Below are 57,671 nucleotides of genomic sequence, written 5' to 3' on the forward strand. Positions count from 1 at the left end.
CAGTCTCTGGTTCAGCGACTGTGACGGACGTCGCAACAGGACCTGACTCTTCTCCTGATGCTTTCGCGACGAGTGTAAACTCTGTTCGTCCTGGTTTTAGACCATTGATACCAATACGATTCGTCGAACTCGTCCCAAGAACCGATGTATTGCCATCCGGATCTTTCATCGATACTTCGAATGTTACGCTATCGTATCCGTTCGTCCGCAACGCTGAATCGTTGTAATTCCAAGTCAGCTCACCTGACTGCGCCTCTTCATCGTAAGAAGCTTGCAATCCAGTCGGAGCTGGTACGGCCTTTTTTTCGACGACCGGCTCCTTCGTGCCTTTCACATACAATTCGTCGCCGATACTGAGGACCGAGCTTGGTTGTTCGAACGGTGCTGGTGTCCGGTCACGTGTTTTCGTCACAAAATCTTTCCATAGGTTTTGCGCCATTCTACTCTCGTTTTGCCCTTCGAGGCCGATCCCGTTATTATTTCCAGATGTCGTCGTTCCTGTCCAAACACTAATGGAGACATCAGAAGTATAACCAACGAACCAAACATCCTTATAGGCATTCGTCGTTCCGGTTTTTCCTGCTGCATCAAATGAAAGTCCAGCCGTCGGGAACGTACCGCCCGGCTTCAGGACATCACGAAGCATGTCCGTCAACATATAGGCTGTATAGTCTTCCATCGCTTTTTTCGATTTGATTGGTGATTTGATTTTCGATCCATCACTGTACTCGATTGACTTGATGATGTGTGGCTCTACATAATCGCCACCGTTTCCGAGTGTCGCATAAGCGCCCGCCATCTCAGTCGTGTTGAATCCGTGTTTCATCCCACCGATTGCGTACGCTGGAGAAATTGATTCATCTTTTTCTAATGCCAAACCAGATTTAGCAGCAAACGATTCGACCGCATCGCCACCAATCTCTTGGAACGTTTGGATTGCCGGTGTATTGGCAGAAATCTTCAACCAGTTTCGAATCGTGTTTGTTCCTTTGTAACCGTCGTAATAGTTTTGAATCGTCTTGCCGTTAATCTTCGTTTCTTGGTCCGTGATTTGTTTTGCTGTCGACCATTTTTCATTTTCAATCGCTGGACCATACGCGAAGAATGGTTTCGCAGAAGAACCCGGTTGGTGCGGTTCATTCGCGTAGTTACGACGTGCCGTGTCTTCCCCTGGATTTTTTCCGTCGACGACGGCTAAGACTTCACCCGTTTTTGTGTTGACGGCAGAGGCCGCGGCTTCGGCATAGTCTGGTAATTGTACGACTTTGTCTTCTTTAATGGCTTCATTCATATAATCATGCATCGGTTTATCAATCGATGTATAAATTTTGAGTCCTTGGCCATAGATGTCTTTTCCTTCAAGACCAAAGACATCTTCTAATTCTTTTGAGACCATATCAAAGATGACGCTATCGTACGAAGCATCTGTCGTCGATTTTGGAGCGGGATCAATTAATTTAGAAATCGGTTGGTCGACTCCTTGATCACGTTGTTTTTGCGTGATGACGCCTGTCGTCAACATCGCATCTAATACTTGTGTTTGGCGACCCTTCGTTAACTTCGGATCCCCTTTAATCGGATCATATGCTGTCGGACGCTGTGGCAATCCGGCAAGCATCGCTGCTTCTGCATAATCTAATTTATCGACCGTCTTATTGAAATAAGCTTTTGAAGCCGTCTGAATCCCGAACGAATTCTGACCATAGTAGTTTTTATTCAAGTACATTTCTAAAATTTGATCTTTCGTGTAGTCTTGTTCTAAACGAATCGCTAACCACTGTTCCTGTACTTTCCGTGTGATTGTTTTTTCAGAACTTAAAAACGATTGTTTGATGACCTGTTGCGTGATTGTTGATGCCCCTTCCGAGCCGAATCCATCGGTGATGTTCGCGATGATTGCTCCACCGAGACGACGGAAGTCAATCCCTTTGTGTTGGTAAAAACGTCGATCTTCAATCGCGATGAAGGCATCTTTGACGACTTCAGGAACTTCTTTAATCGAGACATACTCGCGACTCGTTCCACCCTGTTTGATTTCTTCTTTGTTGCTCGCATAAATTTTCAGTGGGAGTGCATCCCGTAGTTTCGTCTCATCGAGTTCCGGAGCAGTGGCAATCGCATACGCAGCAAACCCACCTCCGACAAGCATCATGATGATGAATAAGCCGGTTGCAATCATTAATAGCTTTTTAAAAAGTGGACCTTTTCCAGATCCACCTGAACCCCCGGACTTCTTCTTTTTCGGACGTTTCGTCCGATTCGATTGTTTAGTTGACGTCTTCGTTTCTTCACGACGTGCGACACGACTTCTTTCCATATGCTATCCTTCTCCTTCAATCCGTAAGTTTCTCAAGTGAAATATAATTCGTCCACTGCTTCGAGATAATCAATCGCAGGGAACGCACCTGTCTTGATTTTTATACCATGTTGTTCGATTTGGTCGAGCGGAATTGATTTACGACCCGTTTCCAATTGCTCCCACCAAGGGAACACGTGCTCGACTGAAAGCACATATTGCACATTATACATACTGAATCGAATGATGACAAAACAAATTCCTCCATGTGCTACGCATTGCCGCATGTGTTCAATTTGATGGGGGTGGAAGTTCTTGAGTGGAAAAGAGGTCTTATGATTCGTTTCCTTCGCTTCAAAATCAATATATTTCCCTCGATAGACGCCATTATAATCGGTCGTCGACGGTTGTTTGAAATAGGCTTCTTTCACGACAGCCGCAGAACGTTTCGGGTAATCGACCTGAACGATTTGAAGGGGGGTTGGCTTCTTGTGAATAATTGCCCGATTATGCGTCAAGTAAAACGTATTGCTTTCATTAATCAATTTTTCAAGCTTCATCCCCCGATTAGAAAATGTCGATGCATTCGCCCGTGGGTTTTTCATCGTCGTTCCATGAGGTTCGAGAGGCTTTTGAAATTTTTTACCGTTCGGATAATTCAAAACGATTCCCCTCCTATCGCGTTTATTGTACCATGATATGTGATTGTATCGTATCGGCCGAGAGGAGTAGTTAAAAACAAATGACAATTGAACCGTTACTTCAAGAAATCGAAAAAATTTATCAAGCAGGACGCGCCGGAACAGAATATGACTTCAACGAAGATGTCATTCCGTTCGTCGAACAAGCAGACGTGCTCATCGCTGACTGGCAACGCAACGCGCAGAACAGCCCTTATTTACGCCCGGCGATGGTCGAGAGTGCCGTCGATCAACTGAAACAACTATCAGTCCAGGCGTTCCAACCAAAAACAAGTTTAAAACGTTTCAATGAAACGATTAAGTCTGTTCGCTATATCGATCAACTGATGCAGTGATTTCTCTCACTTCAGGTTTTACTTTTTTTAGCAGGAAATCTTGGTATACTTGTCGTACACAGTATAGTGTGGGAGACAGTTACAACTGGTCCTGTAGAACCGCGCGAGGAGGAATCTGATTGGCAACACCTAAATCGAATTCGCGCCATGAATCAAAAATGATTCCTAGAGCGTCGAACAACACTGCGAAAAAATACGTCATGTTCGTCGATGAGACGGGGACACCTAAAGGGAACACGCAATTTAATTTGACAGGTGTCTTGATGGAATACAAATATGCCATCGATTCGGACGAAACAGGTGAACCGAGCCCTTTACGGAAACGCTTGATGGAATTTAAGTCGAGTGTGTTTGAAGATCCACACATTCCACTCCATTTAAAAGAAATTTTAAAGGCGGAGCATCCTTACGGCAAAGAAGACGGGATCACGATTGATATGTTACGTCATTTTTGGGTCGCATTACCTGACTTCCTAATCGATATCGACTGTACGATCGTCAGTGTCGAAGTCGATAAACAGAAGCTGCAAGAATTTTATTCGACACCCAAAGATCCTTACGTCGTCGCCTTTGCCCACTTGATGAAATCTTTTTACGCTTTTTTAGAGGAAACGGAAGCGACGAGTGCTCGTGTCGTCCTCGAAAGTCGGGATGATTATCAAAACTTGTTAATTCAAAAAGCGTTCTTCGATATCTTTAACTCAGGGACGGTCCACCTCGACGTCGAAAAAAGCCGTCAAAAAATCAAAGGCTTCATCTTTGCTGAAAAGGATAGCGACCTCTACCAATCCGGTCTTGAGATTGCTGACCTCGTTTGTCTTCCCCTTTCACGCGTACGTCGTGGCGTGATTGAGGTAAAACCACGGTTTGTCCATTACGGGGACGAAAACCGAATCTTTAAAGCAATCAAAGAAAAAATTTATATTCGTCGCGATAGTCCCGATCAAGATTTCCGGAACTGGGGGTTCAAAAAAGTTCCGATCACGAAAAAGCGTCGGGAATGGTCCGATACGCCTTGGAATGGTTAAACATACGCGCGTATGAGGGACAAGAGACATTTTATTTCACACAAATAAAGGATAGCACGCTTCCGGGGTTTCTTCCGGAAACGCGCTATCCTTTTTTGCTTTTAAGCATCATTACAGGTTCGTCGTTAATCGACAGGAATCGTTGTCCCTTTCGTCCGTTTTTTCCCTTCCCGGCACATGTCGAGTAACGGGCATGCAAGGCAATTCGGACGTTGCGCCTTGCAGTGATACCGTCCGAAAAAAATGAATTGATGATGCAGTTTCGACCAGCGTTCCCGCTTGAATCGTTTCATCAACGTCGCTTCGACTTGTGTGACATTATCTTTCCAGCGACAGATACCGAGGCGTTTTGAGACCCGTTCGACATGCGTATCGACGGCGAACGCCGGGACATCGAATGCAACCGACAACACGACGTTCGCTGTTTTCCGTCCGACACCGGGTAAGGCTTCGAGTCCGGCACGGTCCGTCGGTACTTCCCCGTCATGCAACGTGACGAGGCGTTCCGCGAGAGCTTTGATGTTTTTCGCCTTATTGCGATAGAGACCAAGCCGCTTGATTTTCTCTTCGATGGCAGTGATGGGTGCCGCCGCTAAGTCGTTTGGCGTCGGATATGCTGCGAACAATCCCGGCGTGACTTGATTGACGAGTACGTCCGTCGCTTGCGCACTCAAGGCGACAGCAACGACGAGTTCAAACGGGTTTTGATGAATCAGTTCACAAAAGGCGTCCGGGAACATCTCTTCAAGTGTTCGTTCAATCCGGTCGATTTCAGCTACTCGTAACATGATTCACCCTCCCCGTGTCGCAAGATCTTCGAGTGTTTTGATGCCCTCGCGTTCCCACGTCCGCAAAATTTGATTGATATAGGTCATCTTCCGGACGTTATGGTAGACGGCTTCGCGAAGCGCGGCAAGGACTAGCTCTTCCGCAATGTTTTCAATCGTCAGCCACTGAATGATTTGTTCCATTTGAAACGGCGACATCATTCCGAGTTCCCGTTCGAATTGTTGGAAGACCGATGGATTGATCGTATCGAAGTTCGGCGCCTCTTGTTCCGGTGGTGCCATCAATTTTTCATAGAGGGGAACTAACGAATAGCGTTCCGATCCGGCGACATTTTCCATCGCCAGCAACCCCTTCTGTAACAAACCGAGCGTCGTCTCAATCGTTTCCGTCTCGGACAGCCCGAGACGATTGCTCAATTCTTCCGGTGAAGGCATCTCCATCCCTTCCGCACGGCAAGCGAACAATTGACCGATTAACGTGAACTCGACGAAGCTGATTCCAAGCCGCTTCGCTTCCGTGAACAATCGTTTCGGAAGCACGACGGTCCCTTCTTCGAAAAGTTGGATTAAATTATGATTCATGACACTTCCTCGATTCTTTGAGTCTAAGCAAGAAATCGACCCGTCTAAGCGATGGGTCGATTTCAGTCTAAATTACGGATACAACCGGTTGAGTAGACGCGGGAATGGAATCGTCTCCCGAACGTGCTCAACGCCCGTGATCCAAGCGACAGTTCGTTCAAGTCCTAAACCAAAGCCACTGTGCGGTACTGAACCATACTTGCGTGTTTCAAGATACCATTTATAGGCGCCTGTCTCATCCAAGTTATGTTCTTTCATATCAGCAAGCAGTTTGTCGTAATCTTCTTCACGTTGCGAACCACCGACGATTTCGCCGTATCCTTCCGGTGCAATCAAGTCGTCACACAGAACGAATCCCGGGTTTTCCGGATCTTCTTTCATGTAGAACGGTTTGATGGCTTTCGGCCAGTGCGTGATGAAGACAGGGCGGGCAAAACTATTTGCGATTGCTGTTTCATGTGGTGCACCAAAATCATCTCCGAATTCGATGTCATCGAATCCTTGCTCTTTCAACATATCGATTGCTTCCGTATAGCGGACGCGTGGGAATGGTGCTTGAATCGTTTCAAGAACCGTCAAGTCACGCCCGAGCAACTCGAGTTCCGCTTTACAGTTCTTCAAGGCGGACTGCACGAGGTGCGAGACATAGTTTTCTTGGACTTCGAGGTTCATCTCGTGGTCATAGAACGCCATCTCCGGCTCCATCATCCAAAACTCAATCAAGTGACGACGTGTTTTTGATTTTTCAGCACGGAATGTCGGACCGAATGAGAAGACTTTGCCGAGCGCCATCGCTGCCGCTTCCATGTAGAGTTGACCCGATTGTGACAAGTACGCATCTTCATCGAAGTATTTCGTTTGGAACAATTCAGTTGTTCCTTCCGGTGCACTACCCGTCAAGATTGGCGGGTCGACTTTGATGAACCCTTCTTGGTTAAAGAACTCGTATGTCGCACGGATCAATTCATTTCGAACGACCATGACGGCATGTTGGCGTTTTGACCGCAACCAAAGGTGACGGTTGTCCATCAAGAAATCTGTTCCGTGTGCTTTCGGTGTAATCGGGTAATCGATTGCTTCATGGATGATTTCAATTGACGTGATCTCCATCTCATGACCAAGTGCTGTCCGCTCACCATCTGATTTGATGACTCCCGTCACCCAAAGTGATGATTCTTGCGTCAAGCCTTTCGCTGTTTTGAATAAGTCTTCTCCGACTGTTTCTTTGACGACGACACCTTGCATGAAACCGGAACCGTCACGTAACTGAAGGAAGGCGATTTTACCGCTTGAACGTTTGTTCGCTAACCAACAGCCAATCGTGATTTCCTCTCCTACATGTTTTGCTACATCTCGAATCATTGCTTTCAAAAGTCAACATCCTCTCTAAGTTAAACGGCTGTACGAGCCGCGATAAATCCTTCAATCCGGTCGAGCGCTTCTAGGACACGTTTCGGGTCTGTTGCGTACGATAGACGTACATATTCCGGCGCACCAAATCCTGAACCTGGAATCAAGGCTACTTTTGCTTCTGACAAGACGGCTGTACACCAGTCATCGACGTTCGCATAACCACACATCTTCGCTGCCTCTAAGGCATGTGGGAACAAGTAGAAGGCACCTTCCGGCTTCAAGCACGTCAAACCAGGAATTTGAATCAAGCGTTCGTAAATTTGTTCGAGTCGTTCTTCGAACACGACACGCATCGCTTCGACCGGGGCATCCCCTTCTTCGTAGGCCGCGACAGAAGCAGCTTGCGCGATTGACGTCGGGTTCGACGTCGAATGGCTCGCAAGGTTTGTCATTGCGCCGATGATTGCTTTCGGTCCAATCGCATAACCAATCCGCCAGCCCGTCATCGCATGCGATTTCGAGACACCATTGATGATGATTGTCCGTTCCCGCATTCCTGGAAGTGTCGCAATCGATAAGTGCGTCACACCGTTATACAGTAATTTCTCATAAATTTCATCGCTGATGACGAGAATGTCATGTTGAATCGCCATCTCTGCTACCATCTCTAACTCTTCTTTCGTGTAGACCATACCTGTCGGGTTCGACGGTGAGTTCAAGACGATTGCTTTCGTTTTCGGTGTGATGTGTTGCTCGAGCAACTCACGTGTCACCTTAAAACGTGACGCTTCCGTCGTCTCTAAAACGACAGGTACGCCGTCACTCAACTTGATTTGCTCAGGGTAGCTGACCCAGTACGGAGCAGGAACGATGACTTCATCTTCCGGGTCGAGAATCGCTTGGAAGAGTGTCGATAAAGCATGTTTCGCACCAGACGCGACCATGACTTCCGAGCGATCATACGATACCCATAAATCGCGACGTGTCTTCTCGATAATCGCGTCTTTCAACGCAACCGTTCCGCCTGAAGGCGTATACTTTGTATCGCCTGCTTCTGCTGCCGCAAACGCCGCTTGAATGATGAACTCCGGCGTGTTGAAATCCGGTTCACCAGCCCCAAGACCGATGATATCTTGACCGGATGCCCGCAGTTCCTTCGCTTTCGCCGTGATGGCAAGCGTTGTAGAAGGCGTCAATTGTTGTACGCGTTTTGATAACATGTCGCACACTCCTTTTAGTTAATCCGTAGTCGTTTGATGAAAGATCCCTCTTGATACGTATAGTACGAATATTCATAGCCCGTCTCGGTTTCCGCGACGATCTCAATTAAGGCGCGATCTTCGAAACCATATTTCGTGGAAACGATTTTTCCTTGATCTCCACTTTGACGAATGACTTCATCCACCTTAATGCCGTCTTTAACCGGGCGTGTCTCAATCTTACCTTTTGACGGGACGAAAGCGCGTAACGCCTCTCCCTCTTTTTTAATCGAGAAGACGGTATACTGGTCTTTTCCGTTAAAGACATTTTCGAATGTCACGGCGTCCGGGGCCATTTCTTGTGTTAAGCGTTTTTCTGCCCGCTTGACGACTTCTTGTTCTCGTCCCTTTGCTTCACCAACCGTTAACTGGTAGATTCCTGTACCGATTAGCGTAAGCAAAAGAACGACCGAAATCAAACCGATGGCGATTTTCCACTTCATGTGCGGTAGATGGTGAAGACCATCTGCTCCTTGTCTTTCTCATCTAGCGCTAAACCAAACATTAAGTCCTCCGTTTTTAACGTGCGATTCAATAAGTCTACGATTTTGTACGTATCGTCATGGCGATTGACCTTGACCGTTGCGAGTGTCTCGATTTTCGAATCCATCTTATATCCTCCCTCATTTTTCTTAACCTATTATAATGCGATAATGGTTATTTTAATAGACTCAATCCGTATCATTCAAGAACAATTCGAGTTCTGCCGTCAATTCTTGAAGTGGTTTTGATAAAACAGGTACATTTGGCAAACTTGAAACAAAACGTTTTCCGTAACGCGTCGTCTCGATTCGACGGTCAAACACGAACACGACACCACGGTCATTCGTCGTTCGAATCAAACGACCGAACCCTTGTTTAAAACGAATAATCGCTTGCGGTAAGCTGTATTCGAAAAACGAAGATTTACCTTGTTGTTCGATTTGTTCCGATCGTGCCTGAACGATGGGTTGGTCAGGCGGTGCGAATGGTAGACGAACGATGACAAGACAACTTAAGTCGTCACCCGGAACATCGATCCCTTCCCAAAAACTCGCAGTCCCAAAAAGAATGCAGGCATCGAGTTGCTTAAACTGTTTCATCAAGCGCTGCCGGGATCCTTGCGTGATGCCTTGCGACAGCAACGTAAAACGTGCCGGAAGTGCCTGCTTCGTCGCATCATGCGTTTGTCGCAACATGTCATTGGATGTGAACAAAACGAGCATCCGCCCTTCCGTCACTTCAGCGATTTCGATGATTGCTTCCGCAATCGTTTCGGCATATTTCGCAGGTGGGACGTCCTGCAGTAACGGCAAGTCCGTCGGAACCATCAGCCGGACTTTTTCCGCGTACCCGAATGGTGACGGGACAATGAACCGCCGTGTCTCGAGTTCGCTTAAACCAAGCCGCTTTTCAATGAATTGAAACTTATTCGAGACCGTCAACGTGGCGGATGTCAAAATGCTCGTCCGTTTCGAGAAAACATCCCGGTATAAGCGTTCTGAAATATCGATTGGTTGCGTATAAATCCGTGTCAACTTCCGATTTTTTGCAGTCGTCTCAATCCAGGATACTGTTTCATCATGAGGCGCGAGCATCGTCTCAAAAATCGCATTCTCGACATCCTCGATTTGACCGATCACGGATTTGAGATCCGCGACGACGGACCGTTCCCGGTAACTCATGTGTTCGCGTTGATCGTGGAATAATTTATGAATCGCCCGAATCGCTTGTCGTAATCGACGTAAGACCAATTCGACCCGTTTCGCACTTTCCTGAACGGCCCGCATCGAATGATCGAGTCGTTTGAAGCGGACCGTGACACGCCCTTCCCGTCGCTCTTTCCGGGAAGAGAGATCAAGTCCATAGGCTTGGATGATCATCAACAGGTTATCTGCCTCTTCGATTAGCTCCGTCATCGTCTCATCGATCACTTCACTATGCGCTTCGACCATCTCCGTCAAATCAAACTGATCGGAGAGGCTGACGAGACGCGTCAACGATTTTTTATCCGCGGAGAATCCGAGTTGTCTAAAAATCCGGTCGAATGAATGCCCGTCGAAGACGAGTCCGAAATGGTGGCTCGCGACTTCCTCGATTTGATGGGCCTCATCTAAAATCAACGGACAGCCTTTCGGTAAGACACCCGCCTCATACTGAATATCACTAAACAATAAGGCGTGGTTCGTGACGATGATCGTCGCGTCCTTCGCTCTACGGACGGCATGTTGGAAAAAGTCACGGCTAAACCATGGATCGAATCGCCCGAGTTGCGACTGGCTATCCGACTGGATCAACTGTTTGATGGCGATGTTCCCTTGTGCTGCTCCACCAGGAAGACTGACTTCTTCCAAGTCTCCCGTCGTCGTTTCAGTCAACCAAACGAGCAATGTTGCTTTCGCTAACGTAAAATTATACGGTTCTTCTGTTTCATTCAGGAAAAACTCGAATTTACGTAAATCAATATAATTGTTCCGCCCTTTGAGCAATGTAATGTCGACTGGGGCATCGAACAGTTGACGCAACAGCGGTAAATCACGGGCGAACAGTTGCTCTTGCAGTTGAATCGTATGTGTACTGACGATAATCGGCGTCTCGTGTTCAATCGCATAATGTGTCGCCGGAACAAGATAGCCAAGAGATTTTCCGGTACCCGTCCCAGCTTCGACGAGCAATGGTACTTCTTGATCAAGTGATTGATAGACATGGCGCATCATCTCAAGTTGACCGGTTCGTTGTTCATAGCCGTTGAATAGCTTTGGAAAGATTTCTTGATTCAAGTGATCAACGAACGGTCCGAATGGCTGGAGTTCCGACCGGTTCGGCATCAGTTCCGGATCAAGACGTTTTTTCAGCACAATCTTTCGGAACGAATCGAACCGATCGTCTGTCTCGATGCCGACGGCTTGAATCGCAAAATCAATCTCTTCTTCCATCGCGCTGAATAATTTTGGGGCTAAGCGACGCAACTGTTTTAATGTATCGAGCGGTAGCTCGCGAAGTCGACTTAACAGTTCGAGTAATAATTCTGCCGTCGCTTCTGCATCGCTGCCCGCCCGGTGAGCTTCTTGATGCGTCAACTGTAAACTTTCCGTCAAGTGCGATAAGGAGTGACTCTCTGCCGTCGGTAATAGAATCCGTGCCAGTTCGACCGTATCGATGACGGGACCGGTATACGGTAAGTAACCTTCTTCTTCAAGCGCTTCATTTAAAAATGTTAAATCGAATTGGACATTGTGCGCGACAAACACTCCGCCATCTAACATCGAGAGGACGCGCGGTGCAATGACATCAAATGTGTCTGCGTCCCTTACATCTAAATCGGATATTCCTGTCAATTGCGAGATGAACGGCGGAATCGGCTTTTTCGGTCGAACGAAAGCCGACAGACGTTCCGTCACTTGCCCTTGTTCGACGACCGCTACGCCGATTTCAATCATCTCATCTCCAGCTTTAATCGAATGACCTGTCGTCTCTAGGTCGATCACCACATACTTCTTCTCCACGACTTATCTCCACCTTTAACCATCCATCTGTTACGTATCGAACTTCTCATGTTTCATCTTAACAAAAATAGAGACCCGAATGTGTTCCGGGTCTCTGAATTTCATAAGATCGTATGCGCGATTTCTTGAGAAAGCATCTGTTTGATGTTATTTGTTTCATCGAGAACAGCCACCTTTGGCTCGTGGACGAGGATTTCTTCATTCGTCAATTGTGCATATGCCATGATGATGACTTCGTCTCCAACTTGGAAATGGCGAGCGGCCGCACCATTCAAACAAATGACACCAGAGCCACGTTCACCCTTGATCGCATACGTTTCGATCCGGGCACCATTTTGATTGTTCGTCACTTGAACTTTTTCATTTTCAAAGATTCCGACTGCATCAAGCAAATCTTCATCAATCGTGATGGAACCGACGTAATGGAGGTTCGCCTCCGTCACTCGAGCTTTGTGTAGTTTAGCGTGCATGAATGTCCGTAACATAAATCATGCTCCTCTCGTATAAAGTAAATTATCAATCAAGCGTGCTGATTCAAACTGAACCGCGACGGCTAATAAAATCGTTTTCGTTTCTGCTGTAACCGGTCCGAGCGTCGGATAGTCGACCGCTTCGACATAATCAAGCGCTGTTCCCTCAAGATGCAAAGCATCTTTCGTCCGTTCGACGACTTCCTCGACGGCTGTGCCTGCTTCAAGTAACGCGTTTGCTTGCTGTAGAGCTTGTTGCAAACGCGGTGCTTGACTGCGTTCTTGCTCAGACAGATAGACATTTCGTGAGGACTTTGCGAGACCGTCCGCTTCCCGGATAATCGGACACCGTTTAATCTCGACCGGAACGAAATAATCTGCGACATACCCTTCAATCAAAGCTAACTGCTGAGCATCTTTCAGTCCGAAATACGCACGGGTCGGACGCACGATGTTCAACAGTTTACTGACGACCGTCAAGACACCATCGAAATGTCCTGGTCGTGACGCACCACAAAGGACATCGTCGCCTGTTCTGACCATCACGCGTGCCATATCGAGCGGATACATTGTCTCATTCGTCGGATAAAATACATAATCGACCCCTGCTGCACGCGCCAACTGTTGGTCGCGTTGTTCGTCACGTGGATACCGTTCTAAATCTTCATTCGGTCCGAATTGTGTCGGGTTGACGAAGATGCTTAACACAACGATTTCATTTTCGCGGCGTGCTTGTTCAAGCAATGATCCGTGTCCTTCATGTAAAAACCCCATCGTTGGGACAAACCCAATTGAGTCATAGGCTGCTAATTCTTGCCGTAGTTCGTCGATGTCTTGAATGACTTTCATTCTTTACCGCCTCCATAAAGCGAATCGATCAATTCTTCATCCATCGTGAACGTATGTTCAATAGATGGGAATACACCTTGTTTTACTTCTTCGACGTAGCTAGCAATCGCTGCTGTCCCTGACGTATTCCAGTCCGTATACGCTTTAACAAACTTCGGTAGACGTCCAACACCATATGTCAGGATGTCATGGTAGACGAGGACTTGTCCATCGACATCAACGCCGGCACCAATTCCGATGACAGGAATCTGAAGTAATTCGCTGACTCGTTTCGCAAGTTGGTGCGGGACACATTCTAGGACGAGCATCTTCGCACCGGCTTGTTCCGCTGCTAAACTGTCTGCAATCAACTGTTCAGCTGCTGCAAGCGATTTTCCTTGTACTTTAAAACCTTCGAGTACGCCAACGGATTGGGGTGTCAATCCAAGATGTGCGACACAAGGCATCCCTGCGTCCGTCAAGCGACGAATCGTCGTCAAGATGTCGCCTGCACCTTCAAGTTTCAAGGCATCAGCCTGACTTTCTTGAAAAATACGTGCCGCAGCATCAAGCGTCCGGTCGAACGAACCGTGGTAACTTGCGAACGGCATGTCAACGACCATGAACGTCTTCGGTGCCCCACGCCGAACAGCTCGTGCGTGATGAATCATGTCCTCAACCGTCACGGCAATCGTCGAATCATATCCTAAAATTACGTTTCCAAGCGAATCACCGACGAGTAAGAGATCGACGGCTCCTGCTTCTGCTAATTTCGCTGACGGATAATCATACGCCGTCAACATAACAAGTTTTTCTCCTGTTGCTTGCTTTTTTAATAAAGGTGTCATTGTGTGCATGTGTGTTCTCTCCTTCGTTAGTGTAGAGAGGACAAAAGGAAACGCCTTCCTTCCTAAAAATACCCATAGGAAAGAAGGCGTGAATAAGTGCAACATCGTCCTTCTGTCCCTGTCCGAAATAGGATCAAGGCAGGTCGTACTAGCGATAAAAAAAGTTTTCTACCGGTATGACTCCTAACGGCTATCATCCTTCGCCTTATTATACATGATTCAAATTGGCAACTGCAAACGTCGGGATTTTAGTTTTCTGCCCAGTAGACGAGTTCCGCCGAATGGAATGCTTCCATTCCTTGGTCCGTTTCGACCATCAGCGTTCCATCGGCACGAATTCCGCGCAAATAACCAGACAAGGTTTGTTGACGCGAGCGTAGTGTAACGGGTTGATTGAGCTTATCCGCAAGATGTTCCCACGCTTCGACAAAAGAGCCGAATCCATCGACCAACCACCGTTCGTACATCTGCTCAAACTGATTTAAGAAGGATGCAACGATTTCTGCCCGCCGAAACGTTCGATTGGTCGCGAGTTTAAGGGACGTCGCCCGATCAGCGATTGCCGTACTGAAGACGTCATGGTGGACATTGATTCCAATTCCAATGATGACCGAGCTGATCCGGTTTGCTTCCGTCTGCATTTCCGTCAAAATCCCTGCGACCTTTCGACCATCAATCAATAAATCATTCGGCCATTTGATTGTCACTGGCACGTCGAACTCACGTAAAGATGTCGCTAGGGCAATGCCGGACACGAGTGTTAATTGTCCAGCTTGATCGAGCGGGACGTCTGGTCTTACTATCAAACTCATTGCAATTCCATTCCCTTTCGTCTCGTGCCAGACACGACCGAGCTGTCCGCGCCCACTCGTCTGGTAGTCACAGACGACGAGTTTCCCTTCTTTGACCTGCTGTTGTGCTAAATCATGCGCAATCCGTTGCGTCGTCTCCGTCTCCTCGACATGAAAAATATCGCGTCCGAGAAATTTCGTCTGTAAGTACTGTTCGATTGCAAGTGCTGTTAAATGATCACCACGATCGACGAGGTGGTACCCGGTTTTTTTATTCGATTCAATCGCGTACCCTGCTTCTTTTAAGGACGCAATTTGTTTCCAAATAGCGGTACGTGAAATATTTAACTGGTCAGCTAAATCTTGACCTGAAATCCAATCCGTCTGCATCAATCGTTGCAAGATTAAGTCTCGTGTTGATTTTTCCATTTGCTCACTTCCTCTAACAGAATCGAACGTTGATTTTCAAGCCGTCCGCTTACGACATGCTGTTCCAAATAGTGGAGTGCTTCTTTAATTTCTTGTTTTTTCAGCCCGGCAGCAATCATGTCGCGTCCGCCGACTCGTAAATCTTTTAATGAACGGATCGCTAAAGTTGTCCGGTCTGCGTGACTCCGACCTGTCATTTGGTTTAAGGCGAGCAATTCCTCGTCCGTCAATGTATACCGTTGCCAGTCCGTTAGTTGCTCCAGTCGAACAAGCGCTACGAGTCGTTTTGCCCGTTGCTCCTGTTTTTTCGAACGTTTAAAGACACGTAACCGTTCTTGCGGAAAGCCGGCGTCGAGCAGCAGCGTCCACACATTTTCTGTTGAGACACCCTGTAATGGTGATTGTGCTAATCGTCCCATCACTTCTGAAGTGACGTGCGGAAGATAGGTCGCGAGTCCCGTGCGTAACATTGCTTGCAACGCTGCAGCACGCCCCGGTCCAAGGAGTAGTTTTTCGAACTCAATCGCGACACGTTCGATCGCGACGTGTTGAATCGTCTCCGCTTGCTTCGCGATGGCCCGCTCCGTCAAATCGTCTAACGAAAACTCGAGCTGACTCATGAAGCGAAAGGCACGAATCATCCGTAAGGCATCTTCTTCGAAGCGCTCTTCTGGCCGACCGACCGTCCGAATGATTTTGTTCGCAAGGTCGGATTGTCCGCCAAAGAGATCGACGAGCCCAGTTGGTTTTAACGCCATCGCGTTGATCGTAAAATCACGTCGTGTCAAATCTTCTTCCAGCGAGACGCCAAGCGTCACGTGATCTGGTCTACGGCGGTCGCTATAGGTTGACTCGGAACGAAATGTCGTCACTTCGAACGGTACGTGTTCTAAGACGATTGTCACCGTCCCGTGCTCGAGTCCGGTCGGGATGACGACCGGAAACAACGGGATGACCTCGTCCGGCAAGAGTGACGTCGCTAAATCATAATCGCCAGGCACGCGTCCGAGTAACGTGTCGCGGACAGCTCCACCGACGACATACGCTTCGCCACCTGCACGTTCGATTGTTTCAATGATCGTATTCGCCAACTCAGACATTTTCATATCGTGCACACACCCGTTCATAGACCTGTTCATACTTCCGGACGATTTCATTTGAATCGAACCGTTGCCGTGTATCGCGGATTCCGGCACCCGCCATCTGTTCGCGTAACTCGGGCGTATCGGCTAACTGGCCGATTCGTTCCGCCGCTGCCTTGACGTCATACGTCGGAACGATGAATCCGGTTTGTCCGTCTTGGATCACTTCTGGTAAGCCACCGGCATTCGAGACGACACTTGGGACTCCGACCGCCATCGCTTCAAGGACGACGAGTCCGAACGCCTCTTTTTCCGACAACAATAAATGAATGTCACTGATTGCGAGCAACTGGGCGACATGTTCTTGTTTTCCGGCAAAGATGATTTTTTCATAGACCCCGAGTTCTTTTGCCCGGCGGCGCGTCTGCCCCATCTCCGGACCATCTCCGACGAGTAATAACCGCATGTCACGATTATTTGCAGCAATTGCAAACGCGACTAACGTATCATCGATGCGTTTGACCGGACGGAAGTTCGAAATATGTATGACGACGACTTCTCCCGGCTCAATCCCATAATGTCGCTTAAGGCGTTCGTCGCGCATCGGATAATACACACTCTCATCAATCGAGTTCGCAATGACGTCAATATCGTACTCGGCATGCAACGTCATGTTCGTCTCAAGAGCTAGACTTTCCGAGACGGCCGTCACAGCATCCGAACTTTCGATTCCGTAACGGATGGCTGGCTGCATCTCTAAGTCTTGACCGATGACCGTGATGTCCGTTCCATGTAAAGTCGTCACGACAGCGACGCCTTTCTTCTTCGCCATATTGCGTCCGAGCTCTGCACAGACGGCATGCGGGACGGCGTAGTGGGCATGGATGATATCGAGATCGAACACATCGATGACTTCTGCGACTTTCGAAGCCAATGTAATATCATAAGGCGGATATTTAAATACTGAATATTGGTTGACTTCTACGAGGTGAACCGTGATATTCGGACGATATTCCGTCAGGCGAAACGGCATGCTTGATGTAATGAAATGGACATCATGCCCACGATCCGCAAGTTTCATCCCGAGTTCCGTCGCGACGACACCACTTCCACCTACGGACGGGTAACAAAGGATTCCAATCGACTTTTTCATATAAGATCACTCTCTCTTTAATTAGGTTAAGCTTGTCTTCTCGATTCAATTGTAAACAAAACGCCTCTTAAAAACTACATCGACCACTTTTCAAGGAGATTTCCGTAGAAAAGCTAGTCTTTTTCAACGTCTACCGTTACCCTAGAGAAAGAGTCTTGTTAGAGAGGAGCAACCTGATATGGCACCCCCATTTCAATTTCCGATTCGCTTCCGAAATATTTTTTGGATTTTAATCGGATCATTTATTTTTGCGTTCGGCATTTATCATTTTAATGTTCAAAATGAGTTAGCTGAGGGTGGATTCACGGGAATCACCCTTATTTTAAAGGGTTTGTTCGGTTTATCCCCGTCGATTACGAACCTCGTCCTAAACGTCCCGTTATTTTTCGTCAGCTATAAAATGCTTGGGCGGACGACGTTCATCTATACCTTGATCGGCACGTTCAGCTTTTCTCTTTGGTACGGCTTAATCGCCAAATATTCACCGCTTGAAATCATGTTGAAAGACGATATGGTGCTTGCTTCGTTGTTCGCCGGTGTCTTCATCGGTGTCGGCCTCGGCATCATCTTCAACAACGGCGGGACGACGGGCGGGGTCGATATCATCGCCCGACTGACGAAGCGGTATTTCGGATGGTCGATCGGTCGGACGTTCATGATCTTTGATTTTTTCGTCATCGTCGCTTCATTGACATACCTCGACTACAAACAGGCGATGTATACGTTACTTGCCGTCTACGTCGGGGCCCGTGTCATCGACTGGATGCAGGAAGGAACGTATGCTGGTAAAGCCGCGATGATCATCAGTGATCACCGGACGGAGATCGCCGACGGGATTCACGCGACGATGAACCGCGGAACGACGCGGTTACTCGCGAAAGGTGGATTCTCAGGTCGCGACCTCGAAGTCTTGTATGTCGTCGTCGCCCGCAATGAAATCACCCGGTTGAAGACGCTCGTCAAAACAGTTGACCAACATGCTTTCATCACACTCCATGATGTGTATGAAGTAACCGGCGAAGGATTTACGTTCGATGAAAATCGTGTTCCGATCAAGGAAACGTAAAAACAAAAAAAAAACACCCGTATGATTCGATTCTGAAGAAGAAGATCGAACCAGCCGGGTGTTTATTTTTTATTAATTTGTACGCGTTACTCTTGAATTACTCGTCAGACGGTGCAAAGACCATCAAAGCGAGGCGGAGGAATTCCGCGACAGCGACGAGTGTCGCAGCGACGTAAGTCCAGGCGGCGGCGTTCAAGACACGGCGTGAGCCACGCTCTTCTTCCGCATCGATGATCCCGTGTTCCGTTAACTGAGCCATCGCCCGTTTCGACGCATCGAACTCAACCGGCAACGTCACGAGCTGGAAGACGACGGCACCGAGCATCAAGATGACACCAAGCATCGCAAGACCAGTCATCCCAGCGAAGAAACCAACGAGTAATAACGGGAATGACAGATTCGACGTAATTGACGCAACAGGTGCAATCCGGTGACGGACACGCATCATGTTATAGTCCGTCGCATCTTGGATGACGTGCCCGATTTCGTGCGCTGCAATCGAGACAGCAGAAACTGTTGAACCATGATACACATCTTCCGAAAGACGAACGACTTTATTCGTCGGATCGTAATGATCGGACATCGTTCCGCCGATTGGTTCGAGACGGACATCCGTAATCCCATTCTGTTTCATGATGAAGTCAGCGACTTGAGCGCCTGTCACCCCACTATGAATCGGAACTTCTTGGTATTTTTTATACGTTTTTCGGACTCGCATTTGTGCCCAAATGGGAACAATGATGATGATGGCGAGGTAAATCAGATAGTTAGCCATGTAACATCTGTCCTTTCTTAAAAGATTATATCCTTATTTTACGTTCAAGCGACCTTATTGTCAATCGAATCGCGTGCGACAAAGAAATATCCCATCAAAATACATAATCCCGTCAACCAGAACGAACCATAGCCAATCCACTGGATATGCTCCGCGAGCGCCGGATAGCGTGGCCACTGACCGAGCACGTAGTCGACGACATCGTTATGGATGACCCAAATCGAGACAAGGACAAGTTCCTTGACGCGAAACGTCATGAATGGAACATAAAGCAGTGCCTGGAATGCCATCGCGCCGTGCGAGACCATCAACATCAGTGCCATCGCCGTCAAATAACTGTTACTTGTCCCGAGTTCTTGAAGCATCAAGGCATTCATGACGACGGCCCAGACACCGTATTTAATCAACGTGACGAACGCGAGCGCTTCAAACAGTCGGGAACGACGATTGAAGATCCATAAAAACACGATGATCGTAAAAAATAGCGACGCCGTCGGACTGTCCGGGATGAACGGATAATAGTACCATTTCGCCGTCTCGAGTTGCGGTTGATACCAATAATATCCGTATAACGTTCCCGCTAGATTGATTAATCCGAGCGGCCAAAGGAGGGCTTTATGTTTTAAAATCTGCAAAAACGGCACATTCATTCACCTCATGATAGACAAAAGCCGGAGGAATCATTCCCCCGGCTCTTCTCTTATTTATTGTTCTCTCCGCCTTCACCGTAAGAAGCGATGAATTTAGCGAGTTCTTTACGATCTGCATCTGAACCTTTGTACTGTCCAGCAGGCATCGCACCGACACCTTTATCTGCGATTTCATAAATTTCATCTTCTGTCTTTTGTGTCCCGACGAGGGCAGGAGCGGCTGCTCCACCTTCGAGGTTCTTACCATGACAGTTGACACATGACTGGTTCGAGTAAATTTCATACCCTTTCGCCGCTGTATCGATTTCTGGACCTTCGTTCATCGTCAACTCACCTTGTTTATGGATCGTATCCCAGTGCGTTGTTTGAACAGATTCCCAAGTCAAGAAAATGATTGAGACGATTCCGAGTAACATCATGCTGACTGCGACTGGACGTTTTGCCGGGCGACGTTCAATCCCTTGGTCGAGCCACGGTGCTACGAGTAACGCCGTAAAAGCAAGACCTGGAAGAATGACAGTCCCCATCAAAATATACGGACCGGCAGCAAATTGGTATTTCAAGAGCTGATAGAGGAATAGGAAGTACCAGTCCGGAAGCGGAATGTACGACGTATTCGTCGGGTCAGCGATGTTTTGTAATGGTGCTGCTTCAACGATTGTCAGCGTCATGAAGCCGATCAAGAAGACCGCTCCTACCATCCATTCGCGAAGTAAGAAGTTTGGCCAGAACGCTTCCGTCCGACCTGGATACTCAGAATAGTCTTTCGACTTATTCGGCATCCGGTTGTTGATCGACACCCGTGAATCGGTGACGAATTTCATTCCTTTACCACGATGCATCGTGTTCTCCCCCTTTTAGGTTGCCTAAATTGATTGTCGGTTTAAAGTGGTCCAGAGATCCCTTGTTTACGGATCATCATGAAGTGGGCCCCGAGCAAGACGAACAATGCCGCAGGAAGGAAGAAGACGTGAATCGCAAAGAATCGAGCAATCGTACTTGCACCGACGATTTCTCCACCCGCGAGGAGCGTCTTCGCGATGCCACCGATGACCGGTATGCTTTCCGCGATTTGAATCGTAACTTTCGTCGCGAACAATGCTTTCATGTCCCAAGGCAACAAGTATCCTGTTAGACCAAGTGCTAAGACAACGAAGAACAAGAGGACACCGACGACCCAGTTCAATTCACGTGGCTTTTTGTATGATCCTGTGAAGAAGACGCGTAATGTATGTAAGAACAACATTACGATGACGACTGATGCGCCCCAGTGGTGCATCCCACGAACGATTTGACCGTGCGCTACTTCGTTTTGAAGGTAGTACACGGACGCATGGGCGTTGATGATATCTGGTACGTAATACATCGTCAAGAACATCCCTGAAAGAATCTGGATGACGATTGTAAAGAACGTCAACCCACCAAAACAATAAACGAATGCTGAAAAGTTATGGGCAGGGTTTACGTGTTCTGGAACTTCATGATCGGCGATATCTCGCCAAAGCGGAGTGATGTCAACCCGCTCATCAATCCAATCATAGATTTTTTGCATCATCGCTTACGCACCTCTTTCGACTGGTTTACCTAAGTAGAGGAAACCATCTTTCTCTTGCATTTCATATTCATCAAGCGGCTTCGTCGGAGGCGTTCCTGGTACGTTGACGCCATCTTTCGTGTACCGTCCGAAATGACATGGGCAATAGAATTGCTCTGGGTGCGTCGGATCTGCTCCGAAACTGACTTGGCATCCTAAATGCTTACAGATCGGTGATAGTGCGAGAATTTCGCCTTTATCATTTTTGAAGACCCATGCTGATAGTGTTTCTTCGAAATCATACCAAGCATCCTGTGTTTGCTTCTTGAAGTCGACCCGTTTTGGTTCTGTCGTGATGTCCGACAACTTCATTACTTTTACTTTATCGCCTGATCCTGATTTCTTCAGGACCGGATCAACTGCGAAGTTGACCATCGGCATGACCATCGTCGCTGCCATAAAGCCACCGACTCCAGTCAGTGTATACGTCAAGAATTGACGACGTGTTACGTTAGACCCGTTTTGAGCCATATCGATCCCCCCTTGTGATGTACGCCGTGCCCCAAGACCACTGTACTTCACACAAATTTCTCACATGGTAATAGTATCTTAATAAAATCATCGCGTCAACCGCTTCATAGCGCGGTCCAACGGTTTCCTAACTGTTCGAGAACTTGTCCTACAAAATTCCCGACCATCTGACCTTGCTGGTCGCGACTCATCGTCTCGAGCGATAATCGTGGAACATAGACGATGTCGTCGACCGCTGTGTCTTTCCAGCGTAAATCTGCCGTAATGAACGTGACAAAACGGAATTGTTCGGCAGATGCCGCTTCCCGCCAACCGTTCAATTGATCGAGTGACGGTATCCCGACATATGTCATTGCTGGAAGGAGCATCGCCCGACCGGACAGTTGCCGCTCGACTTCTGACGCAACCGTCAGTGTCATGTCAGCACATTCCGCAAAAGCATGCATCGATTCATCAAATCCGATCGGTATCAATGGGACGACCAACGTATCGATATACGCTTGTTCGTTTCTCGTCCTTTGAACATCGGATGGTTTGAAACGCAAATCATTTCCCCCTTTCCTGTTCACTTACATTTCGTCACATTTAATGTATCATATCCGCTTTTATTACTGCTCGCTTAATGTGAACGTTTTATGAAATTCCGTTCTATTTTTCTTCATATTTAGGTTTTTTTCAAACTCTCCAAAAAATCATCCTCTTCTTTATCCGAAGAGGATGACTGTAGACGAACGTGTATGAAGATTGAAAAGTGTATTTTAGTTATTGGAGTTGGCTCCGAATCGTCCTCAGTTCTTCCGAGAGTGATTGAAAGCGACTCCGATCGCGTGCATCAAGTGCTTCATCAATCAAACGAATCAATCGCTCTTCCTCTTGCCGATTGACCGTCGCCGCGATGAAATTCATCGCTTCGTCCGCTAATCGTGGTTCAACAGTGACCTCCGGACGAAACGGGTTCTCTTCGAGTAGGGACAAGTATTCATCATCCATCATCATCCCTTGAAAATTTAACTCGATATAAATCGGTTCGTCCGTCAATCGGATGTCATGATAGGCCTTTTCCGGGTCAGTCGTTTTAACCTCACCTTTTTTAAAGAGAAACGGTTCAGCGTCAAACCCGTATGTCGTCATGATGATTGCTTTTGGCGCGAACATCGCATTTTGAACAAAATGAACTTGATCCAGTTTCGCATCATTACGAAGCCAATAATCAAGGATCCATTTGGATTCCCGACGCTTCAACGTGTAATAGGTCAAGATGCGGCGCAAGAAACGCTGTTTTCTCTCTGTCATCTCAATCCTACTCCCTTCTCCAATCGAATCAACTATCCATCCGTTCGACATAATCGACGAGATCAGCATCTTCTGGAGCGAACATCGCTGCCCGACGCAACAATGCTTGCCCCTCTTCGCGTCGTCCTTCTTCAACCAATGCGAAACCATATTCTTTCAAGAAGAGGGCATCATCCGCGAATGCAGATTCCACTTGAGCATACTGCTTCATCGCATTCGTATAATCTTCCAGCGCATAAAGTGATCGAGCACGGTACCACGTCAAGATTGGTGCCGTGACGTGTTCTTCGATTGCTGAAATCGTTTCAATCGTCGCCTCATGGTCCTCATCTTCAGCGAGGAGCGCAAGTAAACGTTCCGCAGCGAGCAAGGATTCCGGGTTAAGGGCAAGAGCTTCACGTAAGGCGTTGACACTCCCTTGGCGGTCTCCTAGCTTCAAGAGGAATAAAGCTTCCATCGTCCGGAGCTCATCATTATAATCGTCTCGCTCCATCCCTTGCTTGATGACATTCAACGCTTCCTTCGTCAAGCCGAGTTCTGCTTGACTCTCGGCGTAAGGCACGTAAGCCGACGTATAATCGGGATCTTGAGCAATCAGTTGTTGGAACGTTTCGACCGCTTTTTGGTGTAGTCCGACGCGGTGGGCGGTCATCGCAAGTCCAAACAGCGTATGCAAGTCAGACCGTTCCGCGACTGCACGTTCATATAAGGGAATCGCTTCTTCGAATTCACCAATCATTGCGAGCGACTCAGCGTATAGGGCATCCAGTGGTAATTCTTCTCTTAATGCCGGAACAGCTGCAATTTCAGCGAACAACGGGACCGCTTGATCAAATGCTCCAAGTGTCATATAGAGTTCAGCCAGTCCGTAAGCGAGCAACGGTTCATCCGGCGCAAGTGACCGTGCCTCTTTTAATTTCGCGAGCGCGACTTCGTCGAGTCCTTGTGATTGATAGAGGTCTGCTAACAACACTAATGTCCGAGGTCCATTTTCGCTATCCGTCTTATCGACTTGTTCAAGGACGGTGATTGCTTCTTCTTCTCTGTCAAGATCGATATAACATTCGGCAAGCAATAAAGCGACGCCAGCATTTCCCGCATAATCGACGTAAAGAGGCGATAAGATATCGACCGCCCGGTCCGATAGTCCGAGTTCGATGTAAAGATCTGCGACAGCTAAGCGATCCTCATCGGTCCCCGTCTTTTCAAGTTGTTCGAGTGAAGCTAACGCTTCCGACGTATGGCCGTGTTCTAGCCCTTCGACGATTTCTTTTAATACCTGTTCGTTCAAGGCAAACGCCTCACTTTCTAAATTCAATTCGGAACTTATCCGTTCCCGTTATCTTGCAGTTTCTTTAAATCATCATAGAACGTTGGGTAGCTGACTTCAACTACTTCATTCCCGTTCACTTGAATTTCTTCGTTCAATGTCTTAGCAATCGTCAACATCATCGCCAAACGGTGATCACCGGCACTGTCGACCTCCGCCCCTTTTAATGACGTCGGGCCTTCAATCGTCATCCCGTCTGCCGTCGCTTCAATCGACGCACCGAGTCGGCGGAGTGACGCGACGACCGTCTCAATCCGGTCCGTTTCTTTGACGCGTAACTCCGCTGCATCGCGAATAATCGTCTTTCCTTCCGCTTGCGTCGCGAGTAAGGCGAGGAGCGGGATCTCGTCGATCAACGAAGGGATTTGTTCTCCTTCAATCGTCATCGCCTGTAAGGAAGTCGATTCTACCGTCACATCCGCGACTTCCTCCCCTGCCACTTCCTGCCGGTTCGAAATTTTGACGCTCGCGCCCATTTGTCGTAATACTTGTAAAAATCCGATCCGGGTCGGGTTCATGAGTACGCGTTCCGTCGTGATGACACTGTCCTCGCCAATCGCCGCCGCCGTCCACCAAAAGGCAGCCGAAGATGGATCGCCCGGTATATCGACCGTCGTCGCCGTAAGTTGAACAGGACCTTCGACACGAATATGCCGTCCGTCTTCAAAGTCATCAATCGTCACATCGACACCGAATTGCGGCAACATCCGTTCCGTATGATCGCGTGATAAGATCGGCTCAATCACCGTTGTCTCACCTGTCGCAAATAACCCCGCTAGTAAGACCGCACTTTTCACCTGAGCACTCGCGACCGGTAAGGTATACGTCGTTCCGACGAGCGGTTGCCCCTGAATTCGTAACGGAGCGTAGTTCCCTTCGATTTTCGCACCAAGCTGACTGAGAGGAATCGTCACCCGATCCATCGGTCGTTTTTTTAACGAATCGTCGCCCGTCAATTCATACGCTGCCTCGCTACCAGCTAAAATACCGCTTAGTAGTCGAATCGTCGTTCCGGAATTCCCACAATCAATCTGTGCTTCGTTTAATGCAGTCGTCCCTGTAATCTGAATCATTTTTTCAGAACGCTCGATTTTCGCACCAAGTGCCTCAACCGCCTTCAGTGAAGCGAGACAATCCGCTCCTTCGAGTGCATTCGAAATCGTCGTCGTCCCGTTTGCAATCCCACCAAATAAAAAAGCACGGTGTGTCATTGATTTATCGCCGGGTACTCTGACCTTTCCCTTTAATCCCATTTCAAGCACCTCACAGTCATGTCATAGGCGGACAATAATAGTCCCACCGGAATTTCCTCTAAGTTAAATTTCCCGTTTTCTGCTAAGACGAATCGAATCGACTGATTATTTTTTTTATCCCGTTTCATATAGTCGAAATAGACCTCGAAAGATTGCCTTTTTGGTAGTTCGACACCTAAACGCGTCAACAATTGAGCCAGTTGATTTGCTTCGACGACTTGTCCCTCTAACATTTTGGCAAAGACTAAACCGATTCCGACTGCCTCACCATGCGCGAGACGCTCACTCGCATACTCGACGGCATGACCAAATGTATGCCCATAATTTAAAAAGGCACGGATGCCTTGTTCTTGTTCATCTTGTTCGACGATTCGTTGTTTGACGGAAATTCCTTTCGCAATCCAGGATTCGAGTGGCAACTGTTTCATATCGGACAGTTTTAAATCCATCAGTTGATCAGCAAACGGTTCCGCTGCCAATAGACCATGTTTCAACAATTCAAAAAAACCGCTTCTCCACTCGCGGTCCGGTAATGTTTTCAGAAAAGATACATCGTAGAGAACGGCACTCGGTTGATAGAACGCCCCGACCAGGTTTTTACCGAGCGATAGATTTAGCCCGACTTTCCCACCGACGCTCGAGTCATGCGCGAGTAACGTCGTCGGAATTTGGATGAACGGAATGCCTCGTAGAATCGTTGCTGCAACGAAACCGGCGAGATCTCCAATCATTCCACCACCAAATGCCAGGATGACCGTACGACGGGACACTCCTCGTTCAATGCCTTCATGAAGCAAGTCTGCATACGTTTCGAGCGACTTACTGCTCTCGCCTGGTACGACAGTACTCGTCATCCAGTTTGTTTTCGGAAAAAGAGTCGTGACGTGTTTGATCAATGTCTCTAAATGAAGGGCACTGACCGTTTGATCAGTGATAATCCAAAATCGATCCGCTACCTGTGCTTCTTCGACTTCCGCCAAGTGTCGCAACGCACCCGGCTCGATGTGAACCGGATACGGGCGACTCGCTTTGATGCAAAGATGCGTCAAAACAGACGCACCTCCTCCTTGTAATCCGCTATCGTTTGTTTTAATCGATCCATCGTCGAACTCCCGAACATTTCGAGAATCGCGGCTGCGACTTCGAATGCGACGACAGCTTCGAGAACGACAGCTGCTGCGGGCACAGCACACGCATCACTGCGTTCAATTTGGGCCGTGAACGGCTCTTTCGTTTCAATATCGACCGATTGCAGGGGTTGATACAATGTCGGAATCGGCTTCATCGCTACTTGAACCCGGATCGGCATTCCTGTCGACATCCCACCTTCAATTCCGCCTAAGTGATTGGTTCTGCGGGAGTAACCTGCCTCACTATGAATGATTTCATCTTGGACCGTACTACCGGGACGACGCGCCAAATCAAAACCATCACCAAATCCAACCGCTTTCATCGCATTGACACTGATGACAGCTTGGGCGATCCGACTGTCTAACTTCATGTCATTTTGCGTAAATGATCCAATCCCCGGAACAAGTCCCGTGACGATGACTTCGACTTCACCACCAAGTGTGTCACCGTCTTTTTTAGCTTGATCAATCGCACGCATCATCTGTTCAGTCGCTGCTTCATCTGCACAACGGACGGGAGAAGCTTCAATCAACTCACGCCGCGTCGTCGGATCAACGGCTTCAGCATCAACGCCACCGATTGATCGTACATGGGAAAACAAATCGACATCGAGCTGTGCCAACAGTTGTTTCGCGATTGCTCCAACGGCAACTCGGGCCGCCGTTTCTCGAGCAGAGGAACGTTCGAGGACATCACGGAGATCACGATGACCGTACTTCAAGCCACCTACAAGATCCGCATGTCCTGGGCGTGGGCGTGTCAATGTCCGCGGACGTTCAAGCGCTTCCTCGAGCGGTTCCGCCTGCATGACTTGTTTCCAGTGCGTATGGTCTTTGTTTTCAATAAACAGACTGATTGGCGCCCCCGTCGTGTAACCGTGACGAATTCCACCCCGAACATCAATCGCATCCTGTTCGATTTGCATCCGCCGTCCACGTCCATAACCACCTTGACGTCGTGTCATTTCAGATTGAATTTTTTCGAAATCGATTGTTAGTCCGGAAGGAACACCATCGATGATGACGGAAAGTCCTTTTCCGTGTGATTCTCCAGCTGTCATGTAGCGCATACGCTTCATCCCTTCACGTCGTTAAATTTTTTCATAAAAGAAGCTTTGCTTCATTTTTAGACCAAATCGTTCCGGTTGAAAAATTTGTTCCGTTCCGCCGACGAATAAAATGCCCCCCGGTTTTAACGCATCCACAAAAGAGCGATAGACGTGCGCTTTTGCTTCTTCTGTAAAGTAAATAAGTACGTTACGACAGATGATTAAATCAAATCCACTGTCATAGCGATCCCCTAACAAATTATGTTTACTGAAACGAACGAGCCGTTTGATTTCTGGAGCGACCTCATATTGTTGATCCTGTTCGATGAAATATCGTTTTTTTCTTGATTCGACGACTTCGTTCAAGGCTGAAATGCCGTATCGTCCTTGCTTCGCTTTTTCAAGAACGATCTCATCTAAATCGGTCGCTTGAATCGTGAATTGGGCAGGGTCCATCACTTCATTCAAAATCATCGCCAGCGAATAGGGCTCCTCCCCCGTCGAACAAGCTGCGCTCCATGTTCGAATCCGACCATGTGCACGTGCCTGCAACACCGGAAGAATATCTTGTTCGAGCTGTTGCCAGCGAATCGGATTTCGGAAGAATTCACTAACATTGATCGTCATCCGGTCCAAGAACTCTTCATATAAGGTCTCGCTTTTTTCCATTGCCTGCATATACGAGGCGAACGTATCATGTCCTTTTTTATCGCGTAAAGCCGTCAAACGTCGTTTCATTTGCGCTTCTTTATATTGTCCTAAATCAATTCCCGATTTTTTTAAGAAACGTTGGATGAAAAGCTCGTAATCGTCCATAGTACACCTCACTGGTCCTCTCTATCATCGGTCACACACATGTCATGACCCTATCTTATTCTCTATAGTAGCATAAAGCCATTTCCTTTCCAAAATACAAAAACAGACGATTGAGCAATTGCTCAATCGTCTGTTTGCCGTTCGTTTCATTATGCGTTTACTGGTTGTCCTTGAAACCAAAGTCCAAGTTCACGCTCCGCACTTTCGACGCTGTCTGAACCATGGATGACGTTCTCGCTCATCGTGTTTGCGAAATCTCCCCGAATCGTCCCTGGTAGCGCTTCTGTCGGTTTTGTTTTTCCAATCATCAAACGTGAAACAGATACGGCATCCGTTCCTTCGACACGAAGTGCGACGACAGGACCAGACGTTAAGAAAGTGACCAACTCTCCAAAGAATGGTTTCTCTGCGTGCTCTGCATAATGTGCTTTCGCCAATTCTTCAGACGCTTGCATCATTTTCATTTCACGTACAACAAATCCTTTCCGTTCGATCCGGCCGATGATTTCCCCAATCAATCCGCGTTCGACACCATCAGGTTTTACCATTAAAAATGTTTGTTCCATTTTTGAGTCCCCCTATGAAATGCTTTTAGAAAAGCGCTTACATAGTAAGTTTACTCGTAAACGGATCGAGCGGCAAGAAATTTTTGACAGTTTTTTATCAAAATCAGGCGAGAATACGCCCACTTCTAAACGATTCGGGTGAAACCCTAGTGAAAGTGGGAGATGAATCGCCACCCTCTCTTTCGGGTATATCCGTTGTAAGGTGGTGAACATCATGCTGACACACAAGGCCTACAAATTCAGAATCTATCCGACAAAAGAGCAGGAAATCCTGATTGCGAAGACAATCGGTTGTTCGCGCTTCGTCTTCAATCACTTCTTAGCGAAGTGGGATGAGACGTATAAAGCGACAGGTAAAGGATTGTCCTACGCGTCTTGCTCAAAAGAACTCCCGTTGTTGAAGCAGGCGTTCGACTGGCTGAAGGAAGTCGATAGCACGTCTGTGCAGACCAGCGTCAAGCATCTTGCCGATGCCTATGACCGCTTCTTCAAGAAGCAGAACGAACGGCCCCGCTTCAAGTCAAAGTGCAACCCCGTTCAATCGTATAAGACGAACATTCAAGGTAAGTCTCAACTTCCAGAAGTCTCCATCGTCGGCAACAAGTTAAAACTCCCGAAGTTGAAATGGGTGCGTTTCGCCAACTCGAGGCAGGTCGTCGGGCGCATCTTGAACGCGACCATCCGACGTAACGCTTCAGGAAAATACTTCGTCTCCCTGCTCGTCGAGCAGGAGAGCAACGAAATGCCGAAGACGGGCTCATCCGTCGGCATCGATGTCGGACTCAAGAACTTCACCATCCTGTCGGACGGCACAGTGTACAAGAATGACCGTTACTTCCGTTCGCTTGAGAAAAAGCTGGCGCGCGAGCAACGCAAGCTTTCTCGCCGTCAACGGTTGGCCTTGGACAAGAAAGTAAAACTTTCCGAGGCAAGGAACTATCAGAAGCAAAAGCGGAAGGTTGCCCGCATCCACGAGAAGATTGCCAACAAGCGCACCGACTTCCTGCACAAGGTATCGACCGAGATCGTCAAAAACCACGACGTCATCGGCATCGAGACCTTGCAGGTGAAGAACATGCAGAAGAATCGCAAGTTGAGCAAGTCCATCTCTGATGTCAGTTGGTCGGAGTTCTTCCGCATGCTCGGATACAAGGCGGCATGGTACGGAAAGGCCGTCGTGAAAGTCGGCAAGACCTTCGCCTCTAGTCAACTATGCTCCAGTTGCGGACATCAACACAAAGACGTGAAACATCTTGGCTTACGTGAATGGACATGCCCAAGTTGCGGCATCCATCACGACCGCGATGTGAACGCAGGACTGAACCTCAAACAAGAAGCTGAACGCATTTTAGCTTCTTCAACCGTCGGGACGACGGGGTTAGCCTGATCACTTTTCGACCGTTAGGTCGGATGACTCAGGAATCCTCCACCTCTAAGCGAAGCGTAGGTGGAGGTAGTTCAACCTTTTCGTTTTCCAACATAACGTGCGACTTCTTCAAGTGAACGCTTTGCAGAAGACTTCGGTAAATGCTCTAAACGACGAATCGCTCGCTTAATGTAGAGATCGACGGTCTGTTGTGTCCGTTCAAGTGCGTCAGACGCTTGCAGACGATCAAGAAGTGGCGCGACTTCTTCGTGGGAGGGCATCTCCTGAATTTTGACGAGTTCCTCGAAAAAAGCTGGATTTTCTGAGGCATAGAAAACTGGCAACGTCTTATGCCCATGTCGTAAATCTTCTGCGACCGGTTTACCAAGCTCGACCCGGTTCGCCGTGAAATCCAGTAAGTCATCCGCAATTTGAAAAGCAAGACCGATGTCACGCCCAAATTGCCGCAATGCTTTTGTGTCCTCTTTCGAACAATTGGCGACGATGGCTCCTAGATGACAACTTGCCTCAATCAAGATCGCCGTTTTCCGCTCGATTCGTTTAATATATCGTTTAATCGATTGATTCCAATCGTATTGATCATAAATTTGTTCGATTTCACCCTCACAAATTTCGCGCATCGCATGGACCATGACTTGGACGAGTTCCGGTTTCCCGATTTCTCCAATCAATTTGACTGCCTCACCAAACAAATAGTTACCCGAGTATAATGCAACTTCTTCATCAAAACGTTGCATGACGGTCGGCTTTCCACGTCTCAGTTCGGCATCATCGATGACATCATCATGTACGAGTGATGCCATGTGGACCAGTTCAAGACTTGCCGCGACACGGACCAGTTCATCCCGGTCTGCTTGACCAAACTTCGAAGCGAGTAAAACAAAGGCTGGACGAATCCGTTTTCCCCCTGCTTGCAAGAGTTGTTGCCCCGCAGCATCAATCGTCGGTTCTTCGGACGCAATATGATTGGTTAAGAATCGGTCGACTAAATTCACTTCTTTCGTTACATCTCGATAAATTGAATGCAGTGACATCTCACCACTTCTTCCCGAGGTGCATCGCAGCCGCCCCACCTGCAAACGCCTTTACTTCGACCTGCATGAAGCCAGCCTGCTCAAATAATTGCTTTAATTCTACACGATCGAGGAACACTTCCGTCGATTCTTGAAGCCAGTTATATTGATCAAATGATTTTGCAAACAAACGACCGACTTGTGGCATGATTTTGCCAAAGTATAACGAATAGGCTTCACGGAAAATTGGTGCCGTCGGTTGACTCGTCTCAAGACATACGACTGTTCCACCTGGTTTTAAGACACGATGCATCTCTTTGATGACTTGGAGATAGTCCGGAACATTCCGTAGTCCAAACCCAATCGTCACGTAGTCAAAGGAATGATCACCAAAAGGTAAGTCCATCGCGTTGCCATGGATCAATTCGACGTTTTTCATGCCTAACGCCTCGACTTTATCGACTCCGACTTTAAGCATGTTTTCAGAGAAATCGAGCCCTTTGATTACACCTGTCGGACCAGCCGCTTTCGCGAGTTGAATTGTCCAGTCAGCCGTTCCGCAACATAAATCAAGACATTTCGCCCCCGGAAATACATCCATCCGTCGCATTGTTTCTTTTCGCCATAATTTGTGCAAGCGGAAACTGATGATGGAATTCATCTGATCATAATTTGTCGAAATTGATTGAAACACTTCATAAACTTTCTTTTCTTTTTCTTGTGTCTGCACGCAGTTCACCCTTTCAAGAATATTACGCTACTGCCATTTGTTCTAAATGTGATAATAGTAGTTGTTGCGCTTCATGATCGAGCAACTCGGCCTGTTTCCGAATGATGCGTTGCCCTTCTCGTGTTAACCAATCTTGACCGCTGATTGCCGCCAAACCTTGAACGAGTCCAAATTCCGCCGTCAGCCAGAGCAAGACGTAATCTTCTGTCGACGTATAATTTCGTTCATGGATCGAACATTTTGCTTCATTTACACGCTGTACGGTCCGTCCTAACGTCACGAGTGCCGTTTGAGGGAGCGACGCCAACTCTTCAAAAAAGTAAGTCGAAAAAAGATCTCCCGCCAATACGAGCAATTGTCTTTCTTTTGATCCTCGTTTCGTTTCACCTACTCGTTCATGTAAGACAAGTGCGACCTTCGCAAAATGTACGCCCTTTACGAGCGCCTGCCAATCCAATGTCTCGTTTTGAGCGACATCAATCAACCAACTGATCTGTTCACGATCGATGGAAGGGAAATCCACATGTCGAGCTAGTTGAGTCGTCTGTTTGTTGTTGAGCGCAGTAATGATTTCTGTCATGAATAGCTCTCGTTGGTCCATGCTTTTACCCCCCGATCTCCAGTGCCATCTCGTTGATGGATGTTCTTCTTTTTTAATATACCATAATCATCGCTTTTTCACGCCTTTGAATACCCACAAAAAAAAGCCGTTCGAGGAATTCCTCGAACGACTATGTAGCCAAATTACTTGACTGCATCTTTCAATGCTTTACCCGGTTTGAAGGCAGGCACTTTGCTTGCTGGGATTTCGATATCTTCTTTCGTACGTGGGTTGCGACCTTTACGAGCGGCACGTTCACGGACTTCGAAGTTACCAAAACCAATCAATTGGACTTTTTCTCCAGATTGGAGTGTCTCAGTGATTGATTCGAATGTTGATTCAACAACTTTAGTCACGTCTTTTTTTGTAAGACCTGATTTTTCGACAACCGCTTGAATGAGTTCAGTTTTGTTCATTACTTTCACCCCCTCCCAATCGCTTCTTCGAGGCTAATCATACCTTATAAACGTTGCTATTACAACATTTTCGTCATAATCCCTCTCAATTTTCTGATTCTTCGATCGATTCCTCAGAAAACGTAGGTTCGCCTTTTTCGTTAATTGTATAGCTTTGAGAGTATGCCGGGACAAAAGGTTGATCATCATACAGTAAATGACGAATATCTTGACCGACTTTTGGTTTTTTCTTCGCAGTTTCAACGGCTTTCTTCAATTCAGGAAGATAGTTGACATACAACTGCCCTTGACCGTCGACATAGATGTCCAGTTCCGTATCGGAATAAGGACTTGGAATCTTCGGTTCTTCCTTAATAAACAACTTTTTATAGTCGAGTGTGAATTGATTTTTACCAATCGAACCTTTAAATGGATATTTTTCATTTTTCTTTCGGTACGTATCGATACGCACCTGTAGCTTCTGGAGTTCTTCCGCAACAAGTAAATCCATCAACTTCACAGTCGGTTTCTCTTCCACATCGACTAACAAGTAAATGAACGTTCCACCACCTTCGAAACTATTCGGTGGAGGATCACTCATATAACGAGGAATCAAGCGTCCGAGTTCAATTTGATACCGCTCCATCAAAGGCGTATCTGCGTCTCTTGTTTTGATCGGTAAGACACCAGTATCTTTTTGATACGCGTCAACAGCATCTTGAACCGTTGCGATTTGTTGCGGATAGGGTATCCGGTTCGAAGGTTTTTGACTATCCGGGAAGAGACATCCCGATAACAACATGACAGGCACCAACATGAAAAGAACGACTAGCTTCTTCATGCGCTCGGACCTGCCATGACGATGAACACCATAATAATGGAAGCTACAATAAAACATAGGAAGGCAAGGGTCGAGAGCAAAAACTGCCAAACCCCTGTCAATTTCGTTCGACTGATTGTGACGAATAGGACGCTAATCGCAAATAACCCGATTCCGCCAAACGAAATCCACATTTTTAATAATCCAGGACTCAAGGTTTCCACCCCACTCCGTTAATCTTTCGTCGTAAACAGATGTTCAATTTCATTTTTTTGCGGGCGTTGCATCAACTTCCGTACTTCTTCTTCCGGTGTGTGACCATCGAAAAGGACATGGTAGAGTGCCGTCGTGATTGGCAGCTCGCACTGTTTCGCTTCTGCCAAATCGTAAGCAGCTCGAGTCGCACGAACTCCCTCAACGACCATCCCCATGTTTTCTAATACGGTTTCGAGTTTTTCACCACGCCCGATGGCATTCCCGGCTCGCCAGTTCCGACTATGGACTGATGTACAGGTCACGATCAAATCACCCATCCCCGTCAAACCGGTGAACGTCATCGGTTTAGCACCAAGCAATGTACCGAGACGCGCGATTTCTACCATTCCACGCGTAATCAATGCTGCTTTCGCATTATCTCCATATCCTAAACCGTCCGTCATTCCTGCAGCTAAGGCAATGATATTCTTCAAGGCGCCACCAAGTTCCGCTCCGATAATATCCGCGTTCAAGTACACCCGGAAGTTTTCATTCATGAAGAGTTCTTGGACACGACCGGCCTCTTCTAAATCTTCAGAAGCAATCGTCACCGTCGTCGGTTTACGTAATGCAACCTCTTCTGCGTGTGACGGTCCTGTCAAAACACAGACTGCTGAACGTTTTGCGGGATCGATTTCTTCTTCAATCAACTGAGACAATCGTAAGTGCGTCTTCGGTTCAATCCCTTTCGACGCATGAATGAGGACGACGGGTTCTGTTAATCGTTCGTTTAACTGGCGTGCGACGCCACGAATCGCTGACGAAGGCGTCACAATCAAAATATGCGAAGCACCTGCTACAGCATCATCTAAATTCGTCGTTGCCCGTAAAGAAGAAGGCAATGCCACACCAGGCAGAAATTGTGTATTCTCATGATTTTCATTAATGGCATCAACATTTTTTTGATCACGGCCATAAAGAATGACGTCATGACCATTATCTGCTAAAACGAGTGAAAGCGCAGTTCCCCAGCTTCCAGCTCCAATGACTGCAATTTTTTTCATCATGATTTTCACCCTGCCTTATTGTTTTTGACGTGCCAAAATCCGAATCGGTGTTCCAGTAAAATCAAATGCTTCCCGGATTCGGTTATCGAGATACCGTTTGTATGAGAAGTGCAAGAGCTCTGGATCGTTGACGAACAAGACAAATGTAGGCGGACGCGATGCCACTTGTGTCGCATAGTTAATCCGTAGACGAACACCCTTATCCGTCGGCGCTGGATTCATCGCGACTGCGTCGACGATAACATCGTTCAAGACGCTTGTCTGAATGCGTTGGGCATGACTTTTCGCCGCTTGATTGATGACAGGGAGCAATGTTTGAAGACGACGTTTCGTCTTCGCAGAAACGAAAACGATTGGTGCATAGTCGAGGAAGCGGAATTCTTCACGAATTTCTTCTTCCATTTTCTTCATCGTTTTATCATCTTTTTCGACAGCGTCCCATTTATTGACGACGATGACAATCGCACGTCCGGCTTCGTGGGCATATCCGGCGACTTTTTTATCTTGTTCGATGATACCTTCTTCACCGTCGAGGACGACACAAACGACGTCAGCTCGCTCAATGGCTTTTTGGGCACGCATGACACTAAAGCGTTCTGTCGATTCGTAGACTTTCCCACGTTTACGCATACCTGCTGTGTCGATGATGACGTATTCTTGATCGTCACGTGTAAACGGTGTATCGATTGCATCACGGGTTGTACCAGCGACACTTGAGACGATGACACGTTCTTCACCGAGAATCGAGTTCGTCATACTCGACTTCCCGACGTTTGGACGACCAACTAGGGCAAACTTAATTGTATTTTCGTCGTATTCGATGTCTTCTTTGTTTGGAGCTAGTTCGAGGACACGATCAAGCATGTCTCCGAGTCCTAGACCATGCGTTCCGGAAATCGGATATAAATCGCCGAATCCTAATGAGTAAAATTCATACATTAAATCACGCATTTCAAAGTTATCGACTTTATTGACCGCGATAACAACTGGTTTATTTGAACGGAACAACATGCCGGCGACTTCTTCATCGGCAGCCGTAATCCCTTCGCGTCCATTGACCATAAAAATAATGACGTCCGCTTCATCGATTGCAAGCTCCGCCTGATGACGCATCATTTGAAGTAAGGGCTCATCCCCGACTTCGATTCCACCTGTATCAATCAAATGAAAATGACGATTGAGCCATTCTCCAGTTCCGTATATACGGTCGCGGGTAACACCTGGCTTGTCTTCTACGATCGAAACCCGATCTCCAATCACCCGGTTAAAAATCGTCGACTTTCCGATATTTGGGCGACCTACGATCGCCACTACTGGAATTGCCATCCCAACACCTTCTTTCTCTTCTCTCGCTTCATAGCCGTTCTATTGTATCAAATCAAGCGCGCTTATACCACATCTAACCGAAACATAAAAAAAGCAGACACGAATCGTGTCCACTTTTTGTCAAAATTTATTCTTTTGCGTCCGAGTCTTTATCAGCGAGGTCCGCTACCGAAAACCCTTCATTTTGATCCGTATATTGAGAATAGTCATCTTCATCCGTCTCTTCTTGTTCTAAGACACGCGTCGAAAGGGAAATCTTGTGTTCATCTAAGTGAACCTCAAGAACTTTCGCTTCGATTTCTTGTCCCTCTTCAAGCACTTCCGACGGCGAACTAATATGACGATTAGCGATTTGAGAAATATGGAGGAGACCTTCGACTTGCGGTGCAAGTTCGACGAATGCTCCGAATTGAACGAGACGACGGACACGTCCTTTGACGATGTCACCCGCTTCGATTTTCCCTTCCATCTGTTGCCATGGACCTGGTTGCGTCTCTTTAATTGATAGCTTGACCTTTTCTGTATCGCGGTCGACACCAAGTACTTTCACTTCGACTTGTTGCCCTTCCGTTACGATATCAGACGGTCGTTCGACACGATGATGCGCCATTTCAGAAATGTGGACGAGTCCGTCAACACCACCGATATCGACAAATGCACCAAAATCCGTCAAGCGTTGGACAGTTCCTTCAAGGACTTGACCCACTTCCAAGTTTTCAAGCGTCTCTTTTTTCTTCGCATTAAGCTCGCCTTCGACGACCGCTTTATGTGAAAGAATGACACGATTTTTTTCTTGGTCGAGCTCAACGACCTTGACTTCGATCGACCGACCGATGTAGTCAGAAAAATCTTCTACATAGTGACGTTCGACAAGTGAAGCTGGAATGAATCCACGTACGCCAATGTCGACGACGAGACCCCCTTTGACGATGTCTTTGACGACAACTTCAAATATTTCAGCCGATTCATATTTCGCTTCGACTTCTTCCCATGCTTTCAAGGCATCAATCTCACGTTTTGAGACGACGACTTCTTCGTCTGTAATCTTCTTCACCTTTACTTGTAATTCATCACCGACTTTTAGCACACCTCGTATGTCATCCAAATGGAGACTTGAGACTTCGCTAATCGGCAGGATTGCTTCTGTCTTATATCCGATATCAATGAGTGCTTGCTTGTCTTCAATCTTCACGACCATCCCAGTAACTACCTGGTCCCGATGAATTTCAAAATCAGGCATATCTTTCATTTCTTCGACCATTCCAACACAACCTCCTCACGATGAGTACAAGAAACGTAATAAAATACGTTTATCCTTCTTTTAACTTCTTACAATTCTGACTATTTGTCAAGGTTTTACACGTGATTGTAGTAGACGGTTTTAATTTCTTCGAGAATTCGTTCTGAAATCGCTTTTGCGGCACCGCGTTGATCACGTAAATCTTCGATATTGACTGGTTTGCCGATTACGACCCGCATCGGCTTAAACGGGCGATAGTTGCCGATGATCGCGACAGGAACAATTTGCGCCGGAGATCGGAGTGCAAAAAATCCGACACCTGGTTGCGCTGCCGTGAACTCACCTGGAGCAGACCGTGTTCCTTCTGGAAAAATTCCGACGGTTTCGTCCGTTTTCAATAATTCAATCGTTCGTTTTAAAGCTTGACGATCGCCCTGTCCACGACCGACCGGATACGTCCCCGCTGCCGTCATCAATTGCTTTAAACCCGGAATTTTAAACAATTCTTCCTTCGCCATATAACGAACCGAGCGGCTCGTCGGAATCGCGCTGACTAAAAAGACAGGATCCCAGTTCGAGCTATGATTCGCACATAATAAAATCGATCCGTCCTTCGGTAAATTCTCTTTCCCGGTCACTTTCAGTCGAAACACGGTTTTAGCGATGATGAGCACGACGAATCGTGCTAACCGATAGGCGGAGTCTGTTCGTTTCATTTCAAGACTCCTTCCGCAAGTTCTGTCAGACGGAGGACGACTTGATCAATCGTTAAGTCTGTTGTATCGAGATAAATGGCATCTTCCGCTTGTTTGAGCGGCGAAACTTCTCGTTCACTATCCCGCTTGTCACGCAAGGCGATTTCAGCTTGCAACGCCTCTAAATCACTCTCCATGCCACGTGCGACGTTTTCACGGTGACGACGACCTGCCCGCTCTTCGACTGTTGCTGTCATGAAGACTTTCAGTTCAGCATCTGGTAAGACGACTGTACCGATGTCACGTCCATCCATGACAATACCGCCTGATTCTGCTAAGCGGCGCTGCATCTCGACGAGTGCCGAACGTACTTGAGCATGTTTTGCGACGAATGAGACATTGTTCGTCACTTCGCTCGACCGAATCGATTCTGTTACCTCGCGCTCGCCAATAAAGACACGTTGCCCGTTTTCCCCTGGTGTTAAACGAATATCAAGTGATGTCATTAACTCACCTAACTGTTGTCCATCTTCGAGATCGATTCCTTGCTCGAGTGCTGCGAGCGTTACGGCCCGATACATTGCCCCTGTGTCGATATAGACGTAGTCAAGATGTGCTGCTAACTGTTTAGCAATTGTGCTTTTTCCGGCACCAGCTGGCCCGTCAAGTGCGATTTGAATTTTAGTCATGTTTTTCGTTCCTTCCGTTTGAACCATTTTTAAGCGGTTCATAGTATCGACCGTTATCATAGCAAAAAAATAGACTTAGGTGAATGAATTCGTGCCACTCCGCGAATTTTTCATTTGCGCCTGATAACAGTGCCGTAAGACGAGTTCACGACTTCGATCATGAATTTGTGTAAATTGAAAGGCGAGTTCGTAACGTTCTTCGCGTCGATCGACGCGAACCAACTCACCTAAAACGTCAAGTGTATGGGTTCCTCCATGTTCGGCCGGTAGTAAAAACGTCAATTCAACCTCGTCTTTTAGTTCAATCGGTAAATGATTCGCTAAGATCAATATTCCACCTGCTGATAAATCAAGCGAGACCGTCGTGAACGGTTCGAATTTAGTTTTATGTGGATGAAGTGCGACGTCCAAAAGTAACGGCACACGTACGAACTGACGACGTTGAACACGCTCAACCTGTTGGTCGGTCGGGCGTCTGATTGCATATCGTTGTCCACGAAGTGGATCATTTTGTCGTTCGACGATTTCCGATTCAAAGCCATACAACCGTCCCTTTTCTTTAAAAAAGTAAACGTGAATCGATTCATCTTCTGATAAAATAAACGTTTTTAGCGTATCCGCCTCACTCGGCGCTTCCATCCAGATTAAACGGTTCGTCACAGCCGTGACCTTCGTCCGACCTTGTCGATCTTCACTGTTGCGTACCATTATCAAATCACCTGTTTGCATCATGTCACTCTCTCCCAATCCATTCTATTCAATTACTATTTTTTTTGTATCGATGATTCAAACGATTCGCACTCTTAACTTGGTAAAGGCCGACTCCCCATAAAATCACCATAAAAATAATGGGCAACAAAGAAATACCACCATTTTCCAATATTAACAAATTAAACATACTATGCGCAATCATCGGAACGATTAAGGACAGACTTAGCCAACGATTCGGGTAAATCGAAAATTTTGCACGCCCCATAAAGAAGCCCATTAGAACAGCAAAGAGTGCATGACCCGATACAGGAAGCAACGCTCTGAATATCATGTGTTCAACCGTCCCATTGACCATTAAATATAAAATATTCTCAAGCGTCGCAAAGCCGAGCGAACAGGCGACCGCGTAAATGATGCCATCATAATAATCATTGAAACGTTGATGGATATATACGGTATAAAAAACAATAAACCATTTCGCAAATTCTTCCGTAATCGCCGTTCGAAACAGACGAATCGATTCATCTCCCCCAAATTCAGTCTGAACGACGTAGTCGATGAACATCAATGAAAACACAAGTAAAATGCCAAAAATGAAACTCCGTAAAATATAACCAACGGGTTCAGCTTCATGTTCATGGCGGAGATAAAAATAAGTAAGTAGTGCAATTCCCGGGGCAATTCCTGAGAAAACGATCGATAACACGTCTTTGCCCCCTTCCTATTCCTTAAGGATAAAGGTTTCTTCTGGAAAAGAAAACCGAGTCCATTGTATATCCGAAAAAAAAAGGTACAATTATGGATGAAAATGAATAGTCGGCTTTTAATGTCTGACTATCGAACGAATAGACAGGAGGCTTTTTATGAAAAAATTACTATTAGTCCATACCGGAGGCACGATCGCGATGGCACAAAATCATTCCGGTCACGTTCTGCCGAATGACATCAACCCACTTGATGCTTCATTGCCACGTGCGACCGACATCGCGGACATCACGACACGCCACTTCGCGAACCTTCCTTCACCACACATCACACCGGACATCATGCTCCGTCTCGCACACTTCATCAAAGAAGAACTGCAGGCAGGGTATGATGGCGTCGTCATCACGCACGGAACGGATACGTTAGAAGAAACAGCTTATTTCTTACAGTTGACGATTGGTGCTCCAATCCCAATCGTCTTGACAGGTGCGATGCGTTCATCAAATGAAGTCGGTTCAGACGGTGAGTTCAATTTGATTACGGCATTGCGTGTAGCCGTCAGTGATGCTGCTAAAGGAAAAGGGGTTCTCGTCGTCTTTAACGGAGAAATCCACTCTGCTTTCAACGTCACGAAAACGCATACTTCTTCTGTCGATACTTTTAAATCTGTTCATTTCGGTAACTTAGGGATGGTCACGAAAGATCATGTCTATTTATTCAATACACCTGTCTTAAAACCAACGCACATGGTGACGAAACTAACAAAACGTGTCTCCGTCCTAAAAGTTTACGCCGGGATGGACCCCGACCTTTTAGTTGCTGTCGGTGAACTTGGTTATGATGGTCTAGTCCTCGAAGTACTCGGGCAAGGAAATGTGCCACCGAGTCTGATGGATGCGATTCGTCAGCTGACTGAACAAATGCCAATCGTCATCGTCAGTCGTTGCTTTAACGGCATCGTCCAAGATGTCTACGGATATGCAGGCGGAGGGCAACAATTAAAAGAACTTGGTCTGATTTTCTCGAATGGTCTGAACTCACAAAAAGCTCGCTTGAAATTGATGATTGAGCTCGAAATCGAGGCTACACACCCTGAACTTGAGACTTCATTTCAAGTCGAATGATCTATCACTAATAAAAATAACCGTTTCCCTCCTCGGGAAGCGGTTATTTTTTTAGCGATCGAAAAGAACGCTTATCGCATCGTTTCACGAGCAAGTCGATTCGCAAGACTCGTCGCAATCAATTCTCCATGAAAACGACCGTTCTCGATAAATATTTTATTGGCGTCATATCCTGCAGCGACGACACCTGCAATATAAATGCCGGGAACGTTTGACTCCATCGTTTCCTCATTGAAGTCCGGAATTCCCGTTTCTCCATCAATCATGATACCGGCATCCGCGAACAAACCAACATCCGGCGTGTAACCTGTCATCGCAAAAACAAAATCCGCTTTGATTGAGGTCGCTTCTCCTTGTTCTTTATAATGGACGTGCGTCGGTGTGATGGAATCGATCGTTGCGTTAAACACCATCTTGACCTTCTCGGCCCGTACGAGCGCTTCGAAGTTCGGGAGGACCCATGGCTTAATCGACGGACTGTACGCTTCACCACGGTATAACAGCGTGACATGTGCACCTGCCTTTTCAAGTTCAATTGCGGCATCGACACTCGAATTTTTTCCACCAATGACGACAACGTCTTGTCCGAAGAAAGGATGACCTTCTTTAAAATAATGAAAAACGTGCGGTAATTCCTCGCCTGGTACGTCCATTTTATTTGGCAATCCGTAATAGCCTGTCGCTAAGACGAGTGCCCGTGCCTGGCGCGTCACCGTCTCCTCCATTCGCGACGATACGACTTCGAACCCTTCACCATCCACACGTTTACTGATTCGTTCCACCGTCTCAAACGGACGAATCGTGATTTCTTTCCGTTTAACGACTTCACGATAATAGACGAGTGCATCTTGGCGTTTCGGCTTAAGTTCCTTGTTGATAAACGGAACACCACCGATTTCTAGTTTTTCGCTACTCGAAAAAAATGTTTGATGCGTCGGATATTGATAAATCGCTTCGACGATATTTCCTTTTTCAATGACTTCGACAGCTAATCCACGATCTTGCATCTCGATCGCTGCCGATAACCCACACGGCCCTGCACCAATGATGAGACAATCCAGCATAATCTTTTCTCCTCTTCCACGTGCTTTTTTTTTATCTTAGCAAACATGAGCAAACGAAGAAAGAATTTAAATTAGACAAAAAAAGTCCACTCCTGTAAGAAGTGAACTTTTTTCAAATTAAACCCAACCACGGAAACGTGAGGCTTCCGCCATTTTGCGAACGCCTACCATGTAGGCAGCGAGGCGCATATCAACATTTCGCGTATGCGATGTTTGATACACTTGATTAAACGAGTTCACGAGTACTTTTTCAAGCTTTTCATGCACTTCTTCTTCCGTCCAGTAATACCCTTGGTTGTTTTGCACCCATTCAAAGTAAGACACTGTTACGCCACCACTTGAGGCCAAGACATCGGGAACAATCAAGATTTCACGATCCGCGAGAATTTTCGTCGCTTCATTCGTCGTCGGACCGTTGGCTGCTTCGACGACGATTCGCGCTTTAATGTCATGCGCATTATCTTCCGTGATTTGATTTTCAATCGCTGCCGGAACAAGAATGTCACACTCTAATTCGAGCAGTTCTTTATTTGAAATCGTATTTTTGAAGAGCGTCGTCACCGTCCCGAACGAGTCGCGACGATCAAGTAAATACGGAATATCCAGGCCGTTCGGATCATGTAACGCCCCATACGCATCACTGATCGCAATGACTTTCGCCCCTAAATCATGCATGAACTTCGATAAGAAGCTCCCTGCATTACCAAACCCTTGAACGACGACGCGGGCTCCTTCTAATGTAATCCCTTTTTTCGCAGCAGCTTCCCGAATCATGATGGCGACCCCTTTAGCTGTCGCAGTCTCACGTCCGTGGGAACCACCGAGTACTAACGGCTTTCCTGTAATGAAGCCTGGTGAATTGAATTCATCAATCCGGCTGTACTCATCCATCATCCAGGCCATGATTTGTGAGTTCGTGAAGACATCAGGTGCTGGAATATCTTTTGTCGGACCAACGATTTGACTGATTGCTCGGACATAGCCGCGACTCAGACGCTCGATTTCCCGGAAACTCATCTCTCGTGGATCGCAAATGATCCCACCTTTACCACCGCCGTATGGTAAATCGACGATTCCTGCCTTCAAGCTCATCCAGACGGATAGCGCTTTGACTTCAACTTCCGTTACGTTCGGGTGGAAACGGATCCCACCTTTCGTCGGCCCGACAGCATCATTGTGTTGCGCTCGGTAGCCGGTAAAGATTTTTGTTGACCCATCGTCCATCCGAACTGGAATCCGAACCGTCAACATTCGCAACGGTTCTTTTAATAATTCATACATTTCATCCGGGTAACCCAACTTCTCAAGAGCTTCTTTTACGATTTCCTGTGTTGCTTCAAGTACGTTTTTCCGATGATTCGCATGTTGTTGGTCAGTGATCATTCCAACGTTCCTCCCCATAAGTGGCATCCCCTATGCCGTTTCCTTGTTCGGATAAAGTATACCTTGTTCCGACGTGTAATGAAAGGGATTCCTACTATATTTGTAAGCGCTTTCTATCATCTACTCTTTTTCGTTTACTTTATGTTGTTCGAAGTCGCTTGATGACGTGTAATCGCTAGATTGATAAACGATTCGACTAGCTCTGGATAATCAATCCCGATTGCCCGTGCCCCGTCCGGGAATAGACTTGTCGCTGTCATACCAGGTAGCGTATTGGTTTCTAAAATAACGGGATGACCGATTTCAGGCACCAGGAAATCAGAACGGGAATAGCCCGAACATCCGAGGACTTGATGGGCGAGGACTGCCCACTCTTGTAATTTTTGTGTCGTCACCTCGTCAAAATCAGCAGGACAGATATGCTCTGATCCACCGACTGCATATTTTGATTCATAATCATAAAATTCATTTTTAGGAATGATTTCGATGACGGGCAACGCTTTTTCAGCACCTTTTTGGCCGAGCACCGGTACGGTTACTTCTCGCCCTTTAATGAATTGTTCAATCAAAACCGCATCGTCTGCCTGAAAAGCGAGTTCGATTCCGCTTCGTAACATCGCGTCGTCCATCGCAATCGTCAATCCATTTGACGATCCTTCTTGAGCCGGTTTGACGACACAAGGGAATTCACCGCCCCACTGCCGGACCTTATCTGCGATGTCGTCACCGCGTTCAATCAAGACATCACGCGCAATCCGAATGCCAGCCTTCTCAAAGTGCAACTTCGACCGTGCTTTATCCATCGCTAATGCGGAAGCCAACACACCTGATCCAGTATACGGAATATCCGCTAACTCTAGTAATGCTTGAACACGACCATCTTCTCCATATTTTCCATGAAGAGCAATGACGGCGACTTCAACATCCAGATTGAAAATTTCTTCAGCACGTTCCGGATGGAAATCGATGGCAACGACTTCGTGCCCTTTTCCCTCCAATGCTTGAATCACGGACTTCCCGCTACTTAACGAAACCTCACGTTCTCCAGAAATCCCACCATACAATACTGCCACTCTCATACTCTTCACTCCTTCATCTTACGTTCACTGTTTATCATACCATCACTCTTTCAACGAAAAAATACAAAATGGTGTTAACTGATGATTCCTAAGAAAAAAGACCACTTTCCGTCAGTAACCGGTCAGTGGCCTTAAAAAGAATCGTCGTATGTGCCGATTCGTTAAAAATCATCATTTACACGGAAAATGTTCCGGCAATCATTTTGATTGCATCCGCACGTTGAAGTGTTTTTCCGTATTCCGCCATCGCGAGCGGACTTTTCGCACTTGGTACGCCATATTCAGACAGTACGGTCGTAATCGTCCGTTCAAGCGCCTCTGCCATCCGTTCCTCGAAATACAAGTAATACCGCCCTTCGAAGTAGTATAGCGCACCACCCGTTTCCGTCATCGGAACGTGGCGAAGCAATCCGTGGCTCGCTTGAATGACGTCCTCGAATTCTTCGAGTTGATACAGGACATGATGTACGATATCGACGGTCATCCGAATTTCTACTTGATCAAACTCATCAAACGTTTCTTCTGGTAATTCACCTTCTCGCCGTACATCGACTAACATCCCGTCATTCGGAAAGAATGTCACAAAAAATTCAAGTGTCCCGACCGCATGAAATCCAAAATTTGATTCTGCTTCTTCTAACAGGTTACGTAATAGGTCCTGTCCTTTTCCAACTGCCAGTGTTTCTGGTCGAACGTCGTGAACGGATAGTTCCTGCTTCGTAATAAACACACGTAAATGCCCTTGTTTAAATGTCTCAAACCTCATCTAAGACTCCTCCAGTCAATGCCGGAGAAAAACAACTTCTCCGTTCAATATGAATCACACTATACACCAGTTGTCGGAGTGAGTCGACTTAACCAACTTTTCCAGGAGGAATCGTCCGTCCCGAGGAGATGATCCGCGTATTTTTCAGGGAGCTGTTCGACGGCATAACCACCTAGACCAATCTCGACGTTCGGTACAGCCTGTCGTAGTTCGACAAGCGCTTCATCTAAAAGACTGAGGTGGTCAGAAATCGTACAAGAAAGGACGACAGCACGCGGTACTAATTGTTTCGTCACCGTCACAAGATCTGACACGGGAATTCCTGCCCCAAGAAAAATCACATCGAAGCCGGATTGGCGTAAGTATAGCGTAAAAAATAACAATCCCAATTCATGTTCTTCTTCTGGCGCACATACACATAAAATGCGCGGTAAAAAAGGATTGATCGGCATTTGTAACGATAATGTCGAAAGGCGGGCCCGTAAAAAGGCTGTCGCAAAATGTTCATGCGCAATCGTAATTTCACCATTTTCCCACTTCGAGCCGATTTCGTGCAGCAACGGTCCAACGATATCTTGAATCACCTTATCGAAACTAAACATCGAGAATGCCTTATTCATGATGTCAGGGGCATGTCGTTCCTCAAATGTCGTTAATGCCTCAAACAGCTGTTCACGTAGTTCAACACCATAATCAAGTGGAAGCTCCGTGCGACTGACAGGCATTTCGTACAGTTGAATCGCTTTCGAAACAGATAGTCCCTCTTTTTGTTTGTCTACAATCCAGCGGAGCTTCGCGACATCGCTATCACTATAGATGCGATGCCCAGATTCACTCCGGTCCGGATCAAGCACTTGATATCGCCTTTCCCAAGCACGAATGGTCGTTGGGTTGAGCCCTACTAATGCAGCGACTGCTTTGATATTATATTTCCCACGATCCATGCACCGTGCCTCCTTCCTTCTCCTTTTCAGTATACCCGTAAAGGAAAATAATCTCTGTTCACAATGTGCCCTTACATCATGAAACCGAGGGAAACGAAGGCGATAATGATTGTAATCATAAGAATCGTCAGCGTGATAGCTAACGGATTTTTGACAAAGGGTTGTTTTAACCGTTCATTCCGCACATGTTCAATTCGTGAAGAACGTGGTGGTAAGCTTGATTTCGGTTCTTCTTGTCGGTTCTTTCGTTGATCGTATTTACTCAATTTCATCACCTTTTCTAAAAATAAGGATAGTACTAGTTTACACTGAATCGGTTGATGAAAAAAAGACCTCTTCTAATCGTTGTTCCCAATCCAAAATCTCAATCGTATGCCTTTTTTCCGGTGATTGTGTTGTCGTATTACCACAAATATCACAGCACCGGTCCTGGACGATCGGTTGCTCATCAAAATGATTCAAGATGAACATTCGTCGACACGTTATACTTTGAATATAATTTATCATTTGCATAAGTTCACATAAACGTATCTTTTTCCGCTCTTCTTGCCAACCGATGATGTCCTCACGCGACCAGCGATCACTGAGTTGCGATTTTAATAACCGATACGCCGGATCTTCGACATCTAATCCTAAACGCCGTTCCATCGTTTCAATCGGTTCCTGACGTGCCATGCCCGCTAACAATTGGTCAATCCAAAGCACAGGGGCATACTGCTTTTCGACTAAAAACTGCTGCAGACGGTGATCCCCCTTCGCATAGAGTAGTAGTGCTGTCGACAGCTCTCCGTCTCGCCCTGCCCGACCGACTTCCTGCATGTATGCTTCAATCGTCGCCGGCATCGCGTAATGAATGACGGTCCGGACATTTCCTTTATTGACACCCATACCGAAGGCACTTGTACAGACGAGACACTCAATCTCATCGTGTAAGAATTGTTGTTGGATCAATTGACGATCCTCCGCTTCGAGTCCTGCATGGTAGTATGTCGCCTTCGTGATTAAACGTGCGACACGCTCCGCTTCGTTCCTTGTCGTCGTATAGATGACACACGGACGCTCTACCTTCGTCAACCAGTTTGCCAGCACATGATCTTTTTGATCAGGCTCAACGTCTTCGACGATGAATTGAATTTCCGGTCGATTGACGGAATGCCGGATAATTGTCGGGTCCGATAGCTCTAAGCCTCTTAACATATCCTGTTCCACTTGTTTCGTTGCTGTTGCCGTCAAAGCTAGACAAGTCGGGTTTCCGAGTTCTTTCTTGACGATTCCTAGCTTCGCGTATTCGGGGCGAAACTCATGACCCCATTGTGAAATACAATGCGCTTCATCCACGACGAATAAATTAATGTTCGTTTGCTGAAGCCGTTGTTTGACGTTCGGCATCGCCAATTGTTCCGGTGACAAATACAAATACCGAAGTTGACTCAGGTGACGTAAAATTTGTTCTTTTTGGTCTTTTGTTTCGTGCGACGTCAACTTAGCGACGGAACGTTCTCCGCGACTTTTGATTTGCATGACTTGATCTTCAATCAACGATAAGAGCGGCGAAAGGATGACGGTCAATCCTTCTGGCAACAAATAGGACGGAAGTTGATAACAGATCGACTTCCCTCCCCCGGTCGGCAAGATGGCGACCGTATCGCGGCCTGCTAAAACGGACGCAATGATGTCTTTTTGACCTGCTCGAAAGCGGTCATGCTTAAAATAACGTTTTAAGACAGTCTCCATCATCTCTCCTCCCATCTTTTTCGCGCTAACGCGATACGAATTTGAAAATAATCGGTCTCGAGCTTCAATTCACCTTTAATTCGTTTCAACGAAAATGTCTCGTTTCGATTTGCTACTTCAATCACTTCTTTAAATTGTGCATCCGATAAGAATTGGCTCCGCGGGAATACGTCACTGTACATCGCAATTTCGACGAGGTGATCTTCCATCGTGCTCTTCTTCAGGCGCCGCCGCTCGGAGATTTCATTCAAAGCAAATCCGTTACGTAACATGTCCCATGTTTTCTGTGCTGATTGTGTCATCTTCGATTGATCAATATCTTCACCAAGACGTAAAATCAGTCCTGCTTCATCCAAGTGACGCAGACATTTTCGCCAAGCCATCATAAATTCCAAACGAAGCGACAAGACGTCACTGTCAAGTTTCTCTACAAGTTGCGGGTAAGACAACCCTGTTTTCAACCCCGACAAGCGGTAGCTGATGAGCGTTGCTTCTTTTACCGACAACTGACGCAACGCCTCTCGTAATTCTTGGTACACCTGGTCAATCCATTGCGTACGCTGCGGCATCCCTTTGATGTATCGCCGGACCCAGTCCTTTATCGCGACGTCTTGCTGAACCGGTACGAAAAATCGTTTTTGCTCGAGACAAACGACGGTTTGAATCAAAAGGCTTAAGCGTTTCCATAAAACAACTGAAAATCCACGCAATTCACCGCCCATGTCATCGATTAAAAACGGCACTTTAATCGAGGATTGGCCAAGCTCCGTGATGCGCAACGTTTCCGCTCGTTCGATGAATCCCTGCTGTTCCAGCTCAAGCAATAGCCGATCGAATGTTTCTCGTCGAAAGGGCAACATCCCAAAAACAGTTTCTAATTCATAGAAGTGTGCATCTTGGAGTGATGTTGCCGAACGTTTTCCTTGAAGGATATGAAAGAGGCTACGATCTGTCCGTTCACCCCGGAGGCGACTAATGGTTTCTAACAAAACTTGATTGACGACAGTCAATTTCATCCACTCCCCTCCCTTCAATCGGTTTGATTATATTTAAAGTATCGTCTTCATTCGTTTATATGTATAGCATAATTAGCTTGACCTTTCCAAACCTCTTTCTTAGATTAACGCACCTATTGCGTCTTACTCGACTATTTCCATCGCATCCTGTTACTTTGTTTGAATACTTCTACCGCTTCCTCATTGAAAAGAACGCATGAGTCCGATACAATGACATATAGATGAGAACAATACTAGATCAATCATGTTTTCGAATAGAGAGGAGAAATACAAAATGGCTAAATTTACGATTGTCGATAAAGACACGTGTATCGCTTGTGGCGCTTGTGGTGCCGCAGCACCTGATATCTATGACTATGATGACGAGGGCTTAGCATACGTCATTCTAGACGATAACAAAGGGACAGCAGAAATCCCGGAAGCATTGTTCGATGACATGATTGACGCATTCGAAGGTTGCCCAACTGATTCAATTAAAGTGGCAGACGAATCATTCGAAGGCGACGCATTAAAATACGAATAAGTATTTGACAGTATGGTAGCTTCACGCCATGCTGTTTTTTTATGACTATACATCAAAAAAGCTGTACGGTTCGACCCAATCGGTCGAGCCGTACAGCTTTTTTTAACAAGAATACCTGAATGATCGTTATCGTTTCCCTTTGATGTACGGTACACCAACAGCTTTCGGTGCATCGGCGCGACCGACGACACCAGCAAGTGCAAGAATCGTTAAGACGTAAGGCGCAATCAAAAGATAGACTTGAGGAATTTGATCGAGTAATGGTAACTGTTGTCCGATGATCGAGATCGCTTGAGCGAAACCGAAGAACAAGGCAGCTGCCATTGCACCGAGCGGATTCCATTTTCCGAAAATCATCGCGGCGATCGCAAGGAAACCTTGCCCGAGAATCGTCGTCACGCTGAAGTTCAATGAAATCGAAGTTGCATAAACTGCACCCGCAAGACCACCGAATCCGCCTGAAATCATGACTCCGATAAAGCGCATCTTTGTGACGTTAATCCCCATCGTATCTGCTGCCATCGGATGTTCTCCGACAGAACGGAGACGAAGACCGAATGGTGTCTTAAAGACGACGAACCATGCCACAACTGCTAAGATGATCGCAATGTACGAGGTATAGTAGACGTTTGCAAAAAACATTTTCAAAACAGGAATATCAGATAGGAACGGCACATTCTCTTTCGAAATCCGGTTCGGAATCGAGTCTGTTTGTCCTTTTCCATAAAAGGCACGGACTAAGAAAATCGCGAGACCAACTGCTAAGATATTGATCGCGACACCAAGTACCGTTTGGTCGGCACGGAACAAAATCGCAGGCACTGCAAGGAATAAAGCGAAGATTGCCCCGATGACGATAGCGATTAACATCGCGATCCATGGACTAGCAGCGCCGAATCCCATCTTCGATAATGTCAGGGCTGAAACAACACCCGTGAATGCTCCCATGACCATCAAGCCTTCAAGCGCGATGTTGACGACACCAGAACGTTCACTGAAAATACCACCGAGCGCTGCGATGATCAATGGAGCCGAATAGGCAAGCGCAATCGGTACGATAATATAAAGTACATCTAGAAAGCCCATTATTTATCGGCTCCTTTCACTTTTTTGCCTTCTGCTCTTTTAACCGTCAGCTTTTCGATGACGAGACGGATCGCGTAACCGGAAGCGACGAAGATGATGATGAAGGCGATGATGATTTTAATCAGTTCTGGTGGAATCCCGATTTGTTGCATCGACAGTCCGCCAATATTGAGTCCGGCAAATAATAATGCGGCCAGAACGACTCCGATCGGGTTGTTCGCACCAAGTAAGGCGACGGCGATTCCGTCAAATCCAACACCTGTAAAGGATGCGTTTAGCGTCATGTTTTGGAATGTTCCTAACCCTTCCATCGCTCCAGCAAATCCAGCGAATACACCAGAGATGACGAATGAGAGAATGATGTTCTTGTTGACACCCATACCGGCATATTCTGCAGCACTTTTATTAAATCCAACTGCACGTAACTCATAACCGAGCGTCGTCTTCCAAAGAATGAACCAGAAGACGAGTGCGGCGACGACAGCAATGAAAATCCCATTATGCAAACGTGAAAAATCCGTTAACTCTTGCAAGAATGGTGAAGCCAACGAAGCCGTTTCTTTGACTGAATCTGTCCGTTCGTTTTTGATTCCGATGACATGACGTAAAATATCATTCGTCACATACAACGCGATGTAGTTCATCATGATTGACGTGATAACTTCATGGACATGGAAACGCGCTTTTAAAATACCTGGAACCGCAGCCCATAGTGCACCCGCTAAACCCGCTCCGATTAACGCGAGTGGCAAGTGGATTGCTGTCGGGAGATCGAAAGAAATCCCGATCCAGACCGCGACCATCCAACCGACTAAAACTTGACCTTCAACCCCGATGTTAAATAATCCCGTTCGAAAGGCAAAGGCGACGGCGAGACCCGCAAAAATCAATGGTGCTGCGGCACGCAATGTTTCCCCGATACTATACGGTTCACCAAAGATTCCGTAAAACAGTTGATCAAATCCAGCGATTGGATCATAACCACCAATCACCATGACGATGGCACCAACCACCATCCCGAGGATGATTGACAAGATTGGAATCAGAATTCCATAAAAACGTTCGAGTTTCATGAACGACCTACCTCCTCTTTCTTACCGCCAGCCATCAGGAAGCCGAGTTCAATTTCATTCGTCTCCTTAGGATCGAGAAAGGCTACTGTCCGTCCTTCATACAGTACGGCAATGCGGTCTGAGACTTGTAAAATTTCTTCGAGTTCAAACGAAATCAAGAGGACAGCGCGTCCTTTTTCCCGTTCCAGTACTAGCTGCTCATGAATGAATTCAATTGCACCTACATCGAGTCCACGTGTTGGTTGCGCAGCAATTAATAAGTCAGGTGAACGATCGACTTCACGCGCGATGATGGCTTTTTGCTGGTTCCCGCCCGATAAGGCGCGCGCAAATGTTTCAGGACTTGGAGTTCGGACGTCGAACTTCTCAATTAACGTTTGAGCTTTTTCCATGACCTGCTTATAGTTCATGATGCCTGCTTTTGAATACGGTTTTTGATAGTACGTTTGTAAGACCATGTTATGACCGATTGAATAATCAAGAACGAGTCCATGTTTATGACGGTCTTGAGGAATATGACCGATGCCCGCTTCCGTCACTTTCCGCGGCTTCAAGTTTTTGATCGATTTGTTGTTTAAGAATACTTCTCCGCTTTCGGCTCTTCTTAATCCTGTGATTGCTTCAATCAATTCAGTTTGACCATTCCCATCAATCCCTGCAATCCCGACGATTTCGCCAGCTCGAACATCTAAGTTCAGTCCGTCGACCGCTTTAATCCCACGACCGTCTTTAACGACGAGGTTTTTTATATCGAGAACGAGTTCTTGTGGATTTGCCTTGGAATACTCCGCATCAAAGTTTACTTCACGGCCAACCATCATTTCAGCGAGTCTCGACTGTGTCATCGTTTCATCGATATCAACCGTACCAATGTACTTACCACGACGTATCGTCGTACAGCGATCTGCCACTTCCATGATTTCCTTCAATTTATGTGTGATCAAGATGATCGACTTACCTTCAGCAATCAACCGATTCATGATTTGAATCAATTCTTTGATTTCCTGAGGCGTCAATACAGCCGATGGTTCATCGAAGATGAGAATGTCAGCTCCACGATACAGCGTCTTTAGAATTTCGACACGTTGTTGCATCCCGACTGAAATATCTTCAATTTTTGCATCTGGATCTACCGCAAGACCATACTGCTCCGAAATTTGGCGTACTTTCTCCCGGGCAGTTGCGCGGTCGATTTTGAGACCAGATTTCGGTTCTGCACCTAAAATGATGTTTTCCGTGACGGTGAAATTTTGAACGAGCATGAAGTGTTGATGCACCATGCCGATTCCAAGATCATTCGCGACGTTCGGACTCGTAATATTAACTTTTTCACCGCGTACACGAATTTCTCCAGCCTCAGGCTGATACAAACCAAATAAGACGTTCATCAGCGTCGATTTTCCGGCACCGTTTTCACCAAGTAAAGCGTGAATCTCACCTTTCCGAAGCTGGAGCGTGATATTATCATTTGCGACGAAACTGCCAAACTCTTTTCGTATGTTTAGCATCTCAATGACGTATTCCAAGAAAATCCACTCCCATGTTTAGTTTAAAAGGGGAGGCCGCAATGCTAGCGACCCCCGCTTCCATTTTATTAAAGTGATGCTTCGTACTCTTTATACTCATCGTCAGTTGCTGGAACTGTGATCTTTCCATCGATGATTTGTTTTTTGTAGTCTTCGACTTTCGTCAAGACGTCTTTTTCAATGTTGTCTTGTGAAGGTGCGATATCGACGCCGCCATCTTTAAGACCGAATTCTACGACTTTACCTGCTGGGAAGTTGCCATCTTTCGTATCTTTCGCAACTTGTTCAACTGCTGTATCAACACGCTTAACCATTGACGTCAATGTCACGTTTTCTGGCATACCTTCTTCGACTTGGTCACGGTCAACACCGATGACCCAAACATCTTCACCGTTTTTCTTACGGTTTTTCGCTTCTGTGAAGACACCTTGTCCTGTACCGCCAGCTGCGTGATAAATCACGTCAACTTTCTTGCCATACATCCCTGAAGCGATTGCTTGTCCTTTTTCAGCAGCATTGAAATCTTCTGCATATTGAACTTCAACTTTTGCATCTGGGTTGACAGCCATGACGCCTGCTTTAAATCCACTTTCAAACTTTTTGATTAAGTCTGAGTTTACGCCACCGACGAATCCGACTTTATCTGTTTTCGTAGTAAGACCCGCGACGACACCAACGAGGAACGAACCTTCGTTTTCCTTGAAGACGATTGACGCGACGTTCGGCTTATCAACGACCATATCGACGAGTGCAAAGTTCTTGTCGTCAAACTGATCCGCTACTTTACCGATATCTTCTGCCATCAAGAACCCGATTCCGAGAATCAAGTCGTAGTTCGCACGTGCTAATTGTTGTAAGTTCGGTTGATAATCCGATTGTTTTGCTGATTGAAGGTACTTGTAACCAGTTCCTTCTTCCAAATCGTTATCTTTACCGAACTTCTGAATGCCTTCCCACGCAGATTGGTTGAATGATTTATCATCAACACCGCCTGTATCTGTGACCATACCTACTTTGAAGCCGTCTTTTTCGCCGCTTCCTGAATCTTTAGAATCATCGTTGCTACCACATGCTGCGAGTACCGAACTCATTGCTAAACCTGTTGCTGCTAATGCGAGAAGTGACTTCTTTTTCATCTGAAATAATCCCCTTTCGAATATGGTCATACAAAGTTCCTGACTACGTCAAGCACCTGAGGCTGGTGATGAGGAGCGTTACGTAGGTTGGCGGAAGCGCTTTCAGTAAAACTCCTAGAACAATCGATTATACACGTTTACGGATGACATGGAAATCAAACTTATCCGCACGGAAATAGTTCGCTGAATAAAGAACGGATCGGTCGAGCTCATCATAATGCGTTTGTCGCAACGCGAGCAAGGGTTGGTCCGTATGTAATTGTTCAGCGATTTTCGGATCGATTCGAGGTTCGATATGCGTCACCGCATGTGTGACCCGACGACCTAGTTCTTTTTCTAGTGCGTCGAACAGTGAAGTCGAAGACGTAAACTGTTCTTCATTTTTAATATAATGGCTTGGAATCTTATCGACGCAATAGACAACAGGAACATCTCCTGCAAGTCGGATTCGTTCGATTCGATAAACCAGTTCATCCGGACCAAGTTGGAAACGTTCTCGGTCACGTTCTGTCGGTTGGACCATTTCTGAAGATAAGACTTCAGACGTTGGAATCATCCCAGCGCGCGCAATCATCTCCGTCACACTGTACAATTCTTCGATCCCCGACGTGAATGGTGGTCTTGCATTGATAAACGTACCGACACCGTGTTTACGGATGACGATGTTCTCATCTTCAAGAATTCGTAAAGCCTCCCGAAGAGTCGCTCGACTAACGCCAAGTTGCTTTGAAAGTTCAAACTCTGAAGGTAGTTTCTCGCCTTCCTTGTAAACGCCGTCATCGATGTCAGACTTAATCTTTTCAATCACTCGTAAGTAAAGCAAACGATGATCTAATTTAATCGACATGACGCATCTCCATCCTCTATCTAGTTGTAACCAGTGCTCAGACTTCTGACGTATGAGAACTCCAGCCAAGATAAGTATATGACGTCGAACACAATCCTGCAATCATTTTGTAACAGGTTAGAAGTCTGACTTCTGGCGCTTTTGTAACCCTTTTCATAACGTATCTATTGCTGGAAGAAAATAGGGCGTTCTACCTAAGAATGCCCGCTCTTCCTTTGACGCTTATTGTTCAGGTACTTCTGTTTTACCTGAAATGACTTCTTCTTTCGCTTGTTCGAGCATGTCGAGTGTCTTTTTCGAGATTTTTTCTGACTCGATGATGTCAACGCCTTGCTCTTTCAAACCGTAACGAATCGTCTCTCCACCTGTGAGTTTTCCAGCTTTCGCTTCATTCGCTGTATCTTTGACAGCTAAGTCAACTCGCTTGATAACAGATGTCAACGTGACATCTTCTGGCATGCCTTCTTCTTGTTGGTCACGATCGACACCGATGACAGCAACTTCTTCTCCATTTTTCTTCCGATTTTTCGCTTCTGTGAAGACGCCGTTTCCTGTTCCACCGGCTGCCGGGAAAATAATATCTGCCCCTTTACCATACATGCCTGCTGCGATTGCTTGTCCTTTTTCAGGTGCAGCGAAATCTTCTGCGTACTGTACGTCGACTTTGATGTTCGGATTAACGGATTTTGCACCCGCTTCAAAGCCTGCCCGGAAGCGTTCGATTACATCCATCTTCATTCCACCGACAAACCCGATGTGATCTGTTTTCGTTTCCATCGCGGCAACGATTCCCGCAAGATAGGCACCTTCGTTTTCTTTAAACGTAATCGATGTCACGTTGTCTCCTTCAACGACGTTATCGATGATTGTAAACTGTGTGTCTTTAAACTGATCGGCAACTGTTTTGATATCTTCATTAAAGGTATTCCCAATCCCAAAAATCAAATCTTCCCCCGCTCGTGCAAGACGCGATAAGTTCGGTTGGTAATCTTGTTGCGATTTTGATTGAAGGTACGAGTAACCCTCGTTTTTCTGAAGGTCGTTTTCTTTTCCATACGCTTGCAGACCTTCCCACGCCGACTGGTTAAACGATTTATCATCGATTCCGCCTTTATCGGCAACCATTGCGACAGAAAACTCGTCCTTGTTTCCCTTTGCACTGTCGTCTGAACCTCCACATGCTGCGAGCCCTACTGTTGCTACCGTCATTGCTGACACAAGTACTTGTTTTTTCTTCATTGTCATTCATCTCCTCTTCCATTTATGTGAGCGCTTTCATTATCTATTTGTGTAAAAGTCGCTCACTTACCTCTGTGAGAGGTAGGCCAACTCATATGACTGAGTATGACAAAACATACGTATAAAATCAACAGAC

Annotated in this window: 61 protein-coding genes (1 of these 61 only partly in view); 6 read left to right on the plus strand and 55 right to left on the minus strand. The window is 46.7% G+C overall.

Features of this window, described 5'->3' with window-relative positions:
• Together P403_RS0101560 and recU are read right to left on the minus strand one after the other, a co-directional pair.
• On the minus strand, positions 1–2,317 hold the 5' portion of the coding sequence (locus P403_RS0101560) for a transglycosylase domain-containing protein (RefSeq protein ID WP_051667287.1). It extends 362 nt beyond the left edge of the window; the window shows 2,317 of its 2,679 coding nt (coding positions 1–2,317); it begins with the start codon at positions 2,315–2,317; its stop codon lies beyond the left edge, outside the window.
• A 32-nt stretch (positions 2,318–2,349) separates the two neighbouring features.
• Positions 2,350–2,964, minus strand: coding sequence for a Holliday junction resolvase RecU (recU, locus tag P403_RS0101565; RefSeq protein ID WP_029330591.1), 615 nt, complete (start codon positions 2,962–2,964; stop codon positions 2,350–2,352).
• 74 nt (positions 2,965–3,038) lie between these two features.
• On the opposite strand from recU, the gene P403_RS0101570 reads away from it, so the two are divergent.
• A complete protein-coding gene (locus tag P403_RS0101570; RefSeq protein WP_029330594.1) occupies positions 3,039–3,332 on the plus strand; it encodes a DUF1798 family protein in 294 nt (97 codons plus the stop codon).
• Positions 3,333–3,451: 119 nt separating this feature from the next.
• The gene (locus tag P403_RS0101575; RefSeq protein WP_029330596.1) at positions 3,452–4,360 is read left to right on the plus strand and encodes a DUF3800 domain-containing protein; all 909 of its coding nucleotides are present in this window, start codon (positions 3,452–3,454) and stop codon (positions 4,358–4,360) included.
• 125 nt (positions 4,361–4,485) lie between these two features.
• Here the strand turns inward: P403_RS0101575 and nth are convergent, their stop codons facing one another.
• From nth to bshA, 13 genes are all read right to left on the minus strand, one after another.
• Positions 4,486–5,148, minus strand: a complete 663-nt coding sequence (nth, locus tag P403_RS0101580; protein WP_029330598.1) for an endonuclease III — start codon at positions 5,146–5,148, stop codon at positions 4,486–4,488.
• Positions 5,149–5,151: 3 nt separating this feature from the next.
• A complete protein-coding gene (locus tag P403_RS0101585) occupies positions 5,152–5,730 on the minus strand; it encodes a DnaD domain-containing protein (protein WP_029330601.1) in 579 nt (192 codons plus the stop codon).
• Positions 5,731–5,802: 72 nt separating this feature from the next.
• Positions 5,803–7,092 (minus strand): asparagine--tRNA ligase, encoded by a 1,290-nt coding sequence (gene asnS / locus P403_RS0101590; RefSeq protein ID WP_152638933.1) that lies wholly within the window; start codon positions 7,090–7,092, stop codon positions 5,803–5,805.
• Positions 7,093–7,121: 29 nt separating this feature from the next.
• Entirely contained in the window at positions 7,122–8,303 is a 1,182-nt protein-coding gene (locus P403_RS0101595) for a pyridoxal phosphate-dependent aminotransferase (protein ID WP_029330605.1), read from the minus strand.
• 14 nt (positions 8,304–8,317) lie between these two features.
• Positions 8,318–8,785 (minus strand): hypothetical protein, encoded by a 468-nt coding sequence (locus tag P403_RS0101600; RefSeq protein ID WP_029330607.1) that lies wholly within the window; start codon positions 8,783–8,785, stop codon positions 8,318–8,320.
• A complete protein-coding gene (locus P403_RS16365; RefSeq protein WP_012370646.1) occupies positions 8,782–8,952 on the minus strand; it encodes a YpmA family protein in 171 nt (56 codons plus the stop codon). The genes P403_RS0101600 and P403_RS16365 overlap by 4 nt, the downstream gene beginning before the upstream one ends.
• Before the next feature lie 61 nt (positions 8,953–9,013).
• On the minus strand, positions 9,014–11,827 hold the full coding sequence (gene dinG, locus P403_RS0101610; RefSeq protein ID WP_029330609.1) for an ATP-dependent DNA helicase DinG: 2,814 nt from the start codon (positions 11,825–11,827) through the stop codon (positions 9,014–9,016).
• Positions 11,828–11,928: 101 nt separating this feature from the next.
• Entirely contained in the window at positions 11,929–12,312 is a 384-nt protein-coding gene (panD, locus tag P403_RS0101615; RefSeq protein WP_029330611.1) for an aspartate 1-decarboxylase, read from the minus strand.
• 3 nt (positions 12,313–12,315) lie between these two features.
• Positions 12,316–13,146 (minus strand): pantoate--beta-alanine ligase, encoded by an 831-nt coding sequence (gene panC / locus P403_RS0101620; RefSeq protein WP_029330613.1) that lies wholly within the window; start codon positions 13,144–13,146, stop codon positions 12,316–12,318.
• Positions 13,143–13,982, minus strand: coding sequence for a 3-methyl-2-oxobutanoate hydroxymethyltransferase (panB, locus tag P403_RS0101625; protein ID WP_029330615.1), 840 nt, complete (start codon positions 13,980–13,982; stop codon positions 13,143–13,145). Before panB ends, panC begins: the two co-directional genes overlap by 4 nt.
• 239 nt (positions 13,983–14,221) lie before the next feature.
• Positions 14,222–15,193, minus strand: a complete 972-nt coding sequence (locus P403_RS0101630) for a biotin--[acetyl-CoA-carboxylase] ligase (protein WP_029330617.1) — start codon at positions 15,191–15,193, stop codon at positions 14,222–14,224.
• Entirely contained in the window at positions 15,169–16,299 is a 1,131-nt protein-coding gene (locus P403_RS0101635) for a CCA tRNA nucleotidyltransferase (RefSeq protein WP_034800788.1), read from the minus strand. The genes P403_RS0101630 and P403_RS0101635 overlap by 25 nt, the downstream gene beginning before the upstream one ends.
• Entirely contained in the window at positions 16,286–17,428 is a 1,143-nt protein-coding gene (gene bshA / locus P403_RS0101640; RefSeq protein WP_029330621.1) for an N-acetyl-alpha-D-glucosaminyl L-malate synthase BshA, read from the minus strand. The genes P403_RS0101635 and bshA overlap by 14 nt, the downstream gene beginning before the upstream one ends.
• A 178-nt stretch (positions 17,429–17,606) precedes the next feature.
• Here bshA and P403_RS0101645 point away from each other — a divergent pair, with 178 nt between their 5' ends.
• Positions 17,607–18,494: a YitT family protein gene (locus tag P403_RS0101645; RefSeq protein ID WP_029330623.1), complete on the plus strand. Its 888-nt coding sequence runs from the start codon at positions 17,607–17,609 to the stop codon at positions 18,492–18,494.
• A 97-nt stretch (positions 18,495–18,591) separates the two neighbouring features.
• Here the strand turns inward: P403_RS0101645 and P403_RS0101650 are convergent, their stop codons facing one another.
• The 13 genes from P403_RS0101650 to ndk all read right to left on the minus strand — a co-directional run bounded on the left by P403_RS0101650 (position 18,592) and on the right by ndk (position 29,421).
• Complete coding sequence (locus P403_RS0101650; RefSeq protein ID WP_029330624.1) at positions 18,592–19,269, minus strand: zinc metallopeptidase; 678 nt, start codon at positions 19,267–19,269, stop codon at positions 18,592–18,594.
• 44 nt (positions 19,270–19,313) lie between these two features.
• Positions 19,314–19,919 (minus strand): DUF1405 domain-containing protein, encoded by a 606-nt coding sequence (locus P403_RS0101655; protein WP_034800792.1) that lies wholly within the window; start codon positions 19,917–19,919, stop codon positions 19,314–19,316.
• 50 nt (positions 19,920–19,969) lie between these two features.
• Positions 19,970–20,761 (minus strand): menaquinol-cytochrome c reductase cytochrome b/c subunit, encoded by a 792-nt coding sequence (locus tag P403_RS0101660; protein ID WP_029330628.1) that lies wholly within the window; start codon positions 20,759–20,761, stop codon positions 19,970–19,972.
• Positions 20,762–20,802: 41 nt separating this feature from the next.
• Positions 20,803–21,474: a menaquinol-cytochrome c reductase cytochrome b subunit gene (gene qcrB, locus P403_RS0101665; protein ID WP_012370658.1), complete on the minus strand. Its 672-nt coding sequence runs from the start codon at positions 21,472–21,474 to the stop codon at positions 20,803–20,805.
• Positions 21,475–21,477: 3 nt separating this feature from the next.
• Positions 21,478–21,984 carry a ubiquinol-cytochrome c reductase iron-sulfur subunit gene (locus tag P403_RS0101670; protein ID WP_029330633.1) on the minus strand — a complete coding sequence of 169 codons (507 nt, stop codon included), beginning with the start codon at positions 21,982–21,984 and terminating at the stop codon, positions 21,478–21,480.
• Between the two features lie 104 nt (positions 21,985–22,088).
• Positions 22,089–22,529 carry a DUF2487 family protein gene (locus P403_RS0101675; RefSeq protein WP_029330635.1) on the minus strand — a complete coding sequence of 147 codons (441 nt, stop codon included), beginning with the start codon at positions 22,527–22,529 and terminating at the stop codon, positions 22,089–22,091.
• A gap of 217 nt (positions 22,530–22,746) precedes the next feature.
• Positions 22,747–23,277 (minus strand): ReoY family proteolytic degradation factor, encoded by a 531-nt coding sequence (locus tag P403_RS0101680; protein ID WP_029330637.1) that lies wholly within the window; start codon positions 23,275–23,277, stop codon positions 22,747–22,749.
• 28 nt (positions 23,278–23,305) lie between these two features.
• Entirely contained in the window at positions 23,306–24,568 is a 1,263-nt protein-coding gene (locus tag P403_RS0101685) for a tetratricopeptide repeat protein (protein ID WP_029330640.1), read from the minus strand.
• 35 nt (positions 24,569–24,603) lie between these two features.
• Positions 24,604–25,860: a 3-phosphoshikimate 1-carboxyvinyltransferase gene (gene aroA / locus P403_RS0101690; RefSeq protein ID WP_029330642.1), complete on the minus strand. Its 1,257-nt coding sequence runs from the start codon at positions 25,858–25,860 to the stop codon at positions 24,604–24,606.
• Entirely contained in the window at positions 25,851–26,909 is a 1,059-nt protein-coding gene (gene aroB, locus P403_RS0101695) for a 3-dehydroquinate synthase (protein ID WP_029330644.1), read from the minus strand. The genes aroA and aroB overlap by 10 nt, the downstream gene beginning before the upstream one ends.
• Complete coding sequence (aroC, locus tag P403_RS0101700) at positions 26,906–28,060, minus strand: chorismate synthase (RefSeq protein WP_029330647.1); 1,155 nt, start codon at positions 28,058–28,060, stop codon at positions 26,906–26,908. Before aroC ends, aroB begins: the two co-directional genes overlap by 4 nt.
• A gap of 21 nt (positions 28,061–28,081) precedes the next feature.
• Entirely contained in the window at positions 28,082–28,855 is a 774-nt protein-coding gene (locus P403_RS0101705; protein WP_029330652.1) for a CheR family methyltransferase, read from the minus strand.
• Positions 28,856–29,004: 149 nt separating this feature from the next.
• Complete coding sequence (gene ndk / locus P403_RS0101710) at positions 29,005–29,421, minus strand: nucleoside-diphosphate kinase (RefSeq protein WP_029330654.1); 417 nt, start codon at positions 29,419–29,421, stop codon at positions 29,005–29,007.
• Between the two features lie 214 nt (positions 29,422–29,635).
• Here ndk and tnpB point away from each other — a divergent pair, with 214 nt between their 5' ends.
• A complete protein-coding gene (gene tnpB / locus P403_RS0101715; RefSeq protein ID WP_029330656.1) occupies positions 29,636–30,808 on the plus strand; it encodes an IS200/IS605 family element RNA-guided endonuclease TnpB in 1,173 nt (390 codons plus the stop codon).
• Positions 30,809–30,879: 71 nt separating this feature from the next.
• On the opposite strand, the gene P403_RS0101720 is transcribed toward tnpB, so the two are convergent.
• The 13 genes from P403_RS0101720 to prsW form a co-directional block, all read right to left on the minus strand.
• Complete coding sequence (locus P403_RS0101720; RefSeq protein WP_029330658.1) at positions 30,880–31,842, minus strand: polyprenyl synthetase family protein; 963 nt, start codon at positions 31,840–31,842, stop codon at positions 30,880–30,882.
• A 1-nt stretch (position 31,843) separates the two neighbouring features.
• Positions 31,844–32,551, minus strand: coding sequence for a demethylmenaquinone methyltransferase (locus P403_RS0101725; RefSeq protein WP_029330660.1), 708 nt, complete (start codon positions 32,549–32,551; stop codon positions 31,844–31,846).
• A 22-nt stretch (positions 32,552–32,573) separates the two neighbouring features.
• The gene (locus P403_RS0101730; RefSeq protein WP_029330662.1) at positions 32,574–33,152 is read right to left on the minus strand and encodes a heptaprenyl diphosphate synthase component 1; all 579 of its coding nucleotides are present in this window, start codon (positions 33,150–33,152) and stop codon (positions 32,574–32,576) included.
• Positions 33,153–33,295: 143 nt separating this feature from the next.
• Entirely contained in the window at positions 33,296–33,568 is a 273-nt protein-coding gene (locus tag P403_RS0101735) for an HU family DNA-binding protein (RefSeq protein WP_012370671.1), read from the minus strand.
• Between the two features lie 85 nt (positions 33,569–33,653).
• On the minus strand, positions 33,654–34,388 hold the full coding sequence (locus P403_RS0101740; RefSeq protein WP_029330664.1) for a hypothetical protein: 735 nt from the start codon (positions 34,386–34,388) through the stop codon (positions 33,654–33,656).
• Positions 34,385–34,582, minus strand: coding sequence for a DUF2768 domain-containing protein (locus P403_RS0101745; protein ID WP_029330666.1), 198 nt, complete (start codon positions 34,580–34,582; stop codon positions 34,385–34,387). The genes P403_RS0101740 and P403_RS0101745 overlap by 4 nt, the downstream gene beginning before the upstream one ends.
• Positions 34,583–34,600: 18 nt before the next feature.
• A complete protein-coding gene (locus tag P403_RS0101750) occupies positions 34,601–35,626 on the minus strand; it encodes an NAD(P)H-dependent glycerol-3-phosphate dehydrogenase (RefSeq protein WP_029330668.1) in 1,026 nt (341 codons plus the stop codon).
• A gap of 18 nt (positions 35,627–35,644) precedes the next feature.
• Positions 35,645–36,955: a ribosome biogenesis GTPase Der gene (der, locus tag P403_RS0101755; RefSeq protein ID WP_029330675.1), complete on the minus strand. Its 1,311-nt coding sequence runs from the start codon at positions 36,953–36,955 to the stop codon at positions 35,645–35,647.
• A 127-nt stretch (positions 36,956–37,082) separates the two neighbouring features.
• Positions 37,083–38,216, minus strand: a complete 1,134-nt coding sequence (gene rpsA, locus P403_RS0101760; RefSeq protein WP_029330677.1) for a 30S ribosomal protein S1 — start codon at positions 38,214–38,216, stop codon at positions 37,083–37,085.
• Between the two features lie 95 nt (positions 38,217–38,311).
• Complete coding sequence (locus P403_RS0101765; RefSeq protein WP_029330679.1) at positions 38,312–38,911, minus strand: lysophospholipid acyltransferase family protein; 600 nt, start codon at positions 38,909–38,911, stop codon at positions 38,312–38,314.
• Complete coding sequence (gene cmk, locus P403_RS0101770; protein WP_029330681.1) at positions 38,908–39,579, minus strand: (d)CMP kinase; 672 nt, start codon at positions 39,577–39,579, stop codon at positions 38,908–38,910. Before cmk ends, P403_RS0101765 begins: the two co-directional genes overlap by 4 nt.
• Positions 39,580–39,654: 75 nt before the next feature.
• Positions 39,655–40,311 (minus strand): flagellar brake protein, encoded by a 657-nt coding sequence (locus P403_RS0101775; protein WP_029330683.1) that lies wholly within the window; start codon positions 40,309–40,311, stop codon positions 39,655–39,657.
• Between the two features lie 25 nt (positions 40,312–40,336).
• Positions 40,337–40,996, minus strand: a complete 660-nt coding sequence (gene prsW / locus P403_RS0101780; protein WP_029330685.1) for a glutamic-type intramembrane protease PrsW — start codon at positions 40,994–40,996, stop codon at positions 40,337–40,339.
• A gap of 157 nt (positions 40,997–41,153) precedes the next feature.
• On the opposite strand from prsW, the gene P403_RS0101785 reads away from it, so the two are divergent.
• Entirely contained in the window at positions 41,154–42,119 is a 966-nt protein-coding gene (locus P403_RS0101785; RefSeq protein WP_029330686.1) for an asparaginase, read from the plus strand.
• A 71-nt stretch (positions 42,120–42,190) separates the two neighbouring features.
• On the opposite strand, the gene P403_RS0101790 is transcribed toward P403_RS0101785, so the two are convergent.
• The 8 genes from P403_RS0101790 to P403_RS0101825 all read right to left on the minus strand — a co-directional run bounded on the left by P403_RS0101790 (position 42,191) and on the right by P403_RS0101825 (position 50,105).
• The gene (locus tag P403_RS0101790) at positions 42,191–43,183 is read right to left on the minus strand and encodes a YpdA family putative bacillithiol disulfide reductase (protein ID WP_029330688.1); all 993 of its coding nucleotides are present in this window, start codon (positions 43,181–43,183) and stop codon (positions 42,191–42,193) included.
• Between the two features lie 117 nt (positions 43,184–43,300).
• Positions 43,301–44,566 carry a Glu/Leu/Phe/Val family dehydrogenase gene (locus P403_RS0101795; RefSeq protein WP_029330690.1) on the minus strand — a complete coding sequence of 422 codons (1,266 nt, stop codon included), beginning with the start codon at positions 44,564–44,566 and terminating at the stop codon, positions 43,301–43,303.
• A gap of 134 nt (positions 44,567–44,700) precedes the next feature.
• A complete protein-coding gene (locus P403_RS0101800; RefSeq protein WP_029330692.1) occupies positions 44,701–45,645 on the minus strand; it encodes a D-alanine--D-alanine ligase in 945 nt (314 codons plus the stop codon).
• Between the two features lie 175 nt (positions 45,646–45,820).
• Positions 45,821–46,411 (minus strand): adaptor protein MecA, encoded by a 591-nt coding sequence (locus tag P403_RS0101805; protein ID WP_029330694.1) that lies wholly within the window; start codon positions 46,409–46,411, stop codon positions 45,821–45,823.
• Between the two features lie 59 nt (positions 46,412–46,470).
• Positions 46,471–47,355 carry a MerR family transcriptional regulator gene (locus P403_RS0101810; protein WP_029330695.1) on the minus strand — a complete coding sequence of 295 codons (885 nt, stop codon included), beginning with the start codon at positions 47,353–47,355 and terminating at the stop codon, positions 46,471–46,473.
• 71 nt (positions 47,356–47,426) lie between these two features.
• Complete coding sequence (locus tag P403_RS0101815; RefSeq protein WP_029330697.1) at positions 47,427–47,621, minus strand: hypothetical protein; 195 nt, start codon at positions 47,619–47,621, stop codon at positions 47,427–47,429.
• A 37-nt stretch (positions 47,622–47,658) separates the two neighbouring features.
• A complete protein-coding gene (locus P403_RS0101820; RefSeq protein WP_235195159.1) occupies positions 47,659–49,089 on the minus strand; it encodes a RecQ family ATP-dependent DNA helicase in 1,431 nt (476 codons plus the stop codon).
• The gene (locus P403_RS0101825) at positions 49,089–50,105 is read right to left on the minus strand and encodes a YpbB family protein (protein WP_029330699.1); all 1,017 of its coding nucleotides are present in this window, start codon (positions 50,103–50,105) and stop codon (positions 49,089–49,091) included. The genes P403_RS0101820 and P403_RS0101825 overlap by 1 nt, the downstream gene beginning before the upstream one ends.
• Before the next feature lie 274 nt (positions 50,106–50,379).
• On the opposite strand from P403_RS0101825, the gene P403_RS0101830 reads away from it, so the two are divergent.
• Positions 50,380–50,628 (plus strand): ferredoxin, encoded by a 249-nt coding sequence (locus tag P403_RS0101830; RefSeq protein WP_012370689.1) that lies wholly within the window; start codon positions 50,380–50,382, stop codon positions 50,626–50,628.
• 126 nt (positions 50,629–50,754) lie between these two features.
• On the opposite strand, the gene P403_RS0101835 is transcribed toward P403_RS0101830, so the two are convergent.
• The 6 genes from P403_RS0101835 to P403_RS0101860 all read right to left on the minus strand — a co-directional run bounded on the left by P403_RS0101835 (position 50,755) and on the right by P403_RS0101860 (position 57,535).
• A complete protein-coding gene (locus P403_RS0101835) occupies positions 50,755–51,714 on the minus strand; it encodes an ABC transporter permease (RefSeq protein ID WP_029330703.1) in 960 nt (319 codons plus the stop codon).
• Positions 51,714–52,787 carry an ABC transporter permease gene (locus P403_RS0101840; RefSeq protein ID WP_029330704.1) on the minus strand — a complete coding sequence of 358 codons (1,074 nt, stop codon included), beginning with the start codon at positions 52,785–52,787 and terminating at the stop codon, positions 51,714–51,716. Before P403_RS0101840 ends, P403_RS0101835 begins: the two co-directional genes overlap by 1 nt.
• Positions 52,784–54,313, minus strand: a complete 1,530-nt coding sequence (locus tag P403_RS0101845) for an ABC transporter ATP-binding protein (RefSeq protein ID WP_029330706.1) — start codon at positions 54,311–54,313, stop codon at positions 52,784–52,786. Before P403_RS0101845 ends, P403_RS0101840 begins: the two co-directional genes overlap by 4 nt.
• Positions 54,314–54,381: 68 nt before the next feature.
• A complete protein-coding gene (locus tag P403_RS0101850; RefSeq protein ID WP_029330708.1) occupies positions 54,382–55,449 on the minus strand; it encodes a BMP family lipoprotein in 1,068 nt (355 codons plus the stop codon).
• Between the two features lie 127 nt (positions 55,450–55,576).
• Entirely contained in the window at positions 55,577–56,296 is a 720-nt protein-coding gene (locus P403_RS0101855; RefSeq protein ID WP_029330710.1) for a GntR family transcriptional regulator, read from the minus strand.
• A 222-nt stretch (positions 56,297–56,518) separates the two neighbouring features.
• A complete protein-coding gene (locus P403_RS0101860; RefSeq protein WP_029330712.1) occupies positions 56,519–57,535 on the minus strand; it encodes a BMP family lipoprotein in 1,017 nt (338 codons plus the stop codon).
• Positions 57,536–57,671 lie beyond the last annotated feature (136 nt).

This window comes from Exiguobacterium oxidotolerans JCM 12280, assembly GCF_000702625.1.
GTDB lineage: Bacteria > Bacillota > Bacilli > Exiguobacteriales > Exiguobacteriaceae > Exiguobacterium_A > Exiguobacterium_A oxidotolerans.

Bases quoted from the DNA above. Each gene is read 5' to 3' on its own strand.
- nth (WP_029330598.1), bottom strand. From the start codon at position 5,148: ATGTTACGAGTAGCTGAAATCGACCGGATTGAACGAACACTTGAAGAG.
- P403_RS0101660 (WP_029330628.1), bottom strand. From the start codon at position 20,761: ATGCATCGTGGTAAAGGAATGAAATTCGTCACCGATTCACGGGTGTCG.
- P403_RS0101830 (WP_012370689.1), top strand. From the start codon at position 50,380: ATGGCTAAATTTACGATTGTCGATAAAGACACGTGTATCGCTTGTGGC.
- P403_RS0101825 (WP_029330699.1), bottom strand. From the start codon at position 50,105: ATGAAATTGACTGTCGTCAATCAAGTTTTGTTAGAAACCATTAGTCGC.
- P403_RS0101790 (WP_029330688.1), bottom strand. From the start codon at position 43,183: ATGCTGGATTGTCTCATCATTGGTGCAGGGCCGTGTGGGTTATCGGCA.
- P403_RS0101680 (WP_029330637.1), bottom strand. From the start codon at position 23,277: ATGACAGAGAGAAAACAGCGTTTCTTGCGCCGCATCTTGACCTATTAC.
- P403_RS0101765 (WP_029330679.1), bottom strand. From the start codon at position 38,911: ATGAAACGAACAGACTCCGCCTATCGGTTAGCACGATTCGTCGTGCTC.
- P403_RS0101850 (WP_029330708.1), bottom strand. From the start codon at position 55,449: ATGAAAAAGAAGTCACTTCTCGCATTAGCAGCAACAGGTTTAGCAATG.
- P403_RS0101855 (WP_029330710.1), bottom strand. From the start codon at position 56,296: ATGTCGATTAAATTAGATCATCGTTTGCTTTACTTACGAGTGATTGAA.
- aroC (WP_029330647.1), bottom strand. From the start codon at position 28,060: ATGCGCTACATGACAGCTGGAGAATCACACGGAAAAGGACTTTCCGTC.
- P403_RS0101720 (WP_029330658.1), bottom strand. From the start codon at position 31,842: ATGTCACTGCATTCAATTTATCGAGATGTAACGAAAGAAGTGAATTTA.
- P403_RS0101805 (WP_029330694.1), bottom strand. From the start codon at position 46,411: ATGAGGTTTGAGACATTTAAACAAGGGCATTTACGTGTGTTTATTACG.
- P403_RS0101635 (WP_034800788.1), bottom strand. From the start codon at position 16,299: ATGAAAATGTCTGAGTTGGCGAATACGATCATTGAAACAATCGAACGT.
- der (WP_029330675.1), bottom strand. From the start codon at position 36,955: ATGGCAATTCCAGTAGTGGCGATCGTAGGTCGCCCAAATATCGGAAAG.
- P403_RS0101750 (WP_029330668.1), bottom strand. From the start codon at position 35,626: ATGAAAAAAATTGCAGTCATTGGAGCTGGAAGCTGGGGAACTGCGCTT.
- P403_RS0101840 (WP_029330704.1), bottom strand. From the start codon at position 52,787: ATGAAACTCGAACGTTTTTATGGAATTCTGATTCCAATCTTGTCAATC.
- P403_RS0101820 (WP_235195159.1), bottom strand. From the start codon at position 49,089: ATGGAGACTGTCTTAAAACGTTATTTTAAGCATGACCGCTTTCGAGCA.
- P403_RS0101670 (WP_029330633.1), bottom strand. From the start codon at position 21,984: ATGGCTCAAAACGGGTCTAACGTAACACGTCGTCAATTCTTGACGTAT.
- P403_RS0101705 (WP_029330652.1), bottom strand. From the start codon at position 28,855: ATGGACGATTACGAGCTTTTCATCCAACGTTTCTTAAAAAAATCGGGA.
- asnS (WP_152638933.1), bottom strand. From the start codon at position 7,092: ATGATTCGAGATGTAGCAAAACATGTAGGAGAGGAAATCACGATTGGC.
- P403_RS0101860 (WP_029330712.1), bottom strand. From the start codon at position 57,535: ATGAAGAAAAAACAAGTACTTGTGTCAGCAATGACGGTAGCAACAGTA.
- tnpB (WP_029330656.1), top strand. From the start codon at position 29,636: ATGCTGACACACAAGGCCTACAAATTCAGAATCTATCCGACAAAAGAG.
- P403_RS0101600 (WP_029330607.1), bottom strand. From the start codon at position 8,785: ATGAAGTGGAAAATCGCCATCGGTTTGATTTCGGTCGTTCTTTTGCTT.
- P403_RS0101645 (WP_029330623.1), top strand. From the start codon at position 17,607: ATGGCACCCCCATTTCAATTTCCGATTCGCTTCCGAAATATTTTTTGG.
- aroA (WP_029330642.1), bottom strand. From the start codon at position 25,860: ATGGGATTAAAGGGAAAGGTCAGAGTACCCGGCGATAAATCAATGACA.
- panD (WP_029330611.1), bottom strand. From the start codon at position 12,312: ATGTTACGGACATTCATGCACGCTAAACTACACAAAGCTCGAGTGACG.
- P403_RS0101735 (WP_012370671.1), bottom strand. From the start codon at position 33,568: ATGAACAAAACTGAACTCATTCAAGCGGTTGTCGAAAAATCAGGTCTT.
- P403_RS0101785 (WP_029330686.1), top strand. From the start codon at position 41,154: ATGAAAAAATTACTATTAGTCCATACCGGAGGCACGATCGCGATGGCA.
- bshA (WP_029330621.1), bottom strand. From the start codon at position 17,428: ATGAAAAAGTCGATTGGAATCCTTTGTTACCCGTCCGTAGGTGGAAGT.
- panC (WP_029330613.1), bottom strand. From the start codon at position 13,146: ATGAAAGTCATTCAAGACATCGACGAACTACGGCAAGAATTAGCAGCC.
- P403_RS0101595 (WP_029330605.1), bottom strand. From the start codon at position 8,303: ATGTTATCAAAACGCGTACAACAATTGACGCCTTCTACAACGCTTGCC.
- P403_RS0101795 (WP_029330690.1), bottom strand. From the start codon at position 44,566: ATGATCACTGACCAACAACATGCGAATCATCGGAAAAACGTACTTGAA.
- rpsA (WP_029330677.1), bottom strand. From the start codon at position 38,216: ATGGTCGAAGAAATGAAAGATATGCCTGATTTTGAAATTCATCGGGAC.
- qcrB (WP_012370658.1), bottom strand. From the start codon at position 21,474: ATGATGCAAAAAATCTATGATTGGATTGATGAGCGGGTTGACATCACT.
- P403_RS0101740 (WP_029330664.1), bottom strand. From the start codon at position 34,388: ATGAAGAAGCTAGTCGTTCTTTTCATGTTGGTGCCTGTCATGTTGTTA.
- P403_RS0101730 (WP_029330662.1), bottom strand. From the start codon at position 33,152: ATGGACCAACGAGAGCTATTCATGACAGAAATCATTACTGCGCTCAAC.
- P403_RS0101650 (WP_029330624.1), bottom strand. From the start codon at position 19,269: ATGGCTAACTATCTGATTTACCTCGCCATCATCATCATTGTTCCCATT.
- P403_RS0101835 (WP_029330703.1), bottom strand. From the start codon at position 51,714: ATGGGCTTTCTAGATGTACTTTATATTATCGTACCGATTGCGCTTGCC.
- P403_RS0101800 (WP_029330692.1), bottom strand. From the start codon at position 45,645: ATGAGAGTGGCAGTATTGTATGGTGGGATTTCTGGAGAACGTGAGGTT.
- ndk (WP_029330654.1), bottom strand. From the start codon at position 29,421: ATGGAACAAACATTTTTAATGGTAAAACCTGATGGTGTCGAACGCGGA.
- P403_RS0101585 (WP_029330601.1), bottom strand. From the start codon at position 5,730: ATGAATCATAATTTAATCCAACTTTTCGAAGAAGGGACCGTCGTGCTT.
- P403_RS0101630 (WP_029330617.1), bottom strand. From the start codon at position 15,193: ATGGAAAAATCAACACGAGACTTAATCTTGCAACGATTGATGCAGACG.
- panB (WP_029330615.1), bottom strand. From the start codon at position 13,982: ATGCACACAATGACACCTTTATTAAAAAAGCAAGCAACAGGAGAAAAA.
- P403_RS0101810 (WP_029330695.1), bottom strand. From the start codon at position 47,355: ATGGATCGTGGGAAATATAATATCAAAGCAGTCGCTGCATTAGTAGGG.
- P403_RS0101775 (WP_029330683.1), bottom strand. From the start codon at position 40,311: ATGATGCAAACAGGTGATTTGATAATGGTACGCAACAGTGAAGATCGA.
- P403_RS0101655 (WP_034800792.1), bottom strand. From the start codon at position 19,919: ATGAATGTGCCGTTTTTGCAGATTTTAAAACATAAAGCCCTCCTTTGG.
- cmk (WP_029330681.1), bottom strand. From the start codon at position 39,579: ATGACTAAAATTCAAATCGCACTTGACGGGCCAGCTGGTGCCGGAAAA.
- P403_RS16365 (WP_012370646.1), bottom strand. From the start codon at position 8,952: ATGGATTCGAAAATCGAGACACTCGCAACGGTCAAGGTCAATCGCCAT.
- P403_RS0101570 (WP_029330594.1), top strand. From the start codon at position 3,039: ATGACAATTGAACCGTTACTTCAAGAAATCGAAAAAATTTATCAAGCA.